General features: G+C 38.5%; 49 protein-coding genes (1 of these 49 running past the window's edge). 6 read left to right on the plus strand and 43 right to left on the minus strand.

All coding sequences use genetic code 11. The annotated features are described in order from the left end of the window. Window positions 1–236 precede the first annotated feature (236 nt). Together HMPREF1519_RS03875 and HMPREF1519_RS03880 are read right to left on the minus strand one after the other, a co-directional pair. Window positions 237–1,235 carry an alpha-ketoacid dehydrogenase subunit beta gene (locus HMPREF1519_RS03875; protein WP_022496622.1) on the minus strand — a complete coding sequence of 333 codons (999 nt, stop codon included), beginning with the start codon at window positions 1,233–1,235 and terminating at the stop codon, window positions 237–239. Between the two features lie 24 nt (window positions 1,236–1,259). Beyond that, complete coding sequence (locus HMPREF1519_RS03880) at window positions 1,260–2,231, minus strand: thiamine pyrophosphate-dependent dehydrogenase E1 component subunit alpha (protein ID WP_022496623.1); 972 nt, start codon at window positions 2,229–2,231, stop codon at window positions 1,260–1,262. Window positions 2,232–2,411: 180 nt separating this feature from the next. Here HMPREF1519_RS03880 and HMPREF1519_RS03885 point away from each other — a divergent pair, with 180 nt between their 5' ends. Both HMPREF1519_RS03885 and HMPREF1519_RS03890 read left to right on the plus strand, forming a co-directional pair. Next, a complete protein-coding gene (locus HMPREF1519_RS03885) occupies window positions 2,412–3,674 on the plus strand; it encodes a hypothetical protein (RefSeq protein ID WP_022496624.1) in 1,263 nt (420 codons plus the stop codon). After that, complete coding sequence (locus tag HMPREF1519_RS03890; protein WP_037611217.1) at window positions 3,664–4,953, plus strand: hypothetical protein; 1,290 nt, start codon at window positions 3,664–3,666, stop codon at window positions 4,951–4,953. The genes HMPREF1519_RS03885 and HMPREF1519_RS03890 overlap by 11 nt, the downstream gene beginning before the upstream one ends. Before the next feature lie 167 nt (window positions 4,954–5,120). Here the strand turns inward: HMPREF1519_RS03890 and HMPREF1519_RS03895 are convergent, their stop codons facing one another. From HMPREF1519_RS03895 to HMPREF1519_RS03905, 3 genes are all read right to left on the minus strand, one after another. Then, window positions 5,121–7,058: a DUF2207 domain-containing protein gene (locus HMPREF1519_RS03895; RefSeq protein WP_037611218.1), complete on the minus strand. Its 1,938-nt coding sequence runs from the start codon at window positions 7,056–7,058 to the stop codon at window positions 5,121–5,123. A 75-nt stretch (window positions 7,059–7,133) separates the two neighbouring features. Further along, window positions 7,134–8,402, minus strand: coding sequence for a dihydroorotase (locus HMPREF1519_RS03900; RefSeq protein ID WP_037611219.1), 1,269 nt, complete (start codon window positions 8,400–8,402; stop codon window positions 7,134–7,136). Window positions 8,403–8,421: 19 nt separating this feature from the next. Beyond that, window positions 8,422–9,075, minus strand: a complete 654-nt coding sequence (locus HMPREF1519_RS03905; protein ID WP_037611220.1) for a uracil-DNA glycosylase — start codon at window positions 9,073–9,075, stop codon at window positions 8,422–8,424. A gap of 213 nt (window positions 9,076–9,288) precedes the next feature. Here HMPREF1519_RS03905 and HMPREF1519_RS03910 point away from each other — a divergent pair, with 213 nt between their 5' ends. From HMPREF1519_RS03910 to HMPREF1519_RS03920, 3 genes are all read left to right on the plus strand, one after another. Beyond that, window positions 9,289–10,485 carry a cation diffusion facilitator family transporter gene (locus HMPREF1519_RS03910; protein ID WP_037611221.1) on the plus strand — a complete coding sequence of 399 codons (1,197 nt, stop codon included), beginning with the start codon at window positions 9,289–9,291 and terminating at the stop codon, window positions 10,483–10,485. Window positions 10,486–10,714: 229 nt separating this feature from the next. Then, complete coding sequence (locus HMPREF1519_RS03915; RefSeq protein ID WP_022496630.1) at window positions 10,715–12,061, plus strand: D-alanyl-D-alanine carboxypeptidase; 1,347 nt, start codon at window positions 10,715–10,717, stop codon at window positions 12,059–12,061. Window positions 12,062–12,248: 187 nt separating this feature from the next. Next, window positions 12,249–13,589, plus strand: a complete 1,341-nt coding sequence (locus tag HMPREF1519_RS03920; protein ID WP_037611222.1) for a D-alanyl-D-alanine carboxypeptidase family protein — start codon at window positions 12,249–12,251, stop codon at window positions 13,587–13,589. A 26-nt stretch (window positions 13,590–13,615) separates the two neighbouring features. Here HMPREF1519_RS03920 and HMPREF1519_RS03925 read toward each other — a convergent pair whose 3' ends face one another. From HMPREF1519_RS03925 to HMPREF1519_RS03970, 10 genes are all read right to left on the minus strand, one after another. Continuing rightward, the gene (locus HMPREF1519_RS03925) at window positions 13,616–14,467 is read right to left on the minus strand and encodes a patatin-like phospholipase family protein (protein WP_022496631.1); all 852 of its coding nucleotides are present in this window, start codon (window positions 14,465–14,467) and stop codon (window positions 13,616–13,618) included. Beyond that, window positions 14,464–15,084: an SGNH/GDSL hydrolase family protein gene (locus HMPREF1519_RS03930; protein WP_022496632.1), complete on the minus strand. Its 621-nt coding sequence runs from the start codon at window positions 15,082–15,084 to the stop codon at window positions 14,464–14,466. Before HMPREF1519_RS03930 ends, HMPREF1519_RS03925 begins: the two co-directional genes overlap by 4 nt. Window positions 15,085–15,087: 3 nt before the next feature. After that, window positions 15,088–16,665 (minus strand): ABC1 kinase family protein, encoded by a 1,578-nt coding sequence (locus HMPREF1519_RS03935; RefSeq protein ID WP_037611223.1) that lies wholly within the window; start codon window positions 16,663–16,665, stop codon window positions 15,088–15,090. 17 nt (window positions 16,666–16,682) lie between these two features. Beyond that, window positions 16,683–16,961, minus strand: a complete 279-nt coding sequence (locus HMPREF1519_RS03940; protein WP_022496634.1) for a phasin family protein — start codon at window positions 16,959–16,961, stop codon at window positions 16,683–16,685. A 247-nt stretch (window positions 16,962–17,208) separates the two neighbouring features. Further along, a complete protein-coding gene (locus HMPREF1519_RS03945; protein ID WP_022496635.1) occupies window positions 17,209–18,645 on the minus strand; it encodes a glycoside hydrolase family 1 protein in 1,437 nt (478 codons plus the stop codon). A gap of 123 nt (window positions 18,646–18,768) precedes the next feature. After that, complete coding sequence (locus tag HMPREF1519_RS03950; RefSeq protein ID WP_022496636.1) at window positions 18,769–19,905, minus strand: AI-2E family transporter; 1,137 nt, start codon at window positions 19,903–19,905, stop codon at window positions 18,769–18,771. A gap of 78 nt (window positions 19,906–19,983) precedes the next feature. Beyond that, window positions 19,984–20,580 (minus strand): histidine phosphatase family protein, encoded by a 597-nt coding sequence (locus tag HMPREF1519_RS03955; protein WP_022496637.1) that lies wholly within the window; start codon window positions 20,578–20,580, stop codon window positions 19,984–19,986. After that, window positions 20,577–21,185, minus strand: a complete 609-nt coding sequence (locus tag HMPREF1519_RS03960; protein WP_022496638.1) for a histidine phosphatase family protein — start codon at window positions 21,183–21,185, stop codon at window positions 20,577–20,579. The genes HMPREF1519_RS03955 and HMPREF1519_RS03960 overlap by 4 nt, the downstream gene beginning before the upstream one ends. Further along, window positions 21,182–21,784 (minus strand): histidine phosphatase family protein, encoded by a 603-nt coding sequence (locus HMPREF1519_RS03965; RefSeq protein ID WP_022496639.1) that lies wholly within the window; start codon window positions 21,782–21,784, stop codon window positions 21,182–21,184. The genes HMPREF1519_RS03960 and HMPREF1519_RS03965 overlap by 4 nt, the downstream gene beginning before the upstream one ends. Before the next feature lie 18 nt (window positions 21,785–21,802). Beyond that, window positions 21,803–22,621, minus strand: coding sequence for a Cof-type HAD-IIB family hydrolase (locus HMPREF1519_RS03970; protein WP_022496640.1), 819 nt, complete (start codon window positions 22,619–22,621; stop codon window positions 21,803–21,805). A gap of 145 nt (window positions 22,622–22,766) precedes the next feature. Here HMPREF1519_RS03970 and HMPREF1519_RS03975 point away from each other — a divergent pair, with 145 nt between their 5' ends. Next, window positions 22,767–23,786, plus strand: a complete 1,020-nt coding sequence (locus HMPREF1519_RS03975; RefSeq protein ID WP_197016864.1) for a phosphodiester glycosidase family protein — start codon at window positions 22,767–22,769, stop codon at window positions 23,784–23,786. 36 nt (window positions 23,787–23,822) lie between these two features. Here HMPREF1519_RS03975 and HMPREF1519_RS03980 read toward each other — a convergent pair whose 3' ends face one another. The 28 genes from HMPREF1519_RS03980 to pepV form a co-directional block, all read right to left on the minus strand. Further along, on the minus strand, window positions 23,823–24,875 hold the full coding sequence (locus HMPREF1519_RS03980) for a galactofuranosyltransferase (RefSeq protein ID WP_037611225.1): 1,053 nt from the start codon (window positions 24,873–24,875) through the stop codon (window positions 23,823–23,825). A 10-nt stretch (window positions 24,876–24,885) separates the two neighbouring features. Then, entirely contained in the window at window positions 24,886–25,878 is a 993-nt protein-coding gene (locus HMPREF1519_RS03985; protein ID WP_022496402.1) for a stealth family protein, read from the minus strand. Beyond that, window positions 25,875–26,975, minus strand: coding sequence for a UDP-galactopyranose mutase (glf, locus tag HMPREF1519_RS03990; RefSeq protein WP_037611226.1), 1,101 nt, complete (start codon window positions 26,973–26,975; stop codon window positions 25,875–25,877). Before glf ends, HMPREF1519_RS03985 begins: the two co-directional genes overlap by 4 nt. 10 nt (window positions 26,976–26,985) lie before the next feature. After that, entirely contained in the window at window positions 26,986–28,401 is a 1,416-nt protein-coding gene (locus HMPREF1519_RS03995; RefSeq protein WP_037611227.1) for a flippase, read from the minus strand. A gap of 49 nt (window positions 28,402–28,450) precedes the next feature. Beyond that, window positions 28,451–29,617 carry a hypothetical protein gene (locus HMPREF1519_RS04000; protein WP_037611228.1) on the minus strand — a complete coding sequence of 389 codons (1,167 nt, stop codon included), beginning with the start codon at window positions 29,615–29,617 and terminating at the stop codon, window positions 28,451–28,453. Window positions 29,618–29,645: 28 nt separating this feature from the next. Then, window positions 29,646–30,638 (minus strand): glycosyltransferase family 2 protein, encoded by a 993-nt coding sequence (locus tag HMPREF1519_RS04005; protein ID WP_037611229.1) that lies wholly within the window; start codon window positions 30,636–30,638, stop codon window positions 29,646–29,648. Between the two features lie 20 nt (window positions 30,639–30,658). Then, complete coding sequence (locus HMPREF1519_RS04010; RefSeq protein WP_037611230.1) at window positions 30,659–31,639, minus strand: glycosyltransferase; 981 nt, start codon at window positions 31,637–31,639, stop codon at window positions 30,659–30,661. Next, window positions 31,636–32,601: a DUF6625 family protein gene (locus tag HMPREF1519_RS04015; RefSeq protein ID WP_037611231.1), complete on the minus strand. Its 966-nt coding sequence runs from the start codon at window positions 32,599–32,601 to the stop codon at window positions 31,636–31,638. Before HMPREF1519_RS04015 ends, HMPREF1519_RS04010 begins: the two co-directional genes overlap by 4 nt. Beyond that, entirely contained in the window at window positions 32,598–33,239 is a 642-nt protein-coding gene (locus HMPREF1519_RS04020; protein WP_037611232.1) for a DUF1919 domain-containing protein, read from the minus strand. The genes HMPREF1519_RS04015 and HMPREF1519_RS04020 overlap by 4 nt, the downstream gene beginning before the upstream one ends. A 1-nt stretch (window position 33,240) precedes the next feature. Beyond that, on the minus strand, window positions 33,241–34,389 hold the full coding sequence (locus HMPREF1519_RS04025) for a glycosyltransferase family 4 protein (protein ID WP_037611233.1): 1,149 nt from the start codon (window positions 34,387–34,389) through the stop codon (window positions 33,241–33,243). A gap of 2 nt (window positions 34,390–34,391) precedes the next feature. Further along, the gene (gene cps2T / locus HMPREF1519_RS04030) at window positions 34,392–35,564 is read right to left on the minus strand and encodes a beta 1-4 rhamnosyltransferase Cps2T (RefSeq protein ID WP_037611234.1); all 1,173 of its coding nucleotides are present in this window, start codon (window positions 35,562–35,564) and stop codon (window positions 34,392–34,394) included. Between the two features lie 32 nt (window positions 35,565–35,596). Next, on the minus strand, window positions 35,597–36,964 hold the full coding sequence (locus HMPREF1519_RS04035; RefSeq protein WP_022496052.1) for a sugar transferase: 1,368 nt from the start codon (window positions 36,962–36,964) through the stop codon (window positions 35,597–35,599). Window positions 36,965–37,020: 56 nt separating this feature from the next. Further along, a complete protein-coding gene (locus HMPREF1519_RS04040) occupies window positions 37,021–37,761 on the minus strand; it encodes a tyrosine-protein kinase (protein ID WP_022496053.1) in 741 nt (246 codons plus the stop codon). A 9-nt stretch (window positions 37,762–37,770) separates the two neighbouring features. Continuing rightward, window positions 37,771–38,463: a capsular polysaccharide biosynthesis protein gene (locus HMPREF1519_RS04045; RefSeq protein WP_022496054.1), complete on the minus strand. Its 693-nt coding sequence runs from the start codon at window positions 38,461–38,463 to the stop codon at window positions 37,771–37,773. Window positions 38,464–38,471: 8 nt separating this feature from the next. Continuing rightward, on the minus strand, window positions 38,472–39,203 hold the full coding sequence (gene cps4B, locus HMPREF1519_RS04050; RefSeq protein ID WP_002884982.1) for a capsular polysaccharide biosynthesis protein Cps4B: 732 nt from the start codon (window positions 39,201–39,203) through the stop codon (window positions 38,472–38,474). Next, entirely contained in the window at window positions 39,204–40,664 is a 1,461-nt protein-coding gene (cpsA, locus tag HMPREF1519_RS04055) for an LCP family glycopolymer transferase CpsA (RefSeq protein ID WP_022496055.1), read from the minus strand. 340 nt (window positions 40,665–41,004) lie between these two features. Then, entirely contained in the window at window positions 41,005–41,715 is a 711-nt protein-coding gene (gene deoD, locus HMPREF1519_RS04060; protein ID WP_002884979.1) for a purine-nucleoside phosphorylase, read from the minus strand. A 305-nt stretch (window positions 41,716–42,020) separates the two neighbouring features. Continuing rightward, window positions 42,021–42,734 carry a type 1 glutamine amidotransferase gene (locus HMPREF1519_RS04065; RefSeq protein ID WP_037611243.1) on the minus strand — a complete coding sequence of 238 codons (714 nt, stop codon included), beginning with the start codon at window positions 42,732–42,734 and terminating at the stop codon, window positions 42,021–42,023. Beyond that, window positions 42,731–43,978, minus strand: a complete 1,248-nt coding sequence (locus tag HMPREF1519_RS04070) for a chloride channel protein (RefSeq protein WP_037611235.1) — start codon at window positions 43,976–43,978, stop codon at window positions 42,731–42,733. Before HMPREF1519_RS04070 ends, HMPREF1519_RS04065 begins: the two co-directional genes overlap by 4 nt. Before the next feature lie 182 nt (window positions 43,979–44,160). Then, window positions 44,161–44,874 (minus strand): LemA family protein, encoded by a 714-nt coding sequence (locus HMPREF1519_RS04075; RefSeq protein ID WP_037611236.1) that lies wholly within the window; start codon window positions 44,872–44,874, stop codon window positions 44,161–44,163. Window positions 44,875–44,887: 13 nt separating this feature from the next. After that, window positions 44,888–45,697 (minus strand): purine-nucleoside phosphorylase, encoded by an 810-nt coding sequence (locus tag HMPREF1519_RS04080; RefSeq protein ID WP_037611237.1) that lies wholly within the window; start codon window positions 45,695–45,697, stop codon window positions 44,888–44,890. An 18-nt stretch (window positions 45,698–45,715) separates the two neighbouring features. Then, window positions 45,716–46,261 carry a DUF1697 domain-containing protein gene (locus tag HMPREF1519_RS04085; protein ID WP_022496345.1) on the minus strand — a complete coding sequence of 182 codons (546 nt, stop codon included), beginning with the start codon at window positions 46,259–46,261 and terminating at the stop codon, window positions 45,716–45,718. 1 nt (window position 46,262) lies between these two features. Beyond that, entirely contained in the window at window positions 46,263–47,474 is a 1,212-nt protein-coding gene (locus tag HMPREF1519_RS04090; protein WP_022496344.1) for a phosphopentomutase, read from the minus strand. 120 nt (window positions 47,475–47,594) lie between these two features. Continuing rightward, on the minus strand, window positions 47,595–48,275 hold the full coding sequence (gene rpiA, locus HMPREF1519_RS04095; RefSeq protein WP_002884973.1) for a ribose-5-phosphate isomerase RpiA: 681 nt from the start codon (window positions 48,273–48,275) through the stop codon (window positions 47,595–47,597). Between the two features lie 159 nt (window positions 48,276–48,434). Then, window positions 48,435–51,539 (minus strand): LPXTG cell wall anchor domain-containing protein, encoded by a 3,105-nt coding sequence (locus HMPREF1519_RS04100; protein WP_022496343.1) that lies wholly within the window; start codon window positions 51,537–51,539, stop codon window positions 48,435–48,437. Window positions 51,540–52,000: 461 nt separating this feature from the next. Further along, window positions 52,001–55,789, minus strand: coding sequence for a YSIRK signal domain/LPXTG anchor domain surface protein (locus HMPREF1519_RS04105; protein ID WP_037611238.1), 3,789 nt, complete (start codon window positions 55,787–55,789; stop codon window positions 52,001–52,003). Between the two features lie 370 nt (window positions 55,790–56,159). Continuing rightward, window positions 56,160–56,744, minus strand: coding sequence for a uracil-DNA glycosylase family protein (locus HMPREF1519_RS04110; RefSeq protein WP_022496341.1), 585 nt, complete (start codon window positions 56,742–56,744; stop codon window positions 56,160–56,162). Window positions 56,745–56,784: 40 nt separating this feature from the next. Then, a protein-coding gene (gene pepV / locus HMPREF1519_RS04115) for a dipeptidase PepV (RefSeq protein WP_022496340.1) crosses the window boundary here: on the minus strand, window positions 56,785–57,671 show its 3' portion. It continues 520 nt past the right edge of the window; the window shows 887 of its 1,407 coding nt (coding positions 521–1,407); its start codon lies beyond the right edge, outside the window — the gene reads right to left on this strand; its stop codon occupies window positions 56,785–56,787.

Genomic DNA, 57,671 nt, shown 5'->3' on the forward strand with positions numbered 1-57,671 from the left:
TATTTTATGATACTAAGAACGCTAAAATGCGACAGAATTTTAGGAGTTTTACGTTAGTGTGCTTGCACACAAGTAAAACTATCTAAATTCCGAAGCATTTCGTTCGAGTTCAAATCGACTCAAACGCTTTAACGCCCTCTCCTTTCTACTTTAAATTATAATTTCCGATACTCCCACAGTTAAAACAAGAAACACATTTTACTAGCGAGAAATATCACTTAACCGTCGCTAGAAAGTTAGTTTCCTTTATTGGCCATCTTGATAATAGCAGCCTTAATCTTTTCAACATCTGGAAGAACCGCTTGTTCCAAGACACGCGCATAAGGTACAGGCACATCTTCACTTGCCAAACGTACAATTGGGTGGTCAAGGTAATCAAATGCTTCACTTTCTGTAACCATAGCAGCAATCTCACCGATGAATCCACCAGTCTTATAAGCATCATTGACCAACATAAGTTTACCAGTCTTCTTAACTGACTCGAAAATCAATTCCTTATCAAGTGGGATAAGCGTACGTGGGTCAACAACCTCAACATTGATACCTTGTTCAGCCACTTCTTCAGCAGCCTTAAGAACACGTTCCAACATACGACCATATGTGACAATAGTAAGGTCAGTTCCTTCACGCTTGATTTCACCTTTTCCAAGTGGAATGTAGAAATCAGGATCTTGTGTTACTTCCTCTTTTTTACCGTAAAGTGCTTTTGGTTCCATGAAAATAACAATGTTATTATCTTGAATAGCAGATTTCAAAAGACCTTTAGCATCGTTAGCATTACCTGGAGCAACCACTTTAATCCCTGGAATGTGAGTCAACCATGACTCAAGAGATTGTGAGTGCTGTGCCGCAGAACCAATCCCTGAACCAGATGCCACACGGAAGGTTACAGGAGTCTTCAAACCACCACCAAACATGTAGTTATTTTTTGCGCCATTATTAACGATAGCGTCAAGGGCAATCGTGATGAAGTCCATGAAAGTCAAGTCAACGATTGGACGAAGACCTGTAATAGCAGACCCAACAGCTGCACCAGCGATAGCAGCCTCTGAAATTGGTGTATCTCTAACACGTTTTTCACCAAACTCTGCCAACATACCAACTGATGTACCGAAGTCACCACCATAGATACCAACATCTTCACCCATAAGGAAGATATTTTCGTCTTTACGCATTTCCTCGCTCATAGCAAGGTTTACTGCCTCACGCAAGGCCATCAATTTTGTTTCACTCATACTTGTATTCCTCAACCTTTCTCTTTAGTCTACCCATACATCTTCAAAGGCAACTGAAAGTTCTGGATCTGGGCTATTTTGGGCGAACTCATAAGCTGCATCAACCTCTGCCTTAACTTGGCCTTGGATAGCATCTAACTCTTCAGCGCTTGCGATATTTTCAGCAACGAGATAGTCACGGTATTTAATAATAGGATCGTTATTGTTCTTCCACTCGTCAACTTCTTCCTTAGTACGGTAAACACCCGCATCGGCAGTCGAGTGACCGAACCAACGGTAAGATTCTACCTCAACGATAGCAGGACCGTTGCCACCACGGACATGCTCAACAGCCTTGCCCATTGTTTCATATACAGCCAAGACATCGTTACCATCTTCACAGTAGAAACCAGGAATACCATAAGCTTCCGCACGTGTATAAAGGTGAGGTGTGTTTGTAGCTTTATGAATATCCATTGAGATACCATAACGGTTATTGATGATAAAGAAGATAACAGGTAATTTCCAAGTAGCTGCCATATTGACTGACTCATGGAATGAACCTTCGTTAGTTGCGCCATCTCCAGAGAAAGCCACAACAATGTTTCCTGTTTCTTTGTATTGCTGAGTGAGGGCTGCACCTACGGCAAGAGCGTAACCACCACCAACGATACCGTTAGTACCATAGTTACCTTTTTCAAAGTCAGCCAAGTGCATAGAACCACCACGGCCCTTAGAAACACCGGTTGCCTTACCAGCAAGTTCTGCCATCATTTTATTCAAATCCATGTCTTGGGCGATAGATTGTCCGTGACCACGGTGATTTGAAAAGAAGATATCGTCATAGCTCAAGTGTTGAACAGCACCAACGTTGGCTGCTTCCTCACCAACTGAAAAGTGAGTCATCCCTTGAACAAAACCACGACGAACCAATTTATTAATACGTGAATCAAATTCACGAATACGTTCCATTTTAGTGAACATCTCAAGATGTGTCTCTTTAGAAAGTTTTACCATATCGATCTCCTCTATCGAAATTTTTCTATACATCTAGGATAGGTTAAAAAAACTTAATGAGCAAGAAATATGCTTGAAAAATGAAAAGCCTTACAACCTTATCACTTATAGGCAATCCGTATGCTTTTTTTTAGCGCATTATGATATAATTGTATAGATTTTACCCGAATAGGAGAATATTTGATATTGAGTGACGTCATCGTTCACGGGCTTACGGCATGTATAGCTTTTATTTTACAAATTGTTATCTTCAAGGTAACTACGAAAAGGCCTTTAAGATACTGGATTCTTATTTTAGCAGGTTTAGCCATTTTTGCCTCTAGTTATTTTGGTATTTACTTTCCAAAATCTGGTTTTATTGCACTTGTGCTCTTTCTAGCTAACAAATCCTACAAAAATCTGAGACATACCATTTTGGAGACTTCCTTCATACCTTTCACATTTGCCTTAATGGTGAGACTGGTCATTTTCCTGATTATTCCAATCTTTTTCCCTTCTGTCCTAGATTATTATTTTGCTGGTCCATTTATTCTTTTGCTTGCGTTTTTGCTATGGTTCGCTCAAAATGCCCTTCTTCAAGTGGACTACTCTCGAATGATGCAAATTGACAAAGCAAGACCATGGTACAAATCAACCTCTGTTGCTCTTTGTGCTCTAGCCATTATTTACTTTGCTTCTGAACTTCTTTCAACAGACATTCACTTTACCATTGCCTTTCTTATTATTACAGCTCTGATTCTATCTGGACAGGTTAATCTCTATAGAAAGGACCTCAGTGCACAAACACAAGCAGCTCAAGAGGAACATTCTCTGCTTCTTCAAAAATCAAGCCAGAACATCAATACTTGGTACCAGAAAAAAACTAGCCAAGAACTCTTCATCAAAGACGAAGCTGAAAATCTCTACGATATCATCCGTTTCCAACAAAACGAGGAGGCTCAGGAGTTAATTGACTACTTGCTGACTCCGAATCCGTTAGATAAGAAGATTGATCATTTTTATCGAGATAAACTTGAAAATATTAAACTCCCTGATTTGCGAGTCCTCTTTGAAGCTAAATTTCTAAAGGCAAAAGAATTGGATGTTTGGGTTAGTATGGAGGTTCCAGAACCCATTACCGTTTATCCTATTTATCCTTTAGATTGGGTATATGTCCTATCAACGATATTGGATCACGTCATTGACCAAGCACAAGATAGCGAACAGAAATATCTTAGCTATGCTTATTTTAAAGACGAGGATAGTCAACACTTTGTCGTTGAAAGTTCAAGCACTAAAGAAGATTCAGCTATTACCTCTGATTTCTCTGATCCCGAACTGAAACGCGTCAATAGGATCCTATCCACTTATCCAAACGTTAACATTGTTTCTAATACACGGACTGGTATTTACCGCTTACAAATCGAGATTGACATGACAAAAGGAGGTTACAATGATTACTAATATTATCAATCCTCTCTTACAGGCTGTTAGTTTCATTTCTATTTGGTACCTCTACCAGACTATGTCTAAGGTTAAACCACAACGAGGACACCTCTTACTTCTATTTTTGTCCTACGTAGCTGCAGCATCCTATTTTAATCTCGTAAAAATCGTTGTAGACCCTCTTTTCTTCCTTGTTGCTGATTTGGCCCTTGTAAAAGAGCGTTCTTTCTATCATCGATTGCTATACGCCTTTTATCCAACTATCCTTTTTGATATGGCAACACGACTACTTTCACTTGTCATCCTCCCTCACATCTTACATATCAAAGGTGATGTTACTCTCGATACTAACTTACATATCTTGACCTACATCTTAGCTCCATTAATCATTTTCCTAACGCTTAAAATCTTCGCCATAGACCTAAATCAGATGAGTAGTCTTGACGAAGTTTGGGCTAGACGTAACTGGTTGCGAAGCACTGCCTTCCTAGCTGTCTATTATGTCTTCTTTACTGTTATCCATGGTCTTAACAGTATCCTTACGACAACTAATGATCCTAAAAATTTATTTGAAATAATTTTCAAGGTCAATGCTAATAGGTCTGTTATCTTGGTTCTAAACATTGCTCTACTACTATGGGATTTTTACAATTGGAACCAGGCTATCCACCAACAATCTATTGATAGGCTGAACAAAGAACGCCATAAATTGTTGGGTACTATGACTAACTACAGCAAATCCTTTATCCAAATTATCACGCAAAAGCAAAAATCCTTCGACCTATTCAAAAAAAATCTCAAGGACGTTTCTCTTGCCTTGGAAAATGAAGATACTGCAAAAGCTACGAGTCTACTTGAAATTTATAAAACGGACAATGCTAGTATTGGTAATCCAGAGACTCAAGAACACTTGGATAGACTTAGCAATCCAATAATAGCAAGTTTTCTTTCAAATCGTATTTTGGAAATGAGAGCGTCACATGTCGATATTTCCATTAATATAAGTCCTCAGTTTGGTGAGATTCCTTTACCTGACTTAGATTTATATCAACTGCTCCAAGCTTCGGATAAAGCGATATTTAAACTACTTCGTCCTGACATCAAGGTCAACAGTAGTTACCTCCAACTAGATCACTCGCAACTCCTTGTCGTTGAATTGCCAGTTTTGGCTGATAAGGTTAGCAAAGATAAAGAACTGAATGAGTTGGTTAAGACTTTGCCAAATGTTGACTATCGCATCGGTTTACATGCAGGTTATCTGACTCAAATAATTGAAATCTTTGAACCTGGTTATTAAGATGATATTGAAAAAGAGCCACCGGCTCTTTTTTTGTTGCTTTTTATCTCTTCACACTAAAACTTCCTGACATTTTTGAGCGAAGGTAATTCCTCGACAAACAAAAAGACACCCAAAATCATATGGACTGAGTGTCTCTATTAATAGTAAAGTCCGACTAGTGTAGCTTAGAAGGCACCGCCTCCGCCACCTCCGCCACCACCAGAGAAGCCACCGCCTCCAAAGCCGCCACTACCACTGTTCGAATTGATAGAGAAGCTACTTACGCTATCTGAGGCAGAAACATAAGATTCTAGATAATTGACATTATTCATCATGATAAATGGTGCTGCTGAATAAGTAAACTCATCTAGAGATGGATTGCTGAGGTGAATGTTGTAACGTTTTAGGACATCACTAACTTTTTTCGCCTGTCCATAGAGTGTCGCATAAACCAAGATACGATTCCAAAGGATGACAGATTCTAGTTCGGATTCTTTAAAACTAGGAATACTCTTAATCATATTTTTAAAGCTATGCCACTGGTAATAGGTTGAAATTTGAGTTGCATCAAGACATCTCTGACGACGTCTTTTCACTAAGTACCAGAATAAAATGGTAACTCCTGCTATAGGTAGAAGGCCAAGAATATAGTAAAAACCTAGTCCTGATCCAAAGGCAGCAAATAAGAACAAGGTTGAAAGAATACAAAGCACCATTGAAAGTATCAAAGCTGCTACTCCCAATATGTTAAATGTCTTTTCTTTCGGACTAAAATCTCTATAAATTTTAGGAAGTCCAAGCGCAAATTCCTCTTTTTCTACGCCTTTTGCTACTTGATAGCCGTCATTAGTGAATTGATATTTGACACGTTTTCCTTGGGAACGTATTGCTTCACGCTCATAGCTTGTTCTAGCACTCTTAAATTGTTTTTCTAAGCCATCTTTATCAAGATAATAGCGCGAGAACATTTCCGTATCTCTAATTTCCATGCGACCATCAAACAACATATCCAAGAAAGACACTTCAAATGAAGAGAGCCCCTCCTTTTTAATACGTGTCAGAATATTACTATCACCTTCTTGTCTATAGGTGAGATGACCTCTATCAATCAAATCAAGGATGGTAGCTTGCACCATATATTTAAACTTCAGAGGATCCGTTTCTTCTTTTAGACCTGTTTTGTCGAACGACTGATTATAAACATTCTTGGCTAGGACCAAAGGTGCTAAATCTTGAGGGGCTTCATAAAGACGGGCATCTCGAGGGAAAGAAGGCATCCTAGTGCTATAAAGAACAATGAGGTAACAGAAAATACCAATAAGAACAAAGCTTAAGATTACAAGTGGTAAGATGACATAAAAAATGCGTCGAAAGTTTTCTTTAGATTTCTTGATATCTGCTTCTTTTTTTAGAAAGTCTGCCTTATTCGTCTTATTTAATAAGTAAGCCTGATTATTTTCTCGTAAAGCACTGGTCATCGGCCAGTAGGCGTGTAATTCCAATTTACCTGATGCTGGTAAATTGTCTACATGAACCTGATAACCTGTAGAAGTACGCTTAACCTGTGGATCTTTTCCAAAATAGCCAGCGTGAGCGTAAAGCTCTCCTTGACTTGCATCCAGACCATCAACTGTGAAATCAATCTGTCCAAATCCTTTATCCCAATCAGAGATAGGAAACCAATTTAAAACTGCAATATCTGAATATAGATTCAACAGGTGTTGGATTTGCCAAGTAACTTTGAGGACAACCCTATCACCATCTGAACCTGAATTATAAACTTTGAGTTTAACACCTTCATAGGAGTCTGTTTTTTCAACTGTAATATCTGTTTTTTCTATCCCATTTACGGTTGCTGAAACCTTGGGATCATCCATAATAGAATAACCACCAATTTTCCCCAAGGTTACATACTGACCTTTATAATCACTATCAAAATCATAAGTCACTTCCTGCGTAAACGTCGCATTACCATCATCTTGAATTGAAAGGTGACCAACATAGGAAGGCAGACTATACTCTACCTCATCAGCTTTAACGTGCTGCAAAGACAATGGCAGAAAACAGACTAACAGAACAGTTAAAGTAACATATTTAACAAGACCTTTTAGTATCTTTTTCATCATTTTGCTCCTTCAAGGACTAAAAAAGCAGGTGCAACACCAAGTGTCTCGATGTGCCCTGCTCTGATCCCTTATTTAGGCTTGATAAACAATCTCACCGTCACAGATAGTATATTTAACACTACCCGTAAGCTCTTCGCCCACAAATGGTGAATTGGCTGCTTTAGACTTAAAGTCTGCTGTGACCTGACGATTTTCTTTGTCCGCAAAGATTACAAGGTCAGCTGGTCCATTTTCAGCCAAATAACCGGCATCGAAGCCATAAAGATCAGATGGGTTGCTAGTCATTACTTTCAAGAGTTCAGTCAAGCTTAAGTGACCTGCATCAACCAAGTAGGTCAATCCAAGAGATAGAGACGTTTCAAGACCAGTCATTCCTGATGGTGCTTTAGTCACATCATCGACATTCTTTTCATCGGCATGGTGTGGCGCATGGTCTGTGGCGATGACTGAGATAACTCCAGATTTCAGCCCTTCGATAACAGCCTGACGGTCAGATTCCAAACGAAGTGGTGGGTTCATCTTGGCATTAGCACCTTTTGAGAGCAAGAGGTCTTCAGTCTTAGAGAAATGCTGCGGTGCCACTTCGGCAGTAACTTGAGCTCCAAGTTTTTGAGCAAATTCAACCACTTTTACAGATTCTGCTTTTGACAAGTGTTGAATATGAACATGTGCTTGTGTATCATAAGCAATCATGACATCACGCGCAATCATACTGTACTCAGCTACACCAGTTGCCCCACAAATATGGAATTCTTTTTTAGCAATATTTTCATTGAAACCGAGAATGCCATTAAGATCTGGATCCTCCTCGTGAAGACTGATGAAGGTATTATTCTCTTTAGCTAGCTCCATGGCCTTTTTGACAATACCAGCATTGGTCAATGGAATACCATCATCCGAGAATCCGACAGCACCTGCTTCAAGTAAGCCCTTGAAATCAGTGATATTTTCACCATCAAAATTCTTTGTAATGGTCGCAACAGACTTAACATGGATATTTTCCTTAGCTGCTGAAGTCAAGACCTCCTCCAAGGTTTCCTTGTCTGAAATCGTTGGATTAGTATTAGCCATCATGACAACTGTTGTAAAACCACCTGCAGCCGCTGCCAAGGCACCAGTATGAATGTCTTCTTTGTGGGTTTGACCTGGCTCACGGAAATGAACATGGATATCCACCAAACCAGGAGCAACCACAAGTCCAGTCGCATCGATGACTTGAGCATCTCCAGCTTCGATGTTTTCGGCAATCTTAACGACTTTTTTACCACCAACGAGAACATCAGCTTGCGTATCCAAACCAGACTTAGGGTCTACAACACGACCATTTTTAATCAGTAACATAATCTTCCAACTTTCTATTTTACTTCAACCAATCAATTGGGGATTGGCCTTGAGATACAAGGTAGGCATTGGCTTTTGAAAAAGGCTTGCTGCCAAAAAAACCACGATAGGCCGACAAGGGACTCGGATGGGCACTCTCTATAATGGCATGCTTTGGATTGGTCACCAGTGCCTTCTTCTTACGAGCATAGCCACCCCAAAGTATAAAGACAACAGGAGTATCCTTTTGATTGAGGACCTTAATCACAGCATCTGTAAATGGTTCCCAAACCTGACCGGCGTGCCCATTTGCTTGACCAGCGGGAACCGTCAGACAGGCATTAAGCAAGAGCACCCCCTGCTCAGCCCATGAAGTTAAATCATGAAAGGGTCTAGAACCCAAATCTTCCTCTAACTCCTTGAGAATATTTTTCAAAGACGGGGGAGCAGGAAGGCTATCAGGTACTGAGAAGGATAGTCCCTGTGCTTGATGAGGCCCATGATAAGGGTCCTGACCAAGAATTACCACCCGCACTTCTTCAAATGGGGTCTCCAACAAGGCATTAAAAACCTTGTCACGTGGCGGATAAACCGTTCCCTGACTATAAACCTGATCCATAAACTGATTTATCTTTGAAAAATAATGATCTGGCAGTTCCTCTTTCAGAAGCTTGTGCCATGTCGAATGTTCCATAAAAACCTCTTTTTAGACTGTTCTACACCCTAAATTATACCATAATTTGTAGGGAATATTCGGAAAATACTGAAAAAACACCCTGATTACTAGGCATTTTCTATAAAGTTTTAAAAATGAATGAATCCACAAGTTTAAAGGGCTTACAACCTTTAACTCGTTATAGTTTTATGCTATAATTTAAACTTGTATTTTAAGAGAAAAGGTAATCCTATGACTACGTATGAAAATTTAAGAGCAGCCAGACGAGGTCCTATTGTCAGTATTGCTGCCTACGTTCTTCTTACCATTGCAAAACTTTTAGCTGGACACTTTTTAAACTCTAGCTCTTTGATTGCCGATGGTTTCAATAACTTGTCAGATATTTTGGGGAACGTAGCCCTACTCATTGGATTGCACCTAGCTAGTCAACCAGCTGATGCAGATCATAGGTTTGGTCATTGGAAGATTGAAGACTTATCAAGTCTAGTCACTTCCTTTATCATGTTCGTGGTAGGTTTCCAGGTCCTGATTCAAACTGTCCGAAAGATTTTTCTAAGAGAGGAAACTGTGGTTGATCCACTTGGTGCCACTGTTGGTATCCTGTCTGCTATCGTCATGTGTGGCGTTTACTTTTACAATAAAAGACTTGCTAAAAAGCTAAAATCTAGTGCTTTGATTGCTGCTGCCAAGGACAATCTCTCCGATGCTGTAACTTCTATTGGTACCTCAGTCGCTATCGTTGCAGCATCCTTCAACCTGACGATTATTGACTATATTACTGCCATTATCATTACCTTCTTCATCCTAAAGACAGCCTATGATATCTTCATGGAAGCAACCTTTAGTTTGTCAGACGGTTTCGACGAGAGAAACCTCAAGGCCTATGAAAAAGCCATTCTTGAGATTCCAAAAGTCACTAAAGTTAAGAAACAACGTGGCCGTTCTTATGGCAGCAACGTCTATCTTGATATTGTGGTTGAGATGAATCCTGACCTCTCTGTTTACGAGAGTCATGCCATTACCGAACAAATCGAGGAGGTCCTCAGCAAGCGTTTCTCTGTTTATGACACTGATGTCCACGTAGAACCCGCTGCCATTCCTGAAGACGAAATTTATGGCAATGTCCTTCACAAACTCTCTCGCAATGAAAAGATTATTCTGTCAAAAATTCCTGACTATGAAAATCTCTTGGCACCTGACTTCTACTTAATCGATGAAAATGGTCATCATCACACTCGTGAAGAAGTCATTGCTAATCAACAACCACTTCTCAATAACTTTGACAGCTTCAAGATGACATCTGTTAGTCAAAAAACGAAATTAATTAGTTATGAGTTGGGAGGAGATTTCCACACTAGTATCTGGCGTCGAAATGAAACCTGGTTTCTGATTTACCACCAAGTGACAATGATAAAAGATGAAAAGTAACGAGCAAGTAAGCTCGTTTTTTTCTGTTTCCAACTATATTTGGGTAACATTTAATCAATTCTAAAAATTACATTAAAATGCCGAATGTTAGGAAAACTCTAACTTTTATATGTTATAATGAAAGTGTTTGTCACTACTGAATTTAGGGTTTTGACAGGCAAATGTTATTAATAGATAGAAATAGGTTCTGCCAGATACAGAACCCCATAGATATTAAAGGAGACACATTGTGAAAAAGAAAATTGTCGCCGTCCTTTTAGCAGCTTGTCTAGCCCTAGCACCGAGTTTGTCTAGTGCAGACGAATTGATGGATATCACACGCGCTGCTGGTTATACTGAAGCCACTGAGGCCTATCGTCCCAAATCAACCCTCTTAATTGATGGCAATACCGGAGATGTCCTCTGGGAAGAAAATGCTGATGAGGTGCGTGACCCTGCTTCTATGTCTAAGGCCATGACACTTTATTTGGTCTTTGAAGCTATGTCTAAAGGAGAGATTTCTGAAGATACTGTTATCACAGCTACTCCAACCGACCAAGCTATTGCCGATATTTACGAAATTTCCAACAACAAGATTGTTGCGGGTGTTGATTATACGGTTTCAGAACTCATCACTATGACGGCGGTGCCTTCCTCTAACGTTACAACCGTGATGCTGGCCAACTACTTGACCAATAATGATCCTGATAAATGGCTTGACATGATGAATGAAAAATCTAAAGAGCTAGGGATGACCAATACCAAATGGTTTAACGCTTCTGGTGCCGTTGCTGTTGCCTTCAAAGGTTACTACAGTCCTCAACGTTATGATAACAACCAAACCAACCAAACAACTGCGCGTGATTTGGCTATCATGACCTATAACTTCATCAAGAAATACCCAGAAATTCTCAAGTACACTAGCAAACCTGTTGTCACAGTTAAAAAGGGAACACCTTACGAGGAAACCTTCGAAACTTATAACTACTCTATTCCAGGAGCTAAATACGGAATTGATGGGGTTGATGGGTTGAAGACAGGATCAAGCCCAGAAGGTGCCTTCAACTATATTGATACTATCAAGCGTGGTGATCAACGTATGATTGCTGTCATCATGGGTTCTGGTGATTGGTCTGACCAAACAGGTGAAGAAATCCGTCATACCTTTGGTAATGCCCTCGTTGAGAAAATGTATAAAGACTTCTCTTACAAGAAAGTTCTTAGCAAGGGTGAACAAGAAATCGACGGTAAAAAGTACACTGTCGAAAAAGATGTCTACGCCACAGTCAAAAAAGGCAAAGACCCTAAAATCTCTGTTAAAGATGATCACATTGTCATTGATAATGGTCTGAAGACAGTATCACCTAATATCAAGGCTACTTCTGTTAAGGCTACAAAAGTTAAGGGATGGTTCGATTTTGGAAGTAACCAAAAAGATAAAAAGGCTACTAAAGCAACGAATAATGGCCAACTCCCCGTTTATTTCTGGTTGCTATGCCTTATCCCAGTTGGTCTCCTCTACTTGATTTACCTTAATGAAAAAGGACGTCGTCAAAGAGTCAAAGAACGTCGACAAGCAAGACAAATCAATAAATAAAAGAAAGCGTGTCCATGACACGTTTTTTTTTATACTCTATTAAAGGGAGTCCCCCAAGAATACTGATAAAACCACCCAAAACTATGCTATAATAGTCAAGTATGACTTTTTAACACACATATAACAAAAATAGATTAAAGGATGCCTTTTAAGAGAGCATATAAACATTGTTACTAAGGAGATTATTTTGAAAAAGAAATTGTTAGGACTCTTCCTGGTAGCTAGTCTGGCTTTAGCTCCCAGTCTGTCATCCGCTGACCAACTGGTAGATATAGCACAAAAAGCGGGCTACAAGGAAGCCACCGAGACCTATAGACCTAAATCATCACTTTTGATTGATGCCAATACTGGTGATATCCTTTGGCAAGATAACATTGATGAAGTACGTGATCCTGCTTCCATGAGTAAGGCCATGTCTCTCTACTTGGTTTTTGATGCTTTGTCAAAGGGAGAAATCAAAGAAGACACCGTGATTACAGCCAAACCAACCGATGAGGCTATTGCTAATATCTACGAAATCTCAAACAACAAGATTGTTTCTGGAGTTAAATACACGGTTTCGGAACTTATCACTATGACAGCTGTTCCCTCTTCAAATGCAGCGACAGTCATGCTTGCCAACTATCTCAGTGATAACGATCCTGACAAGTGGATTGATCGCATGAACGAAAAGTCTAAAGAGCTCGGCATGACAAACACTAAATGGTACAATGCCTCTGGAGCTGGGGCGGCATCTTACAAAGGCTACTACACGCCTAAACGATATGATAATAACCACTCTAACCAGACGACAGCTCGTGATTTGTCCATCATGGCTTATAACCTTATCAAACATCACCCTGAAATCCTCAAATACACTAGCCAACAGACAGTAACTGTCAAAAAAGGAACACCTTACGAGGAAACCTTTGAAAATTACAACTACTCCTTGCCTGGTGCTGATTATGGCCTCAAAGGAGTCGATGGCTTAAAAACAGGCTCAAGTCCTCGAGGAGATTACAACTACATCTCCACATGCAAACGAGGTAATCAGCGTGTCATTTCAGTTATCCTGGGCGTTGGAAACTGGGAAGATGAAAGTAGCGAAAAAATCCGTCATGCCTTCGGTAACTCCCTTATTGAGAAAATGTTTAAAGACTATTCCTACAAGAAAGTCCTAAGCAAGGGCAAACAAAAGATTGATGGTGAAAAATACGATGTCCAAAAAGATGTCTATGCCACAGTCAAAAAAGGACAAGAGCCTAAGATTAGTGTTAAAAATGATTATGTCCTTGTCGATAATGGTTTGAAAACAGTGTCACCTAAGATTAAAGCAAGTACTGTCAAGGCAACTAAAACTGGCTTCTTCCTTTTTTCTGGAGGTCAAAAAGAGAAACAAACAAGCAATAAGCATAACTTTATGAAACATTTTGCCTTGTTCTGCTTCCTCTTATTACCACTTTACGTGCTCTACTTAATTTTTATCAATGAGAAAAAGCGTCGTCAAAAAGTCAAAGAACGCCGTCAAGCTCGACAAATCAATAACTAAAAGAACGTGCTCAACCGAGCACGTTTTTAGTTGTCTCCAAGAAATGTTTTGAGATGAGACATCTCATTTCGCATTTGTTCCAATCCCTCTTGATAGATGGCCTCAAATTTTTCAGGATCCTTCTCCAATCGACCAACTTCAAGCGCATGCTCTGGACGAATGGCATAAAGATTGCCAGTTTGTTCCCAAGCCTCAATCTTTTCAATACTCTTATTGTAATGGATATGGCGATTTGATGCTACTTGGACAAATTCAGGATATTTGCGGTAAAAGAGCTTGTAGATTCGCTTACTCGTTTTAGATGGCTCTTTACGATAACCCTTAGGACGCGTCAGAACGACAATAAGTTTGTCAAAGCCCAAATTCTCCATAAAATCAATGGGAAGACTATCAGACAGTCCACCATCCATGTAGCGTTTGCCCTTGTACTCGACAATTTCAGAAACCAAAGGCAGGGCGGAACTTGCACGAAGGGCTTCCATTTGCTCAAAGACATGATCAATCTTGATATAGTCTGGTTTGCCGGTCTCAATATCTGTAGTAACCACATAGAAGGGAACACCCGACTCCGCAAAGGCCTCCTGATCAAAAACGTCTAACTCCATAGGAACCTTATAATAGGAGAACTCCTTATTTACAAAGTTCCCAGTTGTCAGCCATGACCAGAAACTCATGTAGCGACGGTCTCCCATGAATCGTTTGTTGTAGCGGAGGGCTCTTTTGGGCTGGTTAGAAAGATAATTAACACCAAAAAGCGCTCCAGCTGATACTGATACGACGCCGTCTACTTTGATTCCAGCTTCTAAAAAAGCATCTAAAACACCAGCAGTGTATAAGCCACGCATGCCTCCGCCTTCAAGGACTAAGCCTACCTTCATTCTAAAATCTCCTTCTTGATTGGTTCTGCTAGGACTTGATAACCTTGTGGACTCAAGTGTAAACCATCCGTTGTGTAAGTGTCATTTAACTGTCCTTGGGCATCTGTCAGGTAATCATAAAGATCAACATAGGTCACACCAGGGAGAACAGCCAATTGTTGATTCAGTTCACGGACAGTCGCATTATTTCGAATCTTAACCTTAGAAGCATATTGTGATTTTTCACTAACCGGAAAGACACTCAGCAAATAGATCTCAGTAAGGAGAGATTCCTGACGAACTGTCATGATAATATCGGAAATACGATTGACGATATCTCGAATGGGGTAGCCCCTTCCGATGTCGTTAATACCAATCAAGAGTACCAATTTACTGGGTTCCAAATCTAAAACTTGCTCTTTAAGGTGTTCTAAAAGCCAAACCGAGTCTGTTCCTGCAATCCCACGGTTTACCAAGGGAAAATCTCGACCCAAGTATTTTTTCAATGCAAAAAACTCCGTGATGGAGTCCCCTGCAAAAACAATTTGGCCTTTGTCTAACTTTTGATTTTCATTCACAAATTTGGCTAAACGCTCTTCTTGATAGGCCACAAGCTCGGGCCTAGTTGTTTCAATCATACTTCATCCTTTTTTCTTAAATATTATACGCACTACCGTGATTAAAGCTAGAAAAGTTCCAAGTCCAAGAAATAGCCAGGCAAGATTTTCAAAACCTGATTTATTGGCCAAAAGGGCACCGGAAAGTAGAAATCCCAATGTCAACAAGGCTAAAACCAGATTATTTAAAACTTTCTCAAAGACTTTAATTCGACCTGAAAAGTTGATAAAATCATGGTTTACCACAATTCGTCCGTTTAAAATCTGCTCCAAGAGCTGATGCAGGCGACGCGGAATATTTTTTCCATTGCGAATCAGATAAAAGAGTTCAATCAAGATACTCTCTTTATTCAGGGCCTGCTTAAGCATGTCAGGGCCCATATTTTCTAGGAAATAATCCTTGGCCAAAGTCATCAAATCCATATTTGGGGCCAACTCTCGGAAAATACCTTCGATTTGAAGCGAAGCCTTCTCCAAAATGGTAATTTGAGACGAGGCTTTAAGATGGTTCTTCTGGAAAATAGCCAGTAAATCCTCTAGCAAATCTGTCATGGATAGACTTCCCAAGTCAACACCAGAATAACGCCCCAGCATCTGCTCTACATCCTGACTTAGAACTGCACGGTTTAGACCATTATCAAACTGGGTAACTGACAAGATAGCCTTAGTCATGCCATCAACATCCTGAGCAGTAAAACTATATAGGATGTCATTTAAGGACGCACGCATCCCCACTTCCAACTCACCCATAATCCCAAAGTCAATGAAACAAATCTTGCCATCACGTACCAAGAGATTACCAGGATGAGGGTCACCATGAAAATAGCCATCTTTGAAAACCTGCTTGATAAATGACAGCATTAGTTTCTTACCCACATCTTCCAAGTCATAGCCAGCCTCAATCAGTTGGCTGTAGTCATTAAGTGGAATCCCATCGATGTACTCTTCGACTATGAGGTGTGGCGTCGTAAAGGAATCATAGACCTCCGGGACACCTAGACAAGCAACAGCCCTGTTATTTGCCTTAAAACGCTTCATGGCCTCTGCTTCATTTCTGAAATCAAGTTCCTTAATTAGGGTTTCTCGCAGATTTTCCAAAACCTCCTGGACATCAACCATAGGTATAAAATGCTTTGGAATATGGCGTGCAAGCTTAATGAGAAGCTGAATATCTTCCTTAACGACCTCATCAATACCATGTCGCTGAATTTTTACAATCACTTCCTGACCAGACAACAATCTAGCCCTATGGGTCTGAGCTACAGAACCAGAAGCCAAGGGCTCTTCCGAAAAATCAAGAAAACTGTCAGAAAGCTCACTGGGTAATTCTCTCCTAATGGCCGTCATGACTTCCTCTTTATTCAAGGGAGGAACTGAACTCTGGAGTTTTGATAATTCTCTGATATAGGCCTCTGGCAAGAGGTCAGAGCGCGTGGATAGGATTTGACCAATTTTAACAAAACTAGGTCCCAATTGCTCAAAGGCTTGGCGTAGCTTGACAGGTGTTGTCTGTTGGTCTTGAGGAAGGTGTTTTTCACGATAAGAAAGGAGACCAACTGACGAGAAAACCTTCAACACATGTCTCAATCGTTTACTTGCCATTTTAGTCTCCTTACATTTTATTTATTTTGACTGAGCAAAGCGTCAAGTTTTTCTTCAAGACGTTTCACGTCATCCTTAGTCGCATACTCAACTGAAGATTTTTTAGCATCAAGTTTATTCAATAATTCTTGAGCTTCTTCCTTGCTTTGACGTTTGAGCTCTTGTTCCAGTTCCTTACCTTCTTCAACAGTCAAACGCCCCTTTTCAACTAACTCTTTGACAAAACTATCAGCTTTATCAACTGTCATAGCAGTCAAGCCAATACCAGCCAAGAGAACTTTTTTCAAATCATTCATTATCGTTACCTCCATCTAAGTAGGAAAAGCAAAGAAATAGACTAGCTACTTCTTCAGAAAATATAAGAACGTTTTCACACTTTTATTCTACCACTTTTTCAGAAAATGTGTTAATTAACATAAATTACATTCTGAAGTATTTTAATACTAGATATACAAATAAATTCGCCAAAATGCCTATTTATTAAAGTAGTACTCAAATACTAAATAAGAATCTCAAGCTTTTGATGAGATTCTTAACAACTTTCTATTTGTAAAGGGCTTCACCATTACTTTCGATAACAGACTTATACCAAGCAAATGATTTTTTCTTATAACGAGCCATGCTACCACTACCATCATCATTGCGATCAACGTAGATGAAGCCATAGCGTTTACTGAGTTCAGCCGTTGAGGCTGAGACCAAGTCAATTGGTCCCCAAGTCGTATAGCCCCAAAGCTCCACACCATCTTGAAGAGCTTCACCGACTTGAATCAAGTGTTTTTGAAGGTAATCAATACGATAACCATCTTCAACTGTTGGACCATCAGGACCATCAACAAGGACATCCTTGGCACCCAAACCATTTTCGACGATAAACAATGGCAATTGATAACGATCATAGAAGTCATTCAAAACTAAACGAAGACCGATTGGATCGATTGCCCAACCCCACTCAGATTTCTCAAGGTAGGGATTTTCAACACCACCCATAATATTTCCTTTACCAATCGTATAGTCTTCTGGATTATGTGCGGTTGCCACAGACATATAATAAGAGAATGAAATAAAATCAACGGTATTCTTCAAGATTTCTTCATCACCAGGAGCGAATTGTATTTCAATACCATTTTCTTTGAAATAGCGTTTAATATAGTTTGGATATTTCCCACGCGCATGAATATCTGAGAAGAGATAGTTTTGATTTTCAAACTCGTGAACAGCCAACTGATCCAAAGGATTAGCTGTCATCCCATAAGCAGGCATGGCAAGAACCATACAACCAATCTTAAAATCAGAGTTGATGTCATGACCAATCTTGGTTGCTGAAGCTGATGCGACTAACTCATGGTGAACTGCTTGGTAAAGATTTTGTTTAGAGAGCTCTTCCATAGGTGTCGCAATACCACCTGACATGAATGGTGCATGTAGAACCGAGTTCACCTCATTAAATGTCAACCAATATTTGACCTTATCTTTATAACGTGTGAAGACGGTACGGACATAGTTCTCATAAAAACCAATTAATTTACGATTAGTCCATCCATTGTATTCACGCGCCAAGTTTAGAGGTGTTTCATAGTGAGACAAGGTTACAAGCGGTTCAATGCCATACTTAGCCAATTCATCAAAGACTTTATCATAGAAAGCAAGCCCAGCTTCATTTGGCTCAGCATCATCACCATTTGGGAAAATACGAGACCATGCAATTGACATACGAAAGACCTTGAAGCCCATCTCTGCAAAAAGTGCTATGTCCTCTTTATAACGGTGATAGAAATCTATACCTTCTAGCTTTAGATTATCTGGTGTTGGTTGATCTGTAATCAAAGGATTCAAAGACCCAGGTTCAAGTGGAACACCACCCTTTGGCGTCACATCCTGCACAGACAAACCTTTGCCATCTAGGTTGTAAGCACCTTCAAACTGGTTGGCAGCTGTTGCACCACCCCAGAGAAATTCTTTTGGAAATGTGTAAGTCATCTTTTATCTCCTCGTCTTGTTTAATCTACTAATAGTATAACACTTGGAAAACGATTACACTTATACTATCTTATTGACATCTGATACTATAGTACGAAAAAAACAGACCCAAGTCTGTTTTAATTAATCATTATTTTCAATAGCATTTGCTGCTTTGGCCTCTTCTCGCCTAACAACATTATCTTTAACAATCTGATAAAGGGTCGCGGCTACTGGCACAGAAACCAACATGCCCAAGATACCACCCAAAGCAGAACCTATGGTGATAGCGAAGATAACCCAAATACCAGGAAGTCCGGTAGAGCCACCAACCACATAAGGATAGATGAAGTTTCCTTCAAACTGCTGCAAAATAACCACGTAGGCAATAAACAAAAGTGCCAAGGTCACAGAGTGCGTCATAATCAAGATGGTACCAATCGTCACACCGATATAGGCCCCTACAACTGGAATCATAGCTGAAAAACCAATCAGGATAGAGATAGTCGCAGCGTATGGAAAATCAAAGATACGCATCCCAATATAACACAAGGTTCCCAAGATACAAGCCTCAATCGACTGATAAACGAAGAAATTGCGGAAGCGATTATTGAGAATAGCAACTACATAGTGGAAAGTCTTACCATAATGTCCTAAATAGACATCTACTAAACGATTGACCTGATTTCCAAGTTTTTCTTTCCCAGCCAAAACATAGCAAGAAAAGACGATACTGATAAAGAGATTAATCAAGGTTGATGGTAGACTCGTTAACGAAGTCAAGAAGCTTGTCAAACCATTCATGATTTGTTGAAGTAACTGAGCACTGTAGCTATTGATTAGCTCTCTAACCTGTGTCACACCACCAAGATCTTGAATAATTTTTTGCAAGGACTTGTTTTTAAGCAACCAATTAATCAAATTATTAATAGCTGAACGGTCTTGACTAATCAAGGTATTGATACTGTCAATCAAATCGGGAAGAACAGTGAAGACGACCCAAGTAAAGACCAGACCAATGGTTGCCAATGCAGAGAGCAGAGCAATGGGACGCTTGATTTTAGTGATAAAACCAAATGGAATAAACTTGACCAGTAGCTTCTCATAAAAAGACATCAAGATATTGACCACAAAGGCAATCCCTGCTCCAACCAGGAAGGGCTGACTGGCAACGTAAATTGTGTTACAAATTGAAACAACTGTTTCCCAGTATGTATAGATCAAGAAACAGCTGAAAAAGAGGACAGCCAACCAAATGAACTGATTTTTTGTAAATTTCATAGGAACTCCAAAATTTAAAATACCCTTCCATTATACACTAAGAATGGGTTTCTTACTATCTTTGATCATAGAAAGCCGCTAAAATTCCACCAACTCTTGATCAGCTATTGGATCAATCAGCTTGACAAAGTGGAAGCTCAATCCATCGTAATCAAAAACTAAGATGGCACAATTGCCTGGACACGACTCAAAGACCCGCTCTGGCTCAACGGCATGAAGAAAAGTCATCAAGGCTCCAGCGTGGCTAACAGCTAAAATAGATTGGTCAGGATGCTTATCTACTATTTCCTTAGCACTCGCAACCACACGCGCAACGAACTGGTCTTGACTTTCCCCGCCAAACTGGGCATAGTGGTCACCAAAATGCCCCACAACAGATGTCTTGGGATGAAGATACTCTGGCTGACCCTCAAAGATACCAAAATGCATTTCTTTAAGCCCCTTAACACGTTGATAATCAGTACGCCCAGTAGCCAATTCAATGGTATCAGAAGCTCTTTCAGTTGTCGTACAATAATACTGGTCAAAAGTCATATCATGTTTTTCAAAATAAGCACGGACCTGACGAGCTTGGTCCCGACCTTTCTCAGTCAAGGGAGAATCACACCAACCTTGAATCCGATTAAGTGTGTTAAAAAGTGTCTGTCCATGTCGCATTAAATAGAGTCGTGTCATTCTTCGCCTCCATAGATATACTCTTCTTCTACAGGATTATATACTGAAACCAGTTCAAATTGCCCTTGATCGTAAGTAAAATGTAAGATACAACAATTTTTAAGACCACGAATATCTGGGACAGGATTTAAAACACGTCTACAGAACTGCAAAATAGATGGTCCATGACTAACAAGCAAAGACTTGGAACCATCGGCCACACTCTCCATGATGGCCCTAATCGTCAACTCCATACGATCCCGAACCTGGGTCGTACTCTCGCCACCAAATTGAACAAAGTAATCACCAAAGCCTTGTCCATCAGGTAAGGTTTTAGGAGTAAGATACTCTGGCTGGCCCTCAAAAGCTCCAAAATCCTGTCCCTTAAGACCTTTAAGTCTTTCATAGTCTGTTCGTCCAGTCACAATTTCTAGAGTATCACTGGCTCTCTCAGAGGTTGAAGTAAAGACATGATCAAAAATTGGCTCCTGCTTGGCTAGATACTGACCAGCCTTTTTAGCCTGTTCGATCCCGACTTCCGTCAAAGGGGCATCGCAGACCCCCTGAAGCCTATGCTGAACATTAAACCGTGTTTGCCCATGTCTCATTAAATAAAATTCTTTCATAATGTTACCTCTAAACCAGAAATCGGATCAATCACCTGAAGAAGCTCCAATTGACCTTGGTTATAATCATAAACACAAACATTACAATTTCCAAAGCCCACTCCTTCAGGAAAGGCCAAGTCCATGAAAATGATTAATCCCCATAAAGCTGCTCCATGACTGACAAATAGGAGATTCTCAGCACCATCTTTTGTGTGTTCTTCTGCTTTCTCTAAGACAGTCTTTAAGACCCTCTGACCGACCTCGCGAATATCTTCACCTCCGTATGGAACCAAGAGATCTTCAAAGGAGCGTGAACCTGGTCGATGTTTGGGGAGGAGGTGCTCTGGTTGAGCTTCAAAAGATCCAAAGTTCATTTCTTTAATTCCCTTGAGTTGGATTACCAAATAGTCAGGCGCCACAATCTTGGCCGTATCAGTCGCTCTCTCTTGCGTAGAGGAGTAGACAGCATCAAAAGAAATACCTTTCTTTGCAAAGTACTCCTTCACTTGTTCTGCCTGCAAAATCCCATTTTCAGTCAAGGGAGAGTCACACCAGCCCTGAACACGCTTTTGTGTATTAAATAGTGTCTCACCATGTCTCATTAAATATAACTTCATTACTCTACCACCCTATCTTTAAACCAATCCTAAATAATCTTCCAAGACAGTCAATACTCCTTGGTCTTTATGATGGGGAGCAATCTGATCAGCCACTTGTAAAATAGCTGGACTGGCATTTTCCATAGCATAAGAGCGGCCAGCCATTTGCAAGAGCTCAAGATCATTGTCTCCATCACCGAAAGCCATGACATTATTTTCAGACAAGTCCCAGTGGTTAAGAAGCTGCTTGAGTCCCCAAGCCTTGTGCATGCCTTTTTGAATGAAGTCAATAGCACCAAAACCACTTGGAACAGCAACTAGATTGCCATCAAAATCACGATTAAAAGCCTGTGACACACGATTAGCCTCTTCAGGACTCAGCAACATGGTAATCTTGATGAAATCATCATCTAAATCCTCCAACCTATTCAAACGGTGAATGGATGCTTCCATGGCGGCTTGCTCTTCTTCTGTTATCATCTCAGCAAAATTGACCCTAGACCCTTTTAACATATAGGAGCCTTGAGCACCATTAAATATAGTTGACCTATCCAACAAATCATAATTAAAATAGCTTAGCAAGTTTTCAACATCATTTGATGCCATGAACTCCTGACACAGAAGCTTGCCATAGCTAACCACCTGACCACCATTTTCAGCTACAAAATGCAGGCGATTAAAAGTCTCCGCAAACATGGGTTTAAGACGGCTCATACTATTACCTGACGCAACGACAAAGTGCATATCACGCGCATCCATAGCATCTAAAATCTGACTAAAACGCTCCTTGTCATAGCTCCCTTTATCGTCTAAAAATGTTCCATCCATATCTGTTGCGATCACCTTAATGGTCATAAAGCACCTCCTTGACTAACTCACTCTTATTATAACCCTTTTAGAAAACGCTTACCAGTACCATACTAAGAAAAACTGATACTATTCTTGGATATTTAATGGTCTTAGGATTGTTTTGTAAGCCCAGATTGTTTATAATGATAGTATGAAATTGAAGAATATTTTAAGAATACTATTTTCTCTTCTAATGATAGGTGCCATTGTTGGTGGATTGCTCTACCTCACCATCTACTTTAGCAACCGAGATATTAAGAAACTCTCCATGCCATCAAATAAGGATGGATTGAACTTTACCATAAAGAATAAAGAGCTCTTAGATCAGTCTGTCTTACTTGAAAAAGGCAATATTAAAAATGTAGACATGCAGATTCTCTCCTTTAAGAAGGACGGAAAGTATGTCCTGCAAAAAGGAAGAACCGAAGATAATAATCCTGAACTCACAGAGCAAAGTATTAAGTACGAAGCTAAGCGACGAGAAGCTCTTGCTCTTATTAACTCTGGTTTTTGGTCTTACGAAGGGCTAGATCGTCCTTTCGCTCAAAAGGAAATCGAATTGGGCAAAACAGGCCTTCTATATGGAGATGATCAAAATAATATCACTGCCGGAACCTATCCAAATATCGACACAGCTAAAATGTTTACCCACATGGGAAGCAACGGTTGGGATACAGGTGCCTTTGGTATTCTCATTAAAGATAAAAAAGTAGATAAAACCTGGGAAAAAGGTGATCCTGACCAACCAAATGCTCGTTCCATATACGTAGAGACCTATGATGGTATTATCCGTATTATCCAAACCTATGGCCACAACTCCCTCAATAAGGGCTTGAATCACGAAGACGTCTATAAACTTTTAAAAAATATAGGCTACTCGAATATTCGTCTTGCCTTCCTACTAGATGGTGGTGGAACGACTCGTATGTACACGCGATCTGATAATGGTAAGGAAAAGGTTGCTGGTGCCTTTGTCGACAATAGAACCTATATTGAGTACCTCTACCTCACCAAGCGTGATACTAATGCTGCTGATCCAAATATATGGCGTGATCCAGAGCTCGTAAAAGCTGGTAAGTCCAAGTCAATCACTTACGACGACTATATTGAAGCAATCTATTCAAATGGAAAAGTTCCAGGAACCCAATACCAGTTTGAAGTCTCCAAATAATGCAAAAAATCCTCACTAAAATGAGGATTTTTTATCTTATTTTAAATTGTTCAATGCAGTAAGTAGGTAGTGACCATCACGAATACCCTTACCGACACGCTTGGTATTTTCAAGCAAATCTTGGTAATCAGTATCTGAAAGATTGTCAATGGTAGCCTTCAAATCATGAAGCGATTCTACTGCAATCCCACAGCCATTCTCAAGTACAAAGTGAGACAAGGCTGACTGTTTCCAAACAACAAGCGGGAATCCTGAGGCCAAGTAAAGTGACGCCTTGTGAGAGTTGTTATAGCGAAGGTACTCGCCGAAAACACCACTACATGTCTCAGCACTATCACCATCCCAGACAAGTCCAAAACCACCCTCAAGGGCTGCAGGAAGCTCATCAGGTAGGAATGAGCCAAAGTAAGCCTCATTCTCAAGAGCTCTGCTCTCGTCGAAGCCAACACCATAAAGATTATAAGCAGGTTCTGCAGGAAGTGAGTAAAGATAACCAGCTTTTTCTTGTGCCAGATTACCAGCTACAATAATTGGCTGATTCTTACTTAGACCTGTCTTCTCTTGGAAATTTGGAATCAAATAGTCGAAAATGCCAAGGCTAACAATCTTATCTTCCGCAATCCCTTTATCCACCAAAACAGATTTCATAATTGGATTATGGGCAATGATACCATCAGCTGCAGCAAGAAGCCCTGATTCTTGAATCTGAATACGAATCTTATGCTTTAAAGGGAAATTTTCAACATTGACATAACGAAGAGCTTCTAAATCGTGGATAATAAAATTAACTTTTACCCCTTTTTTCTGCGCTTTCTTGACATGATGTGTAGTAAAAAAGCTATGGTGAAGCATTGGGAATTGAATAAGCAATTCATCTCCTTGTTGCAATTGATCCAAAGCCTGACCAAAAGCCTTTGATTTATGAAGCTGTGCTTTAACAGTGCTCATCTCGTACCAATTGTCAACTGAAAGAACCAAGGCTTGATAGCCCTCTCTCTTTACAATTTCTTCAACGTCATTACGAGCCTTATTTCCTGCATTTTTAACATTGTTATCGTGTAAAAATTCTTCTTTTAAATAGTATTTCATCTCTTATTTCTCATTTTTCAAAAGCTGATTTATCAGGATAGCGTTCTATCAAGATTTCCTTAAAACGAATGATATACTCTTCTTTAAAGTCAATGTCATCATTGACACAAAGCAATTTTTTACGTTTATCTTTAAAGATACTCACTAACCTATCAACTTGATTTAGATCTATCGACTCTCCAAAATTCTTTGACATAGGATAAAACTGATTACTTTCAATTTGCCAATGTTGACAGATATATTGATTAACATCTACTCCATAATCTCTAATTTGATTACGTGATGTTTTATCTAAAGTTTCCCTTTCAATTTCCCATAAATGTGCCAAAGTGCTTTTCTTCATTGGAACAGGTAAATGTTGATTCACGTATCCCGTTGGACCCCAAGGCAAGAGTAACAAGTTTTTCAAAACTAGGGAACCATAACGGAAATTAAAGAATTTCCAAGGCGAGGATTTCAAAGCCTTCTTATTAGGAAAATGACGATAGATTAATTCAACATTATTGTGATAAGTATTAGTAAACGGTGACCAAGGAACTAAAGCATCGTATACTGCTAAAAGCTTGGGTTGACCATTTTTATAAAAATCTGAAGGGTGACTATCTCTAATCAAGTACATATCATCATTGAAATACAAATAGTTCTCCGACAATCCTTCAATACGATGAAGATTAAGCTCAATAGCTGCTGAATTATAGGTAGGTAGGTATTCATTAGGCATAAATTCCTTATGAGTGACCAATTTGAGTTTTGGATGATCCAAATTCAACCAGTCTGGCTTTTGCCCATTGGTAATCAAATAAACATTATTTACCCAAGGAGCATGCTTTTCAATCATTCGGAACCAGTAATTAAAAATGCCATAATCACGATAACGTTGCTCACCATCAATTTCTTGGTTTAAATCTGAGACATGACCAGTCACAGCCTGTTTTTCACGGATAAACTCTGGATCACTACCATCTACCCAAAGAACAACGATATCAATTTTTTCTTGTGTCATTTAGTAAATTCTTTCTCAACGACTTCTAGAGCACGCTCAATAACCACGTGCATGTCGTAGTATTTATAGTCTGCCAAACGTCCACAGAAGATAACCTTGTCATTTTTCTCTGCTTCTTCTTGGTACTTAGAAAACATGGCGTTGTTCTTTTCATCATTGATTGGGTAGTATGGTTCATCTCCACGTTTCCAGTCAGCTGGGTATTCACGTGTGATAACTGTCTTAGGTTGTGTACCATACTCGAAGTGCTTATGTTCGATGATTCGAGTATAAGGAATCTCACGCTCTGTGTAGTTGACCACGGCATTTCCTTGATGATTTTCCTCATCCAAGACTTCGTGTTCAAAACGAAGACTGCGATACTCCAACTCACCATGTTTGTAATCAAAATACTGGTCAATCATCCCTGTAAAGACAACTTTATCAGCTGAAGCTTCAAGCTCTTCACGATTGGCAAAGAAGTCAACACCAAGTTCTACTTCTACATCACCAAGCATGTTTTCAATGATGACGTTGTAACCACCGATTGGAATTCCTTGGTAACGGTCATTAAAGTAGTTATTATCAAAAGTCAAACGAACAGGAAGACGTTTGATGATAAATGGTGGAAGGTCTGTGGCAGAACGTCCCCATTGTTTTTCAGTATAGCCCTTAATCAACTTTTCGTAGATATCTGGACCAATCAACTTGATAGCTTGTTCTTCAAGGTTTTTAGGCTCAACGTCTTTCATATCAGCCGTTTGCTCAGCAATCTTGTCCTTAACTTCTTGAGGAGTCTTAGTGCCCCACATAGCATAGAAAGTGTTCATGTTAAATGGAAGATTGTAAAGACTGCCCTTGTAGTTAGCAATTGGTGAGTTGATATAGTTGTTAAATTCAGCAAACTGGTTAACATAGTCCCAAACCTTTTTGTTTGAGGTATGGAAAATGTGGGCACCATACTTGTGAACGTTAATACCTTCAACATCTTCACAGTAGATATTACCACCGATGTGATCACGCTTGTCAATCACTTTTACTTTTTTACCGCGCTTAGTAGCTTCGTGTGCGAAGATTGCTCCAGACAAACCAGCACCAACGATAAGATAATCGTACATATTTTTCTCCTTAGTTTTTCATTAACTGTTGTTTCAAGTCTTTCATATCAACGACACGTAAGACAATAATCAAGACGATATAAATGATAGCACCGACAAGACCATCTACTGCTACATTAAGCATAGGTTTAAATTGGACAAACATCTTAAAGACAAAGAGTCCAAGATACATGACAACTGATGCTAAGATAATTTTTGACATGGCTGGAAGGATTGAAACATCCTTGATGAATCTCCTTGAAAAATTCAATTGAATAATCCATACCAAAGCCTCTGTTAAAACTGATACAATTGAGGCTCCGACAAAACCAAATGGAGGAATTAACAAGAGATTAAGTCCCACACTGACAACGGCTGGAATAGTCGTAGAGAGCATAAACTCACGATGTTTATTATGTGGAATCAAAATCTGGATTCCCATAATATTTGTCCAACCGATAAAGAACATCCTAAAGACCATAATAGCAATAGCAAGATAAGCCTCTTGGAAATCTTTCCCTAGGAAGAAACTCACAAAGTCCTTATTGACAATCAAGAGACCTGCTATAATCGGGAAAATCACCAGATTATAAATCAAGAAAGACAACTCATGCATCTTGTTAACGGCCTTATGGTCACCACTAGACAAGAGACCAGATACCCTAGGAAGCATAACACTTCCCAAAGACGTTACTAATGTTAAAAGGATATTGATAATCTTCAATGCCTGGTCATAAATACCGACATCATTGGTAGATGACAAGGCACCCAACATAGTACGATCCAAAGTCACGTACAGTGAAATGGCAACCTGAGGAAGAAACAGCAAGATAACAGGTTTGAGATGTTTCTTAGCGTAGGATAAATCAAATTGAGGCTCACCAATATAGGGTCTTGCTGGTAACCACATACTCAATTGACCAAGCAATTCAAAGAAGGTCAATAGGAAAACATAGAGATATAAATCACCAGGTGTTTTCACAAATAGGAAGATGGAAATAACTCCTAAAACCTTCACCGTTGTATTCCTTGCAGTAATACGACGAAAATCCTCCAAACCTTGGAATAACCAAGAAATGTCCATTCCTTTCGAAATCAAACTTAGACCTAAGATATAAGCCACCATATTTTGCATACCAGGAAAGAACAAACATAATGATGTATACAAGACAAGAGACAAAATAGTCGCAATCAATTGGAGGGTATAAATACCCCAGAAATTTTTACGAATATCCTTCCGATGCCCTGAAATCTCTTTAGTACCATAGTTAGCAACTCCCAAAGTCGCCAAAAGAATAAAGTAGGTCACAATAGAGTTAAAGTAACCATAAGTACCTAAATCCTTGGAACTGAAAATCCGAGTAACATATGGTGTCGTAATGATTGGTAAAACAATGACCAGTAATTGATAGGAAAGATTGTAGGCGTAATTTTTTAAAACTTTCATAAGTATATGACTCTGTTTAGACTTTCTAGATGATATACCTCTGCTTCAATTACAAAAAATCTTTATCAGTCTTCATCACAAAGAGTCGACTAATCAATAGGATAAGAGGTGAGTAACGAAGAACGAGCATTTGGGGATCAAACATGCCATGAATGATCATAACCCCCAAGCAGGCAAGAACAATATCTTTTCGATTAGTTACAAAATAATTCATGACACGTGTTAATGCAAATAACATGAATGCACTAACAGCCAATCCATCAATTACGAGTAACTGCACAAATGAACTATCAATAAAGTTATAATTGCTTGAATAGTTACCGAAGATATCCATGGTCGTAAATGAAATTGGTCGACCTAATAAGGAAACACCAAAATTTCGGAACCCTTGAACACTTAGTCTTAGACGGTTATGCGTAAATTGGTCAACTAGGTGGAATAAATCACCCGTTGAATAGAAACAGAAATAGAGGGTTATAGCCAATGCAATAATAAAACCATATTTTGCAAGATTCGCTGTTATAACATTACTATCTATAAAATCAAATTTAAAGACTTTAAGACTAAATAACGCATAAGTCAAAATCAAAAGACTCAGATAAAGTGGACTTGAGGTTGAAGTCTGTTGGTACATATAAAATGTAGCAAACAGTAGAGCTAACAACTCTAGATAAGAAACTTTCTTTCCTCTGAACATTAAGTAACTACATAGGGCAAAGAACATACGTTGAGAGGCAAAGGACACATAGTTGAATCCTAAACTATAACGATAACCACTATCTGCACTCATCAACATATTTGAGATAATGCCCATCTTACTAGCTAGTATAGTTACAAACAGCACTAAAAATGTGGCGAAGGAGAAAGTCCCTAATAACTTCTTGAACTCTATATCCCTAGCTGAAAAAACCAACAGCAAAACATTAATATCAGGAAGACCATCTCGATTTTTTGACACAATTAACATGGTCAAGGTAAATAATAGGAAAATTATTAATTCCTTCAAGTGGTATCTGAAATAATTTATGGTATCAGGAAGATTAATGAGTTCCTTTATCGTAATCATACCTATTGTAAAATAGAGCAAGTTACGATAGAGTGACAAAAAACCATCCACTCTTACAAAATAAGTTGTAGTTACCAGAGATGCAAATACTACCCAAATAAAAAGGGTAAATAGATAGATTTTCTCTGAGATAAAGCGACTGCTATTCACAAGTACTTCCCATACCTTTCAATTATTCTTATAAATGTTGTAAAACCATCTGCATTTTTTTAAGATAAATCAGAACAACATACATTCGACATTTCAACAACAGTTTTATGAGTGGATTTAATACCGAAGAATCATTCTTAATAAAATCCGCTATATCCTGTTTCTTACAAATTTCTTTAACCAGCTTAACTTTTTTATTAACTGGTAACTTTTGTTTGGTAATATTGTAGATATTACTCATCAAAATTCTTGCTTTTACATTATTATCAAGATTTGAATTGTCTAAATGCCAATCCTCTAATAAGTTATCAACCAACTTCAACTCTTGAAGCTGATATTGAAGACGTTTAGGGTTATAGCCCGACATGGCGGAACCATTTCTACCAATGACATAAACGTAGTAGGAATCTTGAGAAAGATAAATCTTATTGACATTACGATAAACATCAAGATTAAAGCGGACATCTTCACCTAACTCATACTGCTCAAAAGAAAGGTTATTTTCAAGAAGAAATTCTCTGCGATATATCTTATTCCAAACTGTGTAAAGCATATCCGATAAGAATAGTTCTTTAAATATATTGATAAAACCATCCTTGTCGTAACTCCCTTTAAACGGAAGTGACTTTTCAGTACGGCTCTTCTCAGTTAAATCTTCCTCAAAAGAATTATAATAACTAAAAACAACCAAATCCAAATCTGAGACTAGCTTATCTGCAAAATCAGCAAAGAGATTACCAACAAGATAATCGTCACTATCAACGAAGTAGATAAACTCTCCCCTGGCTTTGGACAAGCCAAAATTTCGTGCCGAACCAACACCGTGGTTTTCAATATGATAGACTGAGATATTTGAGTATTCACTAGCATAAGTATCGCAAATACTGCCACTACTATCAGTAGATCCATTGTCTATCACTATAATTTCCAAGTCATCATAATTATGAGAAATAATACTTTTCAAACAACGGTCAATGTATTTCTCAACATTATAAACTGGAATAATAACAGAGTATTTCAATTTAGACTCCTAAAATAACATCAAAAAACGTTTTGTATACTGAAGGCTAGTTTTAACAATTTTAGTCTAAACAGTACATATTTCAACTTATTTGGTTGGTCTTTCATTTGAGAAAGAGAAACACTATTCTTAAGCAATTCTTGTTTCACTTCATTCGTAATTTCTATATATTGTTTATCTAATTTAGATTTATACAAACTTGCTAATATATGAACCAATCCGTTTACATAATAAAGTTGCGAAATTTGTAATTCTTCTTTATTTAATTGTGAACGGACAAAGTCAGAATAGAAAACTTCTTTGTAGAATCCAAACATATCACTAAATTTCTTCTCGTTCCATGACTGAGTAATAGAATCGGGGTTATCGATTAGATAGTGATAATACTTTTGATTTGTCGCATAGACCTTTTTAGCTGATAAAAAGAGTTTGTAATTGGTACCAAGATCCTCATAGTATTTACCAATAGGAAACTGAATATCATTATCAGTAAATAAAGACTTTCTATAAATTTTGTCATTAGCAAAACCAGTAATATAACTATGCTTAAGCATCTGCACAAAAGCATCTTTACCCTCAAAAACTTGAGTCACTAATGAATCTGAAACTATAGCATCTTCTTCACCTTTCACGAACTCACGATTAAAAGAGATAATATCAAACTTCTGGGATTCCACCACTTCTGCTAACACCATAAAGGTGTCTGGTTCAATCCAATCATCTGAATCAGGGAAATAGACATATTCTCCCTCAGCATGAGAAATACCAGTGTTACGAGCTGCAGATAGTCCACCATTCTTCTTATGAATAACTGAGATAAAGTCATACGCTTTAGCATAGTCATCACAAATTTGAGGAGAATTATCAGTACTTCCATCATCTACAAGTAAGATGTCATAGTTCTTCCACTCTTGAATAAGGATACTCTCAATACAACGTTTTAAATATTTTTCGACATTATAAACTGGAATGACGACAGTTAAAAGTACATCTTCTTTCATTTTTTCATCCTTAATTTATGACGTATAAAACCAATACTATACTTCTCTATGTTTAATTTACTACGAAGAATTCTTTTCCAATATGTCCAATAAAATTTATTTTTCGTGACTTCTTCGATTTCTTGTATCGAAAGTTCTTCTCCAAATACCAACTTATTCGGGATAACATAAAATGATTCTATAGGTTCAAATTCAGGACATTCAATTGTCCTTTTTTGAAAATGTGCATATAGCGGATGTTTGATAACTAATTGACCATCAATTAAATTAATCGATTTCAAGCCATGTTTCTGTGACCAAGAATAATAACGTTTAGGCTCATCTTCTCCATATTCTCGAAAAGAAAAATGGCTGATATCAATATCATCAAAAAACTTATCTTGTAATTGTTCAAAACCAGATTTTTCAAAGAGGATTTGAATACCTTTTTCTTCATCAAAAATAAAATTTTGTTCACTAGTGAAGACATTTTTGTAATTCAGACGATAATTTAAGTCTTTACCTGACATAAATATACGATTAACTTCTTGTGAATTTTTAAATATTTGTAGATGACCTAAAAGACCATATCGAACATAGTCATTATCAAAAAAGCTATGTTCTTTAAGAAATTGATAAATATCACCAAGTAAGACATCTGTGTCACAAAAGCCCCAGTAATCATAACCCTTTAATTCTTCTTCAAAGATAAGCCCATAAGCAACTTTATAGTCACATAATTTATAAGGTGTTTTAAGAGAAATCTTAAAATCAAACTTAGACTGAACTTTTTCCCTTATCTCATCAAAAGAAAGAGTGACAAATTCTATATTATTAGCATTTAATATAGTAAATTGGTCAACCTTTTGATCTGTATAAATTAAGAAATCAATCTTTTGATTACGTTTAGCAGTCAACAAAAAATATGGGAAAAACTTTGGAAGTTTTCCAAAGTATGGAATAATAAGTCTTATCTTTTTCATTTGGTTAAGTCCTCTCCACCCTTATTCAACCAAGTTACAGCATTAAAATAGCGGTGGTAAGTTTTTAAATCAATACCAACATGCCCTTGCTTTTCAGCTGATTTAAAGTGGACCAATGAAGGTAAGTCACTATAATTCTTTGAAGAGAAGATGACCTTACTCTTGTACGGAAGCTCTTCAAACTCTTTCATCAACTCATAAGTGCAGGCATCATTATCATTGAACTTAAAATACAAATTATCCCAATGCATTCTCTTCAAACGGCGTTCCCATTTTTGAGTAGCTTCTTCTTCATCTGCATAATGCAAAAAATGAAGTTCAATATCATCAAGAAGTGCAAGTGGATAAGCATTATCAAAGTCTTTGATATATTTTGATTCCTTAACAAATTTCAAGGGGATGTCTCCGCTCAAATAGTGTTTTAAATTCTTGAGCATCTTGATGTAATCAGGCGAAAAGACAAACATCCCTACAAATGGTGTTTGATAAGGCAACCCCAACTCCTGATAAACTTTCCCAGCCCAACAATTATCACAAATAATCGTGAATTTTTTATTCTTGAGTCTTCGTCTAGGAATAAAATTAATAATTGGATAAACGATAGGTTTTAATTTATTTTTTAGTGTTTCGCTGTTCATATTAGTACTTCTTATATAGCTCTGAGAAATTACGAATATAACTTTGTAATGAAAAGAGTTCTTTTTGGCGTTTGACAGAAGCCTTACCAAATTGTTCTCTCTTCTCAGTATTATCAGCCAATTCTTGAATAGCCTTAGACAATTCTGCAGGCTGATTTGGTGTGGCAAGAAGACCGTTTTCACCTTCCTTAACCATTTCACAAACACCACCATGACGGTAGCCGACTACAGGTTTGCCACAAGCCATTGATTCGAGAACTACAGTAGGTAGAGGATCTGGATTGGTACTTGGCAAGACAAAGATATCATACATATTATAGAGCTCTGCCGTCTTGCTATAATAATCGATACGCTTGATTTGCCCAGCTACTGGTGAGTCTGATATAGCCTTCTCCAACTCATCAACTCGCCATTCTTCACCTTCAAAAGCACTCCCCGCCAGAAAGGCTACTGCTTTTGGATTAGCCTTTAAGATTGGAGTCACAGCTTCTAAGAAGTCGCCTTGACCTTTCCATGCATTCACTCGACCAACCATTCCGATAACCAAAGCATCCTGTGCGATACCAAACTGATCACGGACTGCACTAGCATCCATTTCATGATAGACGGCATTGTCAACACCATTATAGATGACTTGAACTTGGTCATTTTTTACAAAACGAGACTGCTTGACGTGGTTAGCCACAGCATTTGAAACTGTCACAATCGTATCAGCATAACGCCCCATCAAAAAGTTGATGAAATCAGATATTGCTTTTGGTTTGACGATAATTTCATGCACATGCCAAATCAAAGGTAATTTCAACTTACGTTTGAGATAAATCCCCTCAAGTACCGCAGTCGTATTATTGTGAATAAGAGTAATGCCATTATCCTTAGCATATTTAGCAATTTGCTTTGAATAACGATTATAAGAGCCAAAATACTCAAGAATTCCCTTAGGATTAAAATATTTACGGCGCAAGATTGGATAATCGATAACTTTTACCTTAGCCCCAACCTTTTCCAATGCACTCACTAAGACACCATCGTTAGGCAAGATGACATGAGCTTCAAAGGCATCTTTATCCAACCCCTTAATAAGCTCCAACAAAACCTTGTCAGCACCATACATTTCGGCACCAGCGTGAAGATATAAAATTTTCTGCATTTCTATCCTTTAAATACTTTCTCGTAGTCTGTAACAATTTTTTCCCAAGTAAAGGCTTCAGCAATACGTTTACTTGATTTTTGATTGAGGTCTGCGATAGCTTGTTCATCTAATTGCTCAGCTTGATCAATGACACTTGTCAATTGGTCTTTTTTCCAATAGAGAGCACCATCTTCACCCACTTCACGGTTAAAGCCAACATCCAACAAGAGATTGAGCTTAGTAGACTCAAGAGCCTCAAGAAGAGATGGATTAGTACCACCTACTTCATGGCCATGGAAGTAAGCAAAGGCATTCTCACGAATGTATTTGAGCAATTCTTGGTCATAGACAGTTCCGACAAATTTCACACGACGATCCTTGTCAAAACCAGTTTCCTGACGCAACTTGTCGTAGAATTTGTTTTCTTCAACATTGGTAATGAGTACAAAGTCCTTGTCAGAGTTAGATGCCATAAAGCCACGAATCATAGCCTCATAGTTATTCTCAGGCACAAAACGTCCTACAACAAGGTAATAATTGTTTTCAATGACACCCTTTTCAAAATACCATGTGCGAACCTTATCATCAACCTTAGTCAATCGAGATTTAGTTGTGTCTGTCCCATAGGCAATATAAGTTGTTTGAGGACGATACTTCGCATAATCCTTTTGAATATAAGATTCAATGTTTTTACTATCACAAATCAAAAAATCTGCATGTTTTACCATGAGTTGCTCAGAAATTTTCCAATATTTACGAACTGGAAGACTCCATTTCGCACGAAGCCATTCATGACCGTCCGGGTTAACCATAAGGGTACCACCGATAGCCTTGATTTTCTTTTTAATACCTGAGATAAATGGACCGATTCGGCAAGCCAAAACATAAAAGATTGGTACTTGGTCATTGTTTTCCTTAGCAATTTCAATGGCCTTATTAAGAGCTGCAATGTCATAAGCGATGGCACGTGCAGGCCCGATATTTGGGACGTCGATATTGTAGCATTTTGCACCGTTATGTTCAAAAGTGTCTGCTGTAATACCTGATTTAGCAGAGTTTTCACGCATACAAGCTACATAATATTGGATATCTTTGTCTTGTTGGAACTCTGTTAACTTCTCAACAAAGGTCTCAAATCCACCATATTTTGCTGGAATTCCCTTAGAACCAACGATATAAACTGTTTTTGTCATTTAATCACCATTAAAAGAAATGGAGAAAGCCATCACTTTGCTCCATCCTTCATTACTACTACTTTAATTGTTTTCAATAAGATTTTGATATCGCGCCAGATTGTCCATCCGTCCATATAAGCAACGTCTAATTTTACAACTTCATCAAAATCTGTAATTTCACTTCGACCGCTTACTTGCCAAAGACCAGTAATACCTGGTTTAAAGCTGAGGCGACGTTTTTGTTCCGGTGTATAAGATTCGTACTCATCCAATGTTGGTGGACGTGTTCCTACCAAGCTCATATCACCTTTTAGAACATTCCAAAATTGTGGAAGTTCATCAAGACTCGTTTTACGAATGAAATGTCCGATTTTGGTAATACGTGGATCATTGTCCATCTTAAACATACCACCAGACATTTGATTCTGTGCCATCAAGTTCTTCTTAATTTCTTCAGCATCTACTCTCATAGAACGGAATTTATAAAACTTGAAGATACGTCCATTCTCACCCACACGGTCTTGAGCAAAAATGGCTGGACCACCATCTTTACGAATAAGTGGATAAAGGAAGATTCCAACAATCCCACAGAGCACCAAACCAACTAGGGCTCCACAGATATCGAGGAAGCGTTTCGCCAAGATATCTCCATAGCTATAAAAATGCGTTGAAAACGTAACAACCTTGAAAGGACCCAATTGTTGGATACGTTTTTCACCTTGACTCATAAATTCAAGGGCATTCAAATTAATGGATACTGGAATTCCCATGAGCTCAAAAGGTGATGCATAATCCCAAATCTTATACTGCTCACTTGGCAGATTAATCAAAACTTGGTCTACTACTGAGTGTGTCGCATATTCGATTAAATTTTCAGGTTTAACACTCTTGATAAATGGATCAGTGAAATAAGGATTATCCAAGACACAAACGGCTGTAATCCTACCATCCATATTGTCTTTCATACGAGACAAAACATTTTCTAGACGTGCCTGATCAGAAATCAAGAGAATATTCTTGTTACTTTTACGACGTGTATAAATTGATGAACGGAAATACTTTAGAACAGTATTTGTAACGTATAAGAGAACACCTGAAATCAGGGTAACATAGAGAAGTCCGCGACGTGAGATAGAAAAACTTCCATCTGCAAAAAACGAGAGGAAAGTTGCAATTAGAGCAAATATGAAACAATATTTGACAGTTGCAATGAGTTCATCCAAGTAGCCTCTATACTTAAGATTTTCATAATAACTACTGATATAGTAAGACACTACATGTACGACACCTAAAAGGACAATGCTTCCTTGGGTAATCTCTGTATAAGGTATTTTACTAGCTACCATGGCTGCGAAAACAACCACTACCAACTGTATAATACCAATTTCAATGCGACGAATTTCTTGTTTTTCTTTCACTCTAAACCCCTTTTTAATCTGTTAAGGTATAAGGAGCCGCATCATCCCCATTAATGCTATCCTTTTCTACGACGATGTGCTCTTGAATGACCTTCTTTTTGGTCTGATTTTTTCCCGTACTCGCCATATGATCCGTAAGAACCATATGATCCATACTTATCAACTGTCATGTCAACTTTATTAAGGACGACACCTAAGAATTGAGAACCACTTTGTCCCAGTTGTTCAACGGCCTTAGTTACGAAACGACGTTTGATTTTCCCAGCTGCTGTAACCAAAAGACTGGCATCAGCCTGATGGGCAATAATAACGGCATCAATAACCAAACCTATTGGTGGTGTATCGATAATGACATAATCATAACGACTACGAGCAACTTCCATCAAATGTCTAAAATTGTCATTTTGCAAAAGACTTGTTGGATTAGGTGGTACAGGACCAGATGCAATGACATCCAAACCAGAAATATCAGTTTGGCAAATCGTTTCATTCAAATCTGCATTTCCTGAAAGGAAATTTGAAAGACCTTTATAAGGCTCATTTGACTTAAATGTACCTGACAAAACAGAATTACGAGTATCAGCATCAATGAGAAGTGTTCGAAGCCCAACACTAGCAAATGAAATCGCCAAGTTTACAGATGTCGTTGATTTTCCTTCACCAGCTTCAACAGAGCTAATCGCAATCACTTTCATCTGTGCACCAGAAAATTGAATATTTGTGCGAATGGCATTGTAATACTCTTCTGTTTGTTTGGCAAAGTTTACTTTAGATTTTACTAACTTTAATAGAGGCATTTCTTCTCCTTAAATTTTATCTGTATCAGGGACAATTCCAAGAAGTGTCATTCCAAGGGCATCTTCCACATCTTCTGGACGGCGAATACGATCATCTAGGATCTCACGTACCAATACACCAACAACTGCAAGGAATCCTCCAAGCAATGCTCCAAGAAGCACGTTACGTTTGATATTTGGTGAAGATGGTGACTCTGGCAATTTAGCTTCTTCAAGTGTTGTGACATCTTCAACTTTTGTCACGTTCTTGATTTTTTCTGAAGCAACTTCACGAACCTTATTGGCAAGTGTTTGCGCATCTTGACCAGTTTTAGCATTAACAGAAATTGAGATTAGACGAGTATCAGTAGGAATATTGACTGAAATCATTTTAGCAAGTTCAGCTTCTGTCATATTCAATTTTTCATCTTTGATAACTTCTGACAAGACATCGTTTGATGTAATAATTTCTTTGTAGTCTTTTGTCAAAAATGTACCGGCCTGCAAATCTTGAGCAGAAAGGTTTTTGCCATCATTAGCTTGGTTAACCACATAGATACGTGTAGAAGACGTATATGTTGGTTGAATGAGGAAATAAGTTCCCAAGAAGGCAAAGACAGCGACATAGAAGGCTGTAAAAAGAATAAATACCTTTTTAGTCCAAAGTTTGTGCAATAATGCAAGCACGTCGATTTCAACACGCTTCGTGTTTTCCTGAGTCATAGTTTCTCCTATATGTATTGATTTTCAAGTAGTGTTTGTGGATTTTCAATGAAAAGGTTACGAGCACGTCGCGTTCCGTAAGTCTTTTCGATAATAGCGTAGGCATCTTTCATAAACGGTGGTCTTGGGCCGAGATTATGCATGTCACTAGCAACCATATGAACCAAATTTTTTTCCAAGAAATAACGGACACGTTTCTTTCTTACTTTATCTTTATCGCCAAAGAGCTTTGGTTTGAGGACATGTGAGCTATTGACTTGAGTATAGCAGCCCATATTGATGATTTCTCGAACACGATCAGCATTTTCTTCGAGGGCATCATAGCGCTCAATATGAGCAACAATTGGTGTCACTCCTGCCCGCAAAACATTGCTAAGCCCACTATGAATTTCTTTCCAAGAGGTGCGAGCACTAAACTCAATCAAAGCAAATTGAGTATTGTGCATGCGTGGAATGAGATTCTTTTCAAGCTTCTCCACAATATCTGAGGTGTAATAAAGTTCACCACCATAATAAATAGTTAAGTCTGGATAAAGTGCTTCTGCTTCTTCTTTTACCTTAGAAAAGTTTGCAAAGATTTTATCCTCTGGGGTTTCAAACATTCCCTTACGACGATGGGATGTTGAAACAATCGTACGCACTCCTTGCGCATAGCTTTCGCCAATGAGGTCAAGACTTTCTTCTAAAGTTTTAGGACCATCATCAACATCAAAAACAATATGTGAGTGAACGTCAATCACTTATTTTTCCTCCATCAAATTGTTGATAGCTTGAGAGGCGCTTTCCACACTAGAATCATCCAGTTTCATCATGTAGAGACTAGAATTTGGCATAGCATAAGAGGTCAATTGTCCGGTTGAACCTGTACCTGTTACTGCTTGAGAAGTCACCGTAAATTTAGAACCTGAATCAAGTTGTGTATTGGCCAGAGCATTAATGGTATCTAGAGACATATTCGTCTGAACAGAGTCTTGAAGATTGTTAACGATTGAAGTAAAGTTTGATACAGAATTTAGTGAAGCTAACTTGTTTACAATCGCAGAAATCACTTTCTCTTGGTTCTTACCACGGTCATTGTCTCCTCCATCCAAACTATAACGCTCACGAACAAAGCCAAGGGCTTGTTCAGAATTCATTTGGATATCTCCAACTGGGAAATCAAACTTCCCGTGAAGACTCGTGAAGGCTTGATCATTATGAACTGTCACACCACCAAGTTGGTCAATCAACTTAAGGAAAGATGTGAAGTTAATACGTGCATAGTAATCAATCTTAATGCCATAAAGATTTTCCAGAGTTTTTTCAGATGTTTCAACGCCATAAATACCTGCGTGGGTTAATTTATCATACTGGTCTGCCCCTCCATCAGGAATCTTAACGTACGCATCACGTGGAGTGGTCGTCAAGAGAATCTTATGTGTGTTCATGTTAACGGTCATAATGATATTGACATCTGAACGTGACACTGTTGAAATTGAACCGTAGGTATCAATACCACTAATATAAATATTGAAGACTTTTGAATCTACTTGTTTTGCAGAATTGTTGTTCTTCTTTTTAATTTTATAAGTATAGATTGTTTTTAGATTTGAAGCATAGTTACTATCGACAGACTCTAGTAGGCTAGCATAAGAGCCACTCAAGACCATAGCTTTAGATTTGCCAGACTTAAGATTGTCATATGCTTCTTGATATGAAGCAACATCATCAACTTTAACATCAACCTTTTTGTCTTTCTTTAGAGCAGACATCAAGGTGTCGATATTGTTCTTATCAACCTTAGTTGGTGCTTGTACGCTAGTAAGCTGACTCACATCTTTGATGTCACTATCCTTAGGAACCACTATGCTCATTTCTACTTCAGAAAATGAAGCCGTCTGATTCATACGGTTAGTGATATCAATCATTTGTTTAAAACCAAAAATACCAACCAGAGAAACTAGCGAGAAGATAACCAATACAGCCGTTGTCACTAGTGGTGATTTCTTAGTCTTCTGAAGGAAGATGCTAATAGCAAGAACTACCAACAAACCAATGGTGATAATGATGTTCAAAAACCTAAATGATAGGAAATTATAATTGAACATTGTGAATAATAAGACCAATGCTAAAATAGCATACAGAATGGTCAACCCAACGTTGACCATCCCCCACGATCTATTACTCGTACGTTTTTGCTTACGATTCGTACGCGAACTCATATAAATTGCTCCTAAAAATTAAAATTAGACATTTCCCATTATCATTATAACATTACTATAACTTCATTTCAATTGTCATTCTTTTTAAAAAAGAAGAAACCGTTTTTCATTATGATATCTAGCATTTAATTTCTATCATTTTTTATAATATTGTAAACTTATTTTCACATTTTTAGTGGTTGAACCTTAAATTGTCGGATATTTACCTATTTATTACAAGTCTTTTTCTTCCAAATATTTTTATTTTTTTCTAGTAGTTTGAAAATTTTTAACCTAATGATTCTTCGAGTAGATCTTAGTTACAACACAAAAGGACGACCTAATGGCGTCCTTTTACAGATTAGTCTGCAATTAGTGTTTCAAGACCAACTTTCATCATGTCAGTGAAAGTGTTTTGACGTTCCTCAGCTGTAGTGTCTTCATCTGGATTGACCAAACTATCAGAAATAGTCATGATGGCAAGAGCATCTACTTGGTGTTGAGCTGCAAGGTAGTAAAGTGCTGCTGCTTCCATTTCAACAGCCTTCACTCCCCACTTACCAAGCTCAATGTTTTTTTCGAAATAATTTGAATAGAAGACATCCGAAGACAAGACATTACCAACATGTGTTGTCATACCGAGATCTTTGGCAATGTGGTAAGCCTTATCCAAGAGATCGAAACTTGCAATTTGTGGGAAATCGTATTGTGGCCAATCATTACGGATAATGTTAGAGTTTGTCGCTGCGGCTTGTGCTAGAACTAACTCACGAACGTGAACATCCTCGTTCAATGAACCAGCAGTTCCCACACGGATCAATTTTTTAACACCATAGTCAACGATAAGCTCACGCGCGTAAATAGAGATCGATGGCATCCCCATTCCTGTTCCCATTACTGAGACACGTTCACCTTTATATGTTCCTGTGTAACCAAACATGTTACGAACCTCATTGAAACATACAGCATCCTCAAGGAAATTCTCAGCAATGAATTTCGCACGCAATGGATCCCCTGGAAGAAGAATTTTATCAGCAATTTCTCCTTGCTTAGCAGCAATATGAATAGACATAATATAATATACCAAGGGCATTAAAGAGGCAAAGTAAAAATAGGAAATCCGACAAAGATGCTTCGCATCTAGGAGGATTTATCTTTTTTACACAGCCTCTAGCCCGGGTTCAGTTTCAAACCCGAACTACCCTTCCTTTCATTTTTTGATGGTAAAGGAGCAGACAGAAAACAAATGAAGACTATCTATTTTCCGAGCTTTCCGCTCGTGTTCAAATCAGAACACACGCTCTACCTTTCTTAATTTTTATTTTTAAATATTTTTCTACTATTATATAGTGGATAAATAACTACTTTAAAAGTGGATTAAGCTTGAGTCAATGAATCAAGAAAATTGTATAACTTTTTGTTCATTTCAGAATAATCGTTGGCACGTAATTGTTCAGGTGTTTGAACAAAAGGCAAGTCTTTATTTTGCTTACGTAAATGCTCTTCACCGTCAGCAGCTATAAGTAAATCACTGGCTTCAGGATCAAACTCCAAGTGTGCCTGAAAGGCATAGTGTTTAGGACTGAAGCGAACAATTTGACGTGGACAACCTTGACTAGTAGCAAGAACAACTGCATTATCAGTCAATCCAGGCATATCACCATGCCAGTGGCCAGTATTTAGAGTTGTGCCAAAACCTTTGACATGCTCATCAGCTAATCCATCATCCGTAAGTGTTATTGGAAACACACCAATTTCGCGTTCTGGACTATGCTCATACTTACCACCATAGGCTACAGATAAAAGTTGAGCACCTAGGCAAACCCCAACAATATAGATATCAGCAGCAATTGCTTTTTGCATAAATGCAATCTCAGCCTCTGGGTCATAATAAGGAAAGGCCTGACGATCCTCATCAGGTGACTGAGGGCCACCCATCACAATTAGAAAATCAATACCTTCAACGGTTTCAGGAAGAACCTCTTCCTCATATACCTTGGTTGATGTGATATTATGCCCACGGTCTTGAGCCCATTTTAAATAGGCTCCTGGAACTTCGAACGTTTCGTGTAAGATAAAATGAATATTCATTGTTTTTTCTTCCATCTATTTTTAATTATCCTCGATAGTAGACTCGCTAAGATTAGTGGTACTGCTACCAGCTCTCCTTGACCAGTAAAACCTAAAACCAAGGCTATCCCAGTTAGAGGAGCATCTAAAGTTGTTCCTAAAAATACGGTTGCACCAAGTAACATTCCTAGAGTAGTATTGAGGGATAAACCAAAAATCTCAAGACATCTTGTCAATAGGAAACCCAATCCGGCACCTAAGGTAAAGGAAGGGGTTAGGGTTCCCCCATAAGAGCCTGCCCATAAAAGTAAACATACCATAAGACCTTTGACGACAAGGATAAGAGGTAGGTATGCTGAACCCCCACCTGAAAATAACCATTGTGCTAGAACCTGACCATTTCCCATGATTAAAGGATAGAAAGCTGCAATCCCACCTAATACTACATAAGATAGTGGCATGGTCCACAGAATACGTTTATCAGTCATACGACTCTTACTCGCACTTTTAGCTAAGACTTTAAATACAAGAGCAAGCGGAGTTACAAACAGCGTCAAAACAAGAATCTGTATCAAACTAGTAGGATGTAAGCTTACTTTATCAACTAAATATATAGCTTTCCCACCAACAATTGGTCGGGCGCAATAGGCCGATAGGTAGGTTGAGAAAAGAATGACGACTATATTTTTTAGTTTCCATCCAACTCCGAGAGTTTCCAAAACAAACAAAGCACTAGCAAAGGGAACTTGGTAAACTGCAGCTAAGCCCGCACCTGCACCACAGGCAATCATGAGTTGTCTTTCAGAAATTTCTAAGCCTAGTCCTTTAGATAGACTACCCGCACATAAGGCACCTAGTTCCCGTGGAGCTCCTTCTTTACCTACTGAAGCACCTGCTCCAACGATTGCTACCTGTACTAAAGCGTGTAGACTCTGGCCAAGAAAATTTGGACTCTTCTTACCAACGAGTTGCTTAGCCTTACTAATAGAAAGGAGGGACACTCGTCTCTGAAGGAAATACCAAAATAAACTAGCCAAAACACCTACTACAAGCAATACTGCAAATCGTCGAAAGGGACTTACAGAGTTAAACTGTGACAATAAATTCGATTTATCATTACCAAATACAAGAATTTGTATAAACTCCAAAAGGTAATGACAAAGAATGCCTACCAAACCTGAAGCAATACCGGTTCCAAAAACAGCTAAACTTAACCTAGTCGACTTGGGGAGCCAAGTCAAACTCTTTCTTTCTTGATTACCCATATATTAGAGTATGACTAAAATTGCTTTAACCAACTTTTCCTACTGTCTTTAGAGTAGGGTCAATCCCTTCTTTGTTTTTATTTCATAGTAAGGCAATCTCGTGTTGAATTAGGAAAACTAAAACTAGCATTCATTCTTTTACCTTTTTAACTATATTCTAGTCTTAATGATTTTGTTCTTTGTTATAAGTAGTTTATCTCTGAATGACCTAAAGTAGTTCTTAAAAACGCAAATGGCAAAGTGTAAATTGTTTTATTATATTGCGATACCATTTCATTATAGTGTAATTTTTGATTAGCAACTAGTACTTCTGACTCTTTAATCTCAGCAATCAGATCTTTTATACTTTGATCAGCGGTAATACTTGTATCCCTTTCTATTTCCTCTAAAATCTTATTCTTTGTTTCTTCAACTTTAGTAGAGTATTCGTGTTTAGAAGAATTTCCAGATTCACCATAAAACTTACGCTTAGATTCTGAATGATTAGCTTTGTTTTCATCGTTAGTAAAATTGTTGACAGACTTTTTTTCTTCCAATAATTCTGAGACATTTTTCCTAACAGACATTTTCAACTCATGGTCAACAATCTTATCAGTTAATTCACGCAGTTGCGCAATTAGCTTTTCCACATATTTTTCTTTAATTTCAATTGCACTGTATGAAGATTTGATCAATTCTTTTAAGTTAACAGCTTTATGGTATTGAAATAGAAATGCTATTATCATGTAGCTAAAAATTGCAAATACTATAGATGCGCCTTGAAACGGTTCATAGTTTATATCACTACCACTTGAATCTATTGCAGAAAATATAACCAACCAAACGAAGGTCAATAAAGCTACTATAAAAACTCCACGAATGATACGAAATAATGGATTATTCACTAAATTTGACATCAATTATTCCTTTTTAAAGTTCAGCTAAAATTGCTTTAACCAAGCCTTTAAAGTTCTCTTTAATTTGTTCAGTCACAGCAACGACTTCTTCATGATTAAGTTCTGATTGGAAGCCAGCTGCAAAGTTTGTAATGGCTGAAATTCCAAGAACTTTCAATCCTGAGTGAGCTGCTACAATAACTTCTGGAACTGTAGACATACCAACAGCATCTGCACCCAGTGTCTTGAATGCACGGATTTCAGCTGGTGTTTCATAGGTTGGACCTGTCACACCGATATAAACACCATCATCCAATTTGATACCAAGTTTATCAGCCACTTTATGAGCGGTTTCACGGTATTCAGGTGTGTAAGCTTTAGACATATCAGGGAAACGTGGACCAAAATCATCCAAGTTTTCACCGATCAATGGGTTTTGACCAGTCATGTTAATGTGGTCAGTGATGGCCATCAAAGTACCAGGGCCAAAGCCGATACCACCTGCTGCATTGGTTACAACAACTCCTTCACATCCAAGAGCTTTCATAACACGTACAGGGAAAGTAACGACTTCAAGCGGATTTCCTTCATAAAAATGGAAACGCCCTTGAAGAGCCAAAACCTTACGTCCAGACAAAGTTCCGTAAACAAGTTTTCCAGCATGACCGACAACCGTTGATTGTCCCCAGTTTGGAATATCCGCATAGTCAATGACAATTGCGTCTTCCACTTCTTCAGCCAACTCACCAAGTCCAGAACCTAAAATTAAACCAAACTCAGGTTTTTCAATTCCTTTGCTTTCCAAAAATGCTTGAGTAACTCTAATTTTTTCAAGTAGCGACATGTTATTTCTCCCTTAATTTTATTTCATTCTTAAAAAGTGACCAATTTTTGAAAAAGTTCTTGCATTTCGAATGGTTATATCAGGATAAAAAGGTGTTTTCAATAACTTCTTATGATAAGCTGTTTGTCTATAAGTTGATTTATCATACTTTACCCAGTAGACACCAAGTTGACCAAAATGAAGTATTTCATCTTTTAACTCTAAAGAGTTAATAATCTTCTTCATTTCATTTTTATCAAGTCTTTCAGTGAAAAAGAGAACGTCTTTTCTATAGAAATCCTCAGACCACCACTTTGGCAAAGAAGCTAGGTCATTCTGATAATCTTCAAGAGTAAAAAGAGAAAATACCTTTATAAAAGGATAGTTCTTATCTAAAAAACGTTCCAAAATCACAAGGAGCTCTTCTTTTCTCAAAGATGAATTGAAGAAAAAATTTCCACTATTAATATAGGAAGAGACATTTGTCATACCGAGATTTTCTAACTCACGACAGAAGTCTCCCATGACTACCTTATGACGGCCACCAACATTTACCCCACGAACCAAGAATGCATATCGTTTCATCTTAGACAAGTTTATCCAAGAAACTTTCTCCAATCATGGCTTTGTCTACACCAAAGTTTTCAGCGATTGTTGCTGAGATATCAGAGAAATAACCTACTGGAATAAGTCCATTTCCTTTGAATGATGGACTGTAAGCCAAGAATGGAATATATTCGCGAGTATGGTCCGTACCTGCATAAGTTGGATCATTTCCATGGTCAGCAGTAATCATCAAGAGATCATCTTCACGCATAGCAGCAATGATTTCAGGCAAACGTTGGTCAAATTCGTGCAAGCAATCACGATATCCATGTGGGTCACGACGATGTCCATAAAGGGCATCAAAGTCTACCAAGTTTGTGAATGAGAAACCATGTTTGAAGTCTTCAGAAGTCATAGCTTTAATCAAATTATCAATACCATGGCTATTTGATTTGTTGTGTCCCATATCGTGGTTGATACCAGCTCCATTGAAAATATCATTGATTTTACCAACGGCATAAGTATCGATACCAGCTTCATTCAATTTATCCAAAACAGTTGGTGCAAATGGTGAAACAGCCAAATCACGACGGTTAGACGTACGAGTGAAGTTTCCAGGTTCACCAACGTAAGGACGAGCAATGATACGCCCTAGAAGAGCTGGACGCTCAAGGGTAATTGAACGTGCATATTCACAAATACGATACAACTCATCCAAAGGAATAACGTCTTCGTGTGCGGCAATTTGAAGAACTGGGTCAGCTGAAGTGTAAATAATCAATTCACCAGTTTCCATTTGACGAGGTCCAAAGTCTTCAATAACAGCCGTACCTGAGTATGGTTTATTAGCTTCACGAATGACTTTACGTCCTGAGAATTCTTCAATTTTAATGAGAATTTCTTCTGGGAATCCGTTCCAGAAAGTATCAAAAGGTTCAGTAATATTGAGACCCATGATTTCCCAGTGACCAGTCATCGTATCTTTACCAAGAGACACTTCCTGCAATTTTGTTGCATAACCAGTTGGGTTGCTCTCTGCTGGTACTGTTTTCAAAGGTGTTTCACGAGGAATATTTCCTAGACCAAGCTTAGCCATATTTGGCACATTCAATCCTACAGATTTAGAGATGTGACCAAGGGTATCTGAAGCACCGTCTGGCACACCTGCATTGACAAAGTCATTGGCATCTGGAGCAGCACCAATTCCTACTGAATCAAGAACGACTAAATGCATTCGGTTAAATTTGGACATAACAACACCACAAAGAGCTAAAATCTTTTCGAAATTACCTCTTGCCTTTCTATATTATTTAATAGTTTGAAAATAATTAATTAGTTTTACTCATTAAAAGTGAGGGGAATAAAAATCGGACTAGGCCTTAACTTCAACGACCTTAACACCGTCTTTTCCTGCAACGATGACTTTGTTAACCATGCCATTGAACAATCCATGATCGACAACCCCTGTCATAGCTTTTAGTTCTTCACCAAGAGCTACTGGATTTTCAATCTTACCTAAATCAAGATCGATGATATAGTTCTTCATATCTGTAACAAAGCGGTCACCTTGTTCCGTAAGTCGGAATGATGGCTTATAGCCCTTAGACTCAAAGACACGGTACAGACGGTCAGCACCATATTGAACCACTTCAACTGGTAGTTTGAAAGCACCTAATTGATCAACCATTTTAGACTCATCAACCACCCAGATATATTCTTTTGTAGGTGTAGCGACGATTTTTTCCATCAAAAGGGCGCCACCGCCACCTTTAATCCCGTTGAGTTGAGGGTCTACTTCGTCGGCTCCATCAACAGTAACATCAATACTGTCAATGTCATCCACTGCCTTCAAAGGAATGCCTAAGCCTTCAGCCTGTTTAGTGGTTTGACTTGATGTCGTTACACCAACAACACTAAGACCTTCTTCCTTAATACGACGGCCAATTTCCTCTACAAAGAAGTAGGCTGTTGACCCTGTACCGAGTCCAACAACCATTCCATCTTCAACATATTTGGCAGCGGTTACACCAGCGATTTTCTTAAGTTCTTCCATGCTCGTCTCCTTGCATCTTTCTAAAATAGTCGTTCAAAACAATTATAACATGTTTCACCAGTAAATAGAAATAATATGAGGGAGGAAAAACGAGCAAAAATAAAAACTAGACCCTAAATAGAATCTAGTTTTGATGGGGAACTAATTTAATAGCACCACTTAATCTTCTTTACGACGTTTGAAGAATCCTACAAAGGCTGCAAAAATCATTGAAAGAAGTCCAATAAATCCAGCATTGCTAGTGTGCTCACCAGTTTGTGGCAACTCAGCTTGAGGCACTACAGGAACTTCAGTATCTGGAGTTGGTGTAGTTGGTGGTGTCACTGGAGTTGGAGGAGTAACAGGTGTTGGTGGAGTAGTCGGTGGTGTTGGTGGTACCACGTGAGACTCTCTCTCAACGACATAGTTCTTGTGCCATACAACACTTGGTTTTTCAGGAGTTTTAGGTTCTACTGGTTTAGCAGGAACTTCAACTACTTTTGGTGTTGGTGGCGTTGGTGCCGTTGGACCTGTTGGTGGTGTTGGTTCAACCGGTTTTTCTGGAACTTCAACCACTTTTGGTGTTGGTGGCGTTGGTGCCGTTGGACCTGTTGGTGGTGTTGGTTCTTGTGGTTTGCCAGGAACTTCAACTACCTCTGGAGTTGGTGGCGTTGGTGCCACTGGCTCTTTTGGAGGTGTTGGTGGTGTTGGTTCTTGTGGATTGATACCAACTGTTTTAACGACTGGTTTAACCGGTGCTGTTGGTGGTGTTGGTGCCTTAGGTTCTTCAGGTTTTTCACCTGGATTCTTAGGCAAACCAAGGTTAGAGTTGATTGCGAACCAGTAAACTGTTGGTGCACCATCAGCATTTGCACCTTCAGCAGTAAATACCAAGTGACCATTAGTCATCTTGATACCTGCACCTCCATAGTAGAGGTAAGGTGAATCAGCGTTATCCCAACCTGTCAATTCTGATGTTGTCTCACCATTAAAGACTGCACCATGGTCAATGTATTGGTTATCATTGACTGATGTTACTTCTTTAGTGGCAGCATCATAAGTAACTGATGATTTTGGAATAGCGATGAATTGGTTATCACCAATATTTACATATTCTTGGTGGCGAGTTGATTGGTATTTTTTCTTAGGTGTGAATGTAATCAAACCAGTTTCAGCAGAAACACTGTATGAACCAATAATATCATCTTTATCACCAAACGTATAATCTTGGTTACCAAGAGCGTGGCCATTACCGCTACCTGAAGCATTAAGAGTTGTTACATCAGTTGGAATTTCACGTGAGACAACCCATTCTGAACCATTCCAGTCAGTGATAGGAACCACTACCTTAAGTGGGTTCTCATCTGAAATGTTAACTGTAGCTCCACCAAAATCTGCGTAACCAGATTTTGTAACAACTTCACCGTTTTGGATTGCCAAAGTAGAACCATCTGCGTAAGGATTGTAAGTACCGCGAACAGTATTACCATTAACGTCTTTCGCTTCTACTGTAAGTGGACGTGGGCGCTCAGATGTTTCAACATAAGCTGCACCGTTCCAGTGGTTAAGTGAGTTAAGTGCTACGATAGCATTACGCTCACTAAGGTTGAACATTTTACCATCTTTATCGTAAAACTCAACATCTACAGCTACTTTAACTGGTTTATCTTGATCAGTTGATGCTCCAACTGTCATAGTTACTGTTGGATCCTTACTGATTTTCGCGATACCTTTTCCGTCGTTTGATGGAAGGCTAACGATTTCGTAACGGTAAACAACACGTTTGATTGCTGATGCTTCATTCTCAACAAGCATGCTTGATTGGTTCAAGCCATCATAAGTAACAACAAATTTGTCACCTTCTTTAACTTGAATCCACTCGTCTTCAGTGTTTGTCCAAGGACTGTTTGAGACAATGTCAGATGCTTGTAACTTGTTAGAAGCATATTGGAAAACATTACTTGTGTTAAGACGCTCCTGTGCTTCTTTTGTCAAGTAGTTGCTTACACCTTCAACTTTGTGTGTCGCATCGTTTTCACGTTGGAAAGTCAATTCTTGAACAACTTCAGCATCTTTAAGGTTACGATATACAGGATCATTCATGTATTTATCGTAAGCTGTTTTAGCATCTTGGTATTGTTTAAGTGCTGTTTGGTAAACAGCTAATTTGTTTTGATACTCAAGGTACTCTTGGTCATATTTAGCTTTTTGCTCATTGTAGACAACCAAGGCAGCTTCGTATTTAGCTTTAGCATCTGCATTGTATTTTTCAATAGCTTGTTTTGTTTCAAGATCTGCTTCATAAGCTGTTTTCTTAGCGTTATAAAGTTCAAGATTCTTGTCATATGCTGCTTTTTCTACATCATATTTAGCTTTTGCTTCATTGTATGCTGCTAGCTCAGTTTGATATTTAGCTTCAGCTTCAGCGTTACGTTTTTCAGTAACAACTTTTTCAGCTACTTTATTATCATAGTTAGCTTTTTCAGCATTGTATTTAGCTTTATCGCTATTGTACTGAGCAAGGGCTGCTTCATAATCAGCTTTTGCTTGGTTATATGTTGCCAATTCTGCTTGGTATTTAGCTGCAGAAAGCGCATTTTCTTTATCAGCGGCTTCTTTTTCTGCTACCTTAGCATCATAAGTAACTTTCTTAGTCTTGTACTCTGAAAGAGCTGAGTCATAAGCTTGCTTAGCAATTTGGTATTGCTCTGAAGCTTTATCATGAGCTGTTTTTTCAGTATCATATTTAGCCTGAGCTTCAGCATTTGTTTTATCAGCAAGTGCTTTCTCAGCTAATTTGGCATCATAGTTTGCTTTTGCTTTATCATAGTCAGCTTTATCTGACTTGTATTGTTCTTTAGCCGCTTTATAATCAGAAACGACTGTATTGATTTTCTCTGCTTGTGCTTTATTATCTGCAGCAGCTGCTTCAACAGTTTCTTTGGTTTGAGCAGGTTCTTCCTTAACCTCAACCCCTTCGTTAGTTGCAGCTGTTTTTGCAGCTTCTAAGCTTGTATTTGTTACTTCACTCGTTGTAACAGTTGTGTTGCCTTCTTCAGTAACGTTAACAACTTTCTTTTCAGTTGAATCTGCTACGGCTGAAGTGTTTTCTTCAACAGCATCTGTTGCTTCAACTGCTGGTGTTGCTGAATCTGTAGTTGTTGCTACCTCATCAGCGCTTGCATTTGAAGCTCCTACTGCAAGAACTGCAGTCCCCAAAAGAACAGAAGCCGCACCAAGGCTAGACTTTCTGAGTGAATAACGTTGTAATTCCTTTTTCCCCATTTAAATTACGTCCTTCTATATTTAGTTATGTTCATATTCTAACAAAAGAAAGAACCATGTCAATTTGAGATATCTCATAAAAACACCCATTCCTTTAAATTCGATTAGATTCTTAAATTCAAATACTTTTTAATATCAAAATATTTGATAGACAAAACCCTATTATTAATGGCGTTTTCGATACAAAAAGGAGGTTTAATTTTATAATATCTAGTCCAATTCGCTTTAATGTTTTTTTATTGAAAAGATTATGAAAAACAATCAACTATAAGCTTTCATTTTACTTTTCATAGTGATATTTAGCTTTTGGATAGCTATTTCACCTAAATCATGTCCTCTCCTTTCCCCTATTAGTTTTAACATTCAAAGTTATTTATGCCGATAATATGCAAAGAATAAGTAACAAAAAAAGACTAGACTGTCTTGCATAGCAAAACAACCTAATCTTTCATTTTATCTTATTAATGTTTACGTTTGCGAGCTGACCATAGACCTGAAAGGGCTATTGAAAGCAAGCCTATACCTGTTACAGATGCTAATTTTTGGTTAGAGTCACCTGTTTCTGGCAATACGGCGCTATTAGTTCTTTCTGTTTCTTGCTTAGCAACTACAGAAGAAGTTGGTGTAACGCTTGGTCCTGTAGGTGTTCCAGGAGTTTTTGGTTTTTGAGGAGTTGGTGGCGTCGTTGGTACTGGACGTGTTACGCGCTCAACAAGGTAATTCTTATGCCATTTTACTTTAGGAGTCACAAGCTCTTTAGGTGAAACAGGTTTATTAGGTACGTTTACCACAACCATAGTTGGTGGTGTAGGTGCTTTAGGTTCTGTTGGTGGTGTTGGTTTGGTTGGCTCTCCAGGTACCTCTACAACTACTGGTGTAGGTGGAGTCGGTGCTTTTGGCTCTACTGGAGCCGTGATTTTACGTGGCTCAGCTGGCACTTCAACTAGAGCTGGAGTTGGTGGCGTTGGAGCTTTTGGCTCTGTTGGGGCCTTTGGTGCCTCTCCATCAACTGTAACCACAGTGTAGTTAGGTTCTGTCGGTGGTGTTGGAGCTTTAGGTTCTCCTGGTTTACTTGGTTCCGCAGGAACTTCAACAACTGTCGGAGTTGGTGGTGTTGGAGCCTTAGGCTCTGTTGGAGCTGTTGGACCCTCAGCATCAACTGTAACAACTGTATAGTTAGGTTCTGTTGGTGCCGTAGGGGCTGTTGGCGGCGTTGGTTCTGTTGGTACCGCTGGAAGAACTTCCAATGTAATCGTTGGTGGTGTTGGAGCCTTTGGTTCTTCAGGAGCTGTTGGCTCTTTTGGTGCTTCACCAGGATTTTTTGGAATACCAACATTTGAGTTAATTGCAAACCAATATACTGTTGGTTGACCAGCAGCATTAGCTCCATTGGCCGTAAATACCAAGTGACCATCAGACATCTTCAAGCCTGCTCCACCATAATAGAGGTATGGAGAAGATGGATTATCCCAACCTTCAAGAGTCGCTGAAGATTCACCATTAAAGATTGAGCCATGTTCAATATATTGGTTGTCTTTAAACGACGTTACTTCTTTAGTAGCGGCATCATAAGAAACACTAGAATTTGGAATTGGAATATATCTATTATTGCCAATATTTACAGACTCTTGGTGCTCCACATTTTCAAATTTCTTCTTAGGAGTAAAGATGATACGTCCTGAAGTTGGATCAATCGTATAAGAACCGATAACATCATCTTTACCATCTAATGTGAACTCATCTGTTCCGATAGAGTGACCATTCCCAGCACCTGAAACATTGACTGAAGTTGCGTCAATAACAGTTTCTTCACTAACTGTAAATTCACTACCATTCCACGTTGCTTTTTGTGCCACAATCTTGATTGGGTTTTCAGCAGAGATAGTGACGTCAGCAGTACCAAAGTCAGCTGTTCCATTTTTAACAACAACTGCATTGTTTTCAATGCTCATTGATGAACCATCTGCATATGGATTCCAAGATCCTCGAACAGTGTTACCATCTTTATCCTTGGCTTCTACTGTAAGGGCACGAGGTTTATCCCCACTATCTACATAAGAAGCACCTGTCCAGTGGTTAAGAGAGTTCAAAGCAACAATCGCATTGTGCTGTGTCAAATCAAACTTATTGCCATTACCATCATAGAATTCAACATCTACAGCAACTTTAACTGGTTTATTTTGGTCTGTTGAAGCACCGACTGTTAGTGTTACAGTTGGGTCTGAGCTAACGGCTGCAATTCCTTTACCGTCATTTGATGGAAGACTCAAAATTTCATAGCGATAAATCACTCGCTTGATTGGATGCATATCCGTATTTTCACGCATGCTTGACTGATTCAAGTTATCATAAGTAACAACAAATTTATCGCCTTCCTTAACTTGAATATACTCAGTTTCATTATTAGCCCAAGGACTAGTTGCTACAATATCTGAAGCTTCCAATTTATTGGAATCATACTGATGGACATTGCTTGTATTCAAACGAGCTTGAGCATCACGAGTGAGATAAGCACTGATGCCATCGATGGTATGAATGGCTCCACCTTCACGTTGGAAGGTCAAATCTTGAACAGTTTCTACATCTTTTAGATCTTGGAAACCATTATCATTCATGTACTTATCATAGGCTGCCTTAGCATCTTTGTACTGTGCCAAAGCTGTTTGATATTCAGCAAGTTTTGTTTGGTAGGTAGCAAAATCTTTGCCGTATTGCTCTAAATCTACATTGTATTTTGCAAGCTCAACCTCATACTTAGCTTTTGCAGCATCTTCTTCTGCTTTAATAGCAACAAGTTGATCATAGGCTGCTTTATCTTTATCGTATTGCGCTTTCTTAGCTTGATATTCTTGTAAATCTTTATCGTATTGCGCTTTAGCTGTATTGTAAACAGCCATTTCTGCGTCATACTTGGCTTTAGCTTCCGTATTTGCCTTATCAGCTGCTGCTTTTTCGGCTACTTTGGCATCGTAGGCTACTTTAGCAGTCTTGTAGGCAGCTAAATCAGTTTGATATTTTTCGTAAGCCGTATTGTAAGCAGTAAGATCTTTCTCATATTGCTCTTGAGCAGCCTTATCAGTAATTTCTGCTTGTGTTTTCTCAGCTACTTTAGCATCATAGGCTGCTTTTTTCGTATTGTATTCAGCTAGAGCGGCATCATATGAAGCCTTATTTGTCTTATATTTAGACAAGGCTGCTTCGTAAGTGACCATTTCCGCATCATACTTAGCTTTAGCTTCTGCATTAGCTGCATCAGCTGCTGCTTTTTCGGCTACTTTAACATCGTAGGCGGCTTTGGCAGTCTTGTAGGCAGCTAAATCGGTTTGATATTTTTCGTAAGCGGCATTATAAGTAGCTAATTCTTTCTCATACTGCTCTTGAGCAGCCTTGTTTTCGATTTCTGTACGAACTTTTTCAGCTACTTTAGCATCATAAGCTTCCTTCTCAGCATCATATTTTGCCTTGTCTTTGGTATACTGAGCCATAGCAGCTTCATAGTTCTTCTTAGCAGTTTCATAAACAGCCAACTGTACCTTATAATCAGCTTCTGACTTAGCATTAGCTGCATCGGCAGCTGCTTTTTCTGCGACTTTAGAATCATAAGTTAATTTTTGAGTATTATACTCTTCCAATGCTGCATCATAGGCTTTTTTATCAGCTTGGTACTTAGCTAACCCTTTTTCATAAGCAGCTTGATCAGTATCATACTGTGCTTTAGAAGCAGCGTTTGCTTTATCAGCTGCTGCTTTTTCGGCCACTTTAGCATCGTACTCAGCCTTAGCCTTATCATACTCAGCTACATCTTTTTTGTGGCTTTCTTTTGCTTTCTGATAATCAGAAACAACCGTATTAATCTCTTTTGATTGAGCTTGATTGTCAGCAATAGCACCCTCTAGGGTTGTATGTGTTTGAGGTGCAGTTTCTTCGACTTCTACCCCTTCTTTTACCGCAGAAGCTTTAGCATCCTCAAGACTATCAGTTGTAACAACACTTGTTGTTACAGTGGTATTTCCTTCTTCTTTGACAGAAACAACTTGCTTCTCTGAATAATCAACAGTCGTTGCCGGATTGGCAGCAGTATCTGTTAGCACAGAAGCACTAAGTGGTGTATCAGTAGCAGCTGAAGTTGAAACCTCATCTGCATGTACACCAGTTGCCCCCATCGCAAGAATGGTTGTCCCCAAAAGAACAGAAGCAACTCCAAAGCTATACTTCCTGATTGAAAAACGTTGTGAATCTTTTCTTCCCATATCACAAATTTCCTTCTATATTTTCTTAACACCTAAAGTCTATCACTTTTAAACTTTCTGTCAATAGAATTGTCTTAATATTTTCAAAATTTATACTATTTTTCAATTTGTAAGTGTAATTTAATTGATTCTTTAGTTTAAAAGGACGGCTACCTTAATTTTATATGTTACTTCTTCTGAAAATTAGAATTAAATTGCATTATATAAGCTAAGTATTAAAATTTCGTTAATTATTTTTGCAACTATTTTTGTTATAGAATCAAAAAAGCCCCAAGGGGCTCAAATTTTTATATCATTTGGATAGCTCTGTTACTTGCTTCATTGATTTGATAACAATACCTAAAGACAATCCAAGTGCAGATATCAGAAATCATTGACTTAAGATGTTTTTGACTAAGGACTTCAAATCAGGAACTACTTCTTCCATAAACCATGGATTTTTGGCTTGCCAAATATTATTTCGAGGAGAGGGATGAACGAGAGGAAAAAACTCTGGAAGGTAATCTTTGTAATGCTTAACTGTATCCGTTAATTTTGCCGATGATTTTTGATGCAAATAGTAACGTTGTGCATAGTTACCTACTAAAATCGTCAATTGAATATCAGGAGCTAAAGCAAGAACTTTCTCATGCCACTTGTCTGCAAATCCTTTGCGAGGAGGTAAATCACCTGATTTACCATGACCTGGGAAATAAAAATCCATTGGCACAATAGCAAACATGCCAGATTCATAAAATTCTTCGCGTGAAACACCCATCCAATCCCTGAGATTATCACCGCTAGGATCATTCCAGTAAAGGCCGGACTCTTGGGCACGAATACCAGGAGCTTGTCCTACGATATTAATTCGTGCCGTTTTTGGAATGGTAAACAAGGGTTTTATACCTTGTTCCGTAAAAGCTTTATTTTGTTCATCGGACATGATTGCTTGCGTTAATTCTTCAAGTGTTTCCATATTTTCCTCCTCAAAAAAGAGACAAAACTGTCTCTCTTTTTTATTTGATTAACTCATAGATAGCTTCTGCATAAATGGCAGCTGCACGGTACAAGTCTTCGACCTCAGTAAACTCATTTGCTTGGTGCATCGTGTTAACATAACCAGGGAACATAGCTCCATAGGCAACACCACGTTTGAGGAGACGTCCAAATGTTCCGCCACCAATAATTTGTTCATGACCTTTAAGCCCTGTTTGTTTCTCATAGACTGAAAGAAGAGTCTCTACCATAGGATCATCAACTGGTACATAGTGTGGCACATGACCGTGTTCTGAGAGACTAACCGCCTTAGGACCTTCGAGTTTTTCAAGATCAGACTTAATAGCATCCGTATCAACCCCTTGAGGATAGCGGAAATTCAGAGCAATCGTATTATCTTCTGATTCCTTAGCGAAGTTAAATACACCTGCATTCATGGTCAATTCACCCATCTTAGGATCTGTAAATGCAAGACCTGTCTTTTCAGCAAAGAAATCCTTATGAAGTGTTTCAGCAATTAAATCCAAATACGTTTTAGCATTGCCTTGGAAATCAAATTGGCTAAGGAAGAGTGCCAAGTAGGTTGCCCCATTAATACCATTTTGAGGCATCATACCATGAGCTGATTTCCCATGAATAGTCACATGGAAAACACCAGCTTCTTCGGTCACTTGACCAGTTACTTCTTGTTCCACAACAAAGTCTGCTAATTTGGCCTCGAGTTCTTTCAAAGTGATAGGTCCAGTAAAATCTGCACTTGCTGATTCAGGAACCATATTTTCACGCAAACCACCATTAAAGGACACAAGACTAAAGTCCCCATCATTTTGACCTTCAAAATGGAGATAGGCTGTAATATTACCTTTTTCACCATTGATAATTGGGAATTCTGCATCAGGTGAAAAAC

Origin of the sequence: Streptococcus sp. SR4 (genome assembly GCF_000517725.1) — a bacterium.
Taxonomy (GTDB): Bacteria; Bacillota; Bacilli; order Lactobacillales; family Streptococcaceae; genus Streptococcus; species Streptococcus salivarius_F.

What these genes read in the sequence shown, in the direction of transcription:
- rpiA (WP_002884973.1), bottom strand. Translation starts at nt 48,275, where the DNA reads ATGGAAGAACTTAAGAAAATCGCTGGTGTAACCGCTGCCAAATATGTT.
- HMPREF1519_RS03955 (WP_022496637.1), bottom strand. Translation starts at nt 20,580, where the DNA reads ATGACACGACTCTATTTAATGCGACATGGACAGACACTTTTTAACACA.
- HMPREF1519_RS03895 (WP_037611218.1), bottom strand. Translation starts at nt 7,058, where the DNA reads ATGAAAAAGATACTAAAAGGTCTTGTTAAATATGTTACTTTAACTGTT.
- HMPREF1519_RS03950 (WP_022496636.1), bottom strand. Translation starts at nt 19,905, where the DNA reads ATGAAATTTACAAAAAATCAGTTCATTTGGTTGGCTGTCCTCTTTTTC.
- glf (WP_037611226.1), bottom strand. Translation starts at nt 26,975, where the DNA reads ATGTACGATTATCTTATCGTTGGTGCTGGTTTGTCTGGAGCAATCTTC.
- HMPREF1519_RS03965 (WP_022496639.1), bottom strand. Translation starts at nt 21,784, where the DNA reads ATGAAGTTATATTTAATGAGACATGGTGAGACACTATTTAATACACAA.
- cpsA (WP_022496055.1), bottom strand. Translation starts at nt 40,664, where the DNA reads ATGAGTTCGCGTACGAATCGTAAGCAAAAACGTACGAGTAATAGATCG.
- HMPREF1519_RS03875 (WP_022496622.1), bottom strand. Translation starts at nt 1,235, where the DNA reads ATGAGTGAAACAAAATTGATGGCCTTGCGTGAGGCAGTAAACCTTGCT.
- HMPREF1519_RS04025 (WP_037611233.1), bottom strand. Translation starts at nt 34,389, where the DNA reads ATGCAGAAAATTTTATATCTTCACGCTGGTGCCGAAATGTATGGTGCT.
- HMPREF1519_RS03935 (WP_037611223.1), bottom strand. Translation starts at nt 16,665, where the DNA reads ATGGCAAGTAAACGATTGAGACATGTGTTGAAGGTTTTCTCGTCAGTT.
- HMPREF1519_RS04080 (WP_037611237.1), bottom strand. Translation starts at nt 45,697, where the DNA reads ATGTCGCTACTTGAAAAAATTAGAGTTACTCAAGCATTTTTGGAAAGC.
- HMPREF1519_RS04085 (WP_022496345.1), bottom strand. Translation starts at nt 46,261, where the DNA reads ATGAAACGATATGCATTCTTGGTTCGTGGGGTAAATGTTGGTGGCCGT.
- HMPREF1519_RS03970 (WP_022496640.1), bottom strand. Translation starts at nt 22,621, where the DNA reads ATGACCATTAAGGTGATCGCAACAGATATGGATGGAACATTTTTAGAC.
- HMPREF1519_RS04020 (WP_037611232.1), bottom strand. Translation starts at nt 33,239, where the DNA reads ATGAACAGCGAAACACTAAAAAATAAATTAAAACCTATCGTTTATCCA.
- HMPREF1519_RS03880 (WP_022496623.1), bottom strand. Translation starts at nt 2,231, where the DNA reads ATGGTAAAACTTTCTAAAGAGACACATCTTGAGATGTTCACTAAAATG.
- HMPREF1519_RS03925 (WP_022496631.1), bottom strand. Translation starts at nt 14,467, where the DNA reads ATGAAGGTAGGCTTAGTCCTTGAAGGCGGAGGCATGCGTGGCTTATAC.
- HMPREF1519_RS03905 (WP_037611220.1), bottom strand. Translation starts at nt 9,075, where the DNA reads ATGGAACATTCGACATGGCACAAGCTTCTGAAAGAGGAACTGCCAGAT.
- HMPREF1519_RS04015 (WP_037611231.1), bottom strand. Translation starts at nt 32,601, where the DNA reads ATGAAAAAGATAAGACTTATTATTCCATACTTTGGAAAACTTCCAAAG.
- HMPREF1519_RS04065 (WP_037611243.1), bottom strand. Translation starts at nt 42,734, where the DNA reads ATGAATATTCATTTTATCTTACACGAAACGTTCGAAGTTCCAGGAGCC.
- HMPREF1519_RS04075 (WP_037611236.1), bottom strand. Translation starts at nt 44,874, where the DNA reads ATGTCAAATTTAGTGAATAATCCATTATTTCGTATCATTCGTGGAGTT.
- HMPREF1519_RS04010 (WP_037611230.1), bottom strand. Translation starts at nt 31,639, where the DNA reads ATGAAAGAAGATGTACTTTTAACTGTCGTCATTCCAGTTTATAATGTC.
- HMPREF1519_RS04100 (WP_022496343.1), bottom strand. Translation starts at nt 51,539, where the DNA reads ATGGGGAAAAAGGAATTACAACGTTATTCACTCAGAAAGTCTAGCCTT.
- HMPREF1519_RS03930 (WP_022496632.1), bottom strand. Translation starts at nt 15,084, where the DNA reads ATGATTGAAACAACTAGGCCCGAGCTTGTGGCCTATCAAGAAGAGCGT.
- HMPREF1519_RS04070 (WP_037611235.1), bottom strand. Translation starts at nt 43,978, where the DNA reads ATGGGTAATCAAGAAAGAAAGAGTTTGACTTGGCTCCCCAAGTCGACT.
- HMPREF1519_RS03900 (WP_037611219.1), bottom strand. Translation starts at nt 8,402, where the DNA reads ATGTTACTGATTAAAAATGGTCGTGTTGTAGACCCTAAGTCTGGTTTG.
- HMPREF1519_RS03940 (WP_022496634.1), bottom strand. Translation starts at nt 16,961, where the DNA reads ATGAATGATTTGAAAAAAGTTCTCTTGGCTGGTATTGGCTTGACTGCT.
- HMPREF1519_RS04105 (WP_037611238.1), bottom strand. Translation starts at nt 55,789, where the DNA reads ATGGGAAGAAAAGATTCACAACGTTTTTCAATCAGGAAGTATAGCTTT.
- HMPREF1519_RS03980 (WP_037611225.1), bottom strand. Translation starts at nt 24,875, where the DNA reads ATGAAATACTATTTAAAAGAAGAATTTTTACACGATAACAATGTTAAA.
- HMPREF1519_RS03910 (WP_037611221.1), top strand. Translation starts at nt 9,289, where the DNA reads ATGACTACGTATGAAAATTTAAGAGCAGCCAGACGAGGTCCTATTGTC.
- HMPREF1519_RS03995 (WP_037611227.1), bottom strand. Translation starts at nt 28,401, where the DNA reads ATGAAAGTTTTAAAAAATTACGCCTACAATCTTTCCTATCAATTACTG.
- HMPREF1519_RS03945 (WP_022496635.1), bottom strand. Translation starts at nt 18,645, where the DNA reads ATGACTTACACATTTCCAAAAGAATTTCTCTGGGGTGGTGCAACAGCT.
- HMPREF1519_RS04110 (WP_022496341.1), bottom strand. Translation starts at nt 56,744, where the DNA reads ATGGAAACACTTGAAGAATTAACGCAAGCAATCATGTCCGATGAACAA.
- HMPREF1519_RS03975 (WP_197016864.1), top strand. Translation starts at nt 22,767, where the DNA reads ATGAAATTGAAGAATATTTTAAGAATACTATTTTCTCTTCTAATGATA.
- HMPREF1519_RS03985 (WP_022496402.1), bottom strand. Translation starts at nt 25,878, where the DNA reads ATGACACAAGAAAAAATTGATATCGTTGTTCTTTGGGTAGATGGTAGT.
- HMPREF1519_RS03890 (WP_037611217.1), top strand. Translation starts at nt 3,664, where the DNA reads ATGATTACTAATATTATCAATCCTCTCTTACAGGCTGTTAGTTTCATT.
- deoD (WP_002884979.1), bottom strand. Translation starts at nt 41,715, where the DNA reads ATGTCTATTCATATTGCTGCTAAGCAAGGAGAAATTGCTGATAAAATT.
- HMPREF1519_RS04090 (WP_022496344.1), bottom strand. Translation starts at nt 47,474, where the DNA reads ATGTCCAAATTTAACCGAATGCATTTAGTCGTTCTTGATTCAGTAGGA.
- HMPREF1519_RS04040 (WP_022496053.1), bottom strand. Translation starts at nt 37,761, where the DNA reads ATGCCTCTATTAAAGTTAGTAAAATCTAAAGTAAACTTTGCCAAACAA.
- HMPREF1519_RS03960 (WP_022496638.1), bottom strand. Translation starts at nt 21,185, where the DNA reads ATGAAAGAATTTTATTTAATGAGACATGGGCAAACACGGTTTAATGTT.
- cps2T (WP_037611234.1), bottom strand. Translation starts at nt 35,564, where the DNA reads ATGACAAAAACAGTTTATATCGTTGGTTCTAAGGGAATTCCAGCAAAA.
- HMPREF1519_RS04045 (WP_022496054.1), bottom strand. Translation starts at nt 38,463, where the DNA reads ATGACTCAGGAAAACACGAAGCGTGTTGAAATCGACGTGCTTGCATTA.